The 57671-nt window shown below is 59.7% G+C and carries 43 protein-coding genes and 2 rRNA genes (2 of these 45 running past the window's edge); 8 read left to right on the top strand and 37 right to left on the bottom strand.

The window, feature by feature from the left end; all coding sequences use genetic code 11:
• From PspR84_RS03965 to PspR84_RS03940, 6 genes are all read right to left on the bottom strand, one after another.
• Positions 1 to 752: the 5' portion of a DUF1329 domain-containing protein gene (locus PspR84_RS03965; protein ID WP_160055643.1), read on the bottom strand. It extends 622 nt beyond the left edge of the window; the window shows 752 of its 1374 coding nt (coding positions 1-752); it begins with the start codon at positions 750 to 752; its stop codon lies beyond the left edge, outside the window.
• Between the two features lie 163 nt (positions 753 to 915).
• The gene (locus tag PspR84_RS03960; protein WP_160055641.1) at positions 916 to 2874 is read right to left on the bottom strand and encodes a DUF1302 domain-containing protein; all 1959 of its coding nucleotides are present in this window, start codon (positions 2872 to 2874) and stop codon (positions 916 to 918) included.
• Between the two features lie 47 nt (positions 2875 to 2921).
• On the bottom strand, positions 2922 to 4211 hold the full coding sequence (locus PspR84_RS03955; RefSeq protein WP_160055639.1) for a phospholipase: 1290 nt from the start codon (positions 4209 to 4211) through the stop codon (positions 2922 to 2924).
• A 241-nt stretch (positions 4212 to 4452) separates the two neighbouring features.
• On the bottom strand, positions 4453 to 6021 hold the full coding sequence (locus PspR84_RS03950) for an FGGY-family carbohydrate kinase (protein WP_160055637.1): 1569 nt from the start codon (positions 6019 to 6021) through the stop codon (positions 4453 to 4455).
• Positions 6022 to 6041: 20 nt separating this feature from the next.
• A complete protein-coding gene (locus PspR84_RS03945; RefSeq protein WP_160055635.1) occupies positions 6042 to 7637 on the bottom strand; it encodes a glycerol-3-phosphate dehydrogenase/oxidase in 1596 nt (531 codons plus the stop codon).
• Between the two features lie 5 nt (positions 7638 to 7642).
• Positions 7643 to 9238: an FAD-linked oxidase C-terminal domain-containing protein gene (locus PspR84_RS03940; RefSeq protein ID WP_160055633.1), complete on the bottom strand. Its 1596-nt coding sequence runs from the start codon at positions 9236 to 9238 to the stop codon at positions 7643 to 7645.
• Between the two features lie 211 nt (positions 9239 to 9449).
• Between PspR84_RS03940 and PspR84_RS03935 the strand changes: the two genes are divergently transcribed.
• Together PspR84_RS03935 and PspR84_RS03930 are read left to right on the top strand one after the other, a co-directional pair.
• A complete protein-coding gene (locus PspR84_RS03935; RefSeq protein WP_160055631.1) occupies positions 9450 to 10466 on the top strand; it encodes an AraC family transcriptional regulator in 1017 nt (338 codons plus the stop codon).
• Positions 10467 to 10947: 481 nt separating this feature from the next.
• Positions 10948 to 11313 (top strand): hypothetical protein, encoded by a 366-nt coding sequence (locus PspR84_RS03930; RefSeq protein ID WP_099757938.1) that lies wholly within the window; start codon positions 10948 to 10950, stop codon positions 11311 to 11313.
• A 251-nt stretch (positions 11314 to 11564) separates the two neighbouring features.
• Here PspR84_RS03930 and PspR84_RS03925 read toward each other — a convergent pair whose 3' ends face one another.
• The 9 genes from PspR84_RS03925 to PspR84_RS03890 all read right to left on the bottom strand — a co-directional run bounded on the left by PspR84_RS03925 (position 11565) and on the right by PspR84_RS03890 (position 19751).
• Positions 11565 to 11933 carry a glyoxalase superfamily protein gene (locus PspR84_RS03925; RefSeq protein ID WP_007911550.1) on the bottom strand — a complete coding sequence of 123 codons (369 nt, stop codon included), beginning with the start codon at positions 11931 to 11933 and terminating at the stop codon, positions 11565 to 11567.
• A gap of 118 nt (positions 11934 to 12051) precedes the next feature.
• Positions 12052 to 13509, bottom strand: coding sequence for a D-aminoacylase (locus PspR84_RS03920; protein ID WP_160055629.1), 1458 nt, complete (start codon positions 13507 to 13509; stop codon positions 12052 to 12054).
• 1 nt (position 13510) lies between these two features.
• Entirely contained in the window at positions 13511 to 14371 is an 861-nt protein-coding gene (locus PspR84_RS03915) for a MurR/RpiR family transcriptional regulator (RefSeq protein ID WP_160055627.1), read from the bottom strand.
• A gap of 16 nt (positions 14372 to 14387) precedes the next feature.
• Positions 14388 to 15737 (bottom strand): GntP family permease, encoded by a 1350-nt coding sequence (locus tag PspR84_RS03910; protein WP_160055625.1) that lies wholly within the window; start codon positions 15735 to 15737, stop codon positions 14388 to 14390.
• Positions 15738 to 16369: 632 nt separating this feature from the next.
• Entirely contained in the window at positions 16370 to 16732 is a 363-nt protein-coding gene (locus tag PspR84_RS29565) for a Fic family protein (RefSeq protein WP_238785214.1), read from the bottom strand.
• Positions 16662 to 17003 (bottom strand): hypothetical protein, encoded by a 342-nt coding sequence (locus tag PspR84_RS29560; RefSeq protein WP_238785212.1) that lies wholly within the window; start codon positions 17001 to 17003, stop codon positions 16662 to 16664. Before PspR84_RS29560 ends, PspR84_RS29565 begins: the two co-directional genes overlap by 71 nt.
• Before the next feature lie 140 nt (positions 17004 to 17143).
• Positions 17144 to 18037 carry an NAD-dependent epimerase/dehydratase family protein gene (locus PspR84_RS03900; protein WP_160055623.1) on the bottom strand — a complete coding sequence of 298 codons (894 nt, stop codon included), beginning with the start codon at positions 18035 to 18037 and terminating at the stop codon, positions 17144 to 17146.
• Positions 18038 to 18140: 103 nt separating this feature from the next.
• Positions 18141 to 19052, bottom strand: a complete 912-nt coding sequence (locus PspR84_RS03895) for a LysR family transcriptional regulator (protein ID WP_160055621.1) — start codon at positions 19050 to 19052, stop codon at positions 18141 to 18143.
• 108 nt (positions 19053 to 19160) lie between these two features.
• The gene (locus tag PspR84_RS03890) at positions 19161 to 19751 is read right to left on the bottom strand and encodes an NAD(P)H-dependent oxidoreductase (protein WP_160055619.1); all 591 of its coding nucleotides are present in this window, start codon (positions 19749 to 19751) and stop codon (positions 19161 to 19163) included.
• Positions 19752 to 19935: 184 nt separating this feature from the next.
• Here PspR84_RS03890 and PspR84_RS03885 point away from each other — a divergent pair, with 184 nt between their 5' ends.
• Positions 19936 to 20250, top strand: a complete 315-nt coding sequence (locus PspR84_RS03885) for a putative quinol monooxygenase (RefSeq protein ID WP_160055617.1) — start codon at positions 19936 to 19938, stop codon at positions 20248 to 20250.
• Here PspR84_RS03885 and PspR84_RS03880 read toward each other — a convergent pair.
• A complete protein-coding gene (locus PspR84_RS03880; protein WP_160055615.1) occupies positions 20240 to 21004 on the bottom strand; it encodes a sulfite exporter TauE/SafE family protein in 765 nt (254 codons plus the stop codon). The genes PspR84_RS03885 and PspR84_RS03880 overlap by 11 nt on opposite strands.
• A 213-nt stretch (positions 21005 to 21217) precedes the next feature.
• Here PspR84_RS03880 and PspR84_RS03875 point away from each other — a divergent pair, with 213 nt between their 5' ends.
• From PspR84_RS03875 to PspR84_RS03865, 3 genes are all read left to right on the top strand, one after another.
• Positions 21218 to 22099: a LysR substrate-binding domain-containing protein gene (locus tag PspR84_RS03875; RefSeq protein ID WP_160055613.1), complete on the top strand. Its 882-nt coding sequence runs from the start codon at positions 21218 to 21220 to the stop codon at positions 22097 to 22099.
• A gap of 55 nt (positions 22100 to 22154) precedes the next feature.
• Positions 22155 to 22730, top strand: a complete 576-nt coding sequence (locus PspR84_RS03870) for an NAD(P)H-dependent oxidoreductase (protein ID WP_034154374.1) — start codon at positions 22155 to 22157, stop codon at positions 22728 to 22730.
• 199 nt (positions 22731 to 22929) lie between these two features.
• Positions 22930 to 23340, top strand: coding sequence for a MerR family transcriptional regulator (locus tag PspR84_RS03865; protein ID WP_100846316.1), 411 nt, complete (start codon positions 22930 to 22932; stop codon positions 23338 to 23340).
• Positions 23341 to 23409: 69 nt separating this feature from the next.
• Here PspR84_RS03865 and PspR84_RS03860 read toward each other — a convergent pair whose 3' ends face one another.
• The 11 genes from PspR84_RS03860 to PspR84_RS03810 are packed head-to-tail and all read right to left on the bottom strand — an operon-like array spanning position 23410 to position 38098.
• Positions 23410 to 26025, bottom strand: coding sequence for an MMPL family transporter (locus PspR84_RS03860; RefSeq protein WP_160055611.1), 2616 nt, complete (start codon positions 26023 to 26025; stop codon positions 23410 to 23412).
• A gap of 33 nt (positions 26026 to 26058) precedes the next feature.
• The gene (locus PspR84_RS03855) at positions 26059 to 26895 is read right to left on the bottom strand and encodes an outer membrane lipoprotein-sorting protein (RefSeq protein WP_160055609.1); all 837 of its coding nucleotides are present in this window, start codon (positions 26893 to 26895) and stop codon (positions 26059 to 26061) included.
• Between the two features lie 59 nt (positions 26896 to 26954).
• Positions 26955 to 28205: a DUF1302 family protein gene (locus tag PspR84_RS03850; RefSeq protein ID WP_238785210.1), complete on the bottom strand. Its 1251-nt coding sequence runs from the start codon at positions 28203 to 28205 to the stop codon at positions 26955 to 26957.
• A 50-nt stretch (positions 28206 to 28255) separates the two neighbouring features.
• Entirely contained in the window at positions 28256 to 29020 is a 765-nt protein-coding gene (locus PspR84_RS03845; RefSeq protein WP_160055605.1) for an SDR family NAD(P)-dependent oxidoreductase, read from the bottom strand.
• A complete protein-coding gene (locus PspR84_RS03840) occupies positions 29017 to 29754 on the bottom strand; it encodes a 3-oxoacyl-ACP reductase family protein (RefSeq protein WP_150749631.1) in 738 nt (245 codons plus the stop codon). Before PspR84_RS03840 ends, PspR84_RS03845 begins: the two co-directional genes overlap by 4 nt.
• A gap of 9 nt (positions 29755 to 29763) precedes the next feature.
• A complete protein-coding gene (locus tag PspR84_RS03835; protein ID WP_160055603.1) occupies positions 29764 to 32634 on the bottom strand; it encodes an aminotransferase class III-fold pyridoxal phosphate-dependent enzyme in 2871 nt (956 codons plus the stop codon).
• Positions 32635 to 32688: 54 nt separating this feature from the next.
• Positions 32689 to 33897, bottom strand: a complete 1209-nt coding sequence (locus PspR84_RS03830) for a beta-ketoacyl synthase N-terminal-like domain-containing protein (RefSeq protein WP_160055601.1) — start codon at positions 33895 to 33897, stop codon at positions 32689 to 32691.
• Positions 33894 to 35189, bottom strand: a complete 1296-nt coding sequence (locus PspR84_RS03825; RefSeq protein WP_160055599.1) for a beta-ketoacyl-[acyl-carrier-protein] synthase family protein — start codon at positions 35187 to 35189, stop codon at positions 33894 to 33896. The genes PspR84_RS03830 and PspR84_RS03825 overlap by 4 nt, the downstream gene beginning before the upstream one ends.
• Complete coding sequence (locus PspR84_RS03820) at positions 35186 to 36244, bottom strand: beta-ketoacyl synthase (RefSeq protein WP_160055597.1); 1059 nt, start codon at positions 36242 to 36244, stop codon at positions 35186 to 35188. Before PspR84_RS03820 ends, PspR84_RS03825 begins: the two co-directional genes overlap by 4 nt.
• A gap of 1 nt (position 36245) precedes the next feature.
• The gene (locus tag PspR84_RS03815) at positions 36246 to 37520 is read right to left on the bottom strand and encodes a beta-ketoacyl-[acyl-carrier-protein] synthase family protein (protein ID WP_160055595.1); all 1275 of its coding nucleotides are present in this window, start codon (positions 37518 to 37520) and stop codon (positions 36246 to 36248) included.
• An 8-nt stretch (positions 37521 to 37528) separates the two neighbouring features.
• The gene (locus tag PspR84_RS03810) at positions 37529 to 38098 is read right to left on the bottom strand and encodes an acyl carrier protein (RefSeq protein ID WP_160055593.1); all 570 of its coding nucleotides are present in this window, start codon (positions 38096 to 38098) and stop codon (positions 37529 to 37531) included.
• 512 nt (positions 38099 to 38610) lie between these two features.
• On the opposite strand from PspR84_RS03810, the gene PspR84_RS03805 reads away from it, so the two are divergent.
• Positions 38611 to 38955, top strand: a complete 345-nt coding sequence (locus PspR84_RS03805) for a cupin domain-containing protein (protein WP_039592382.1) — start codon at positions 38611 to 38613, stop codon at positions 38953 to 38955.
• A gap of 163 nt (positions 38956 to 39118) precedes the next feature.
• Here the strand turns inward: PspR84_RS03805 and mmsB are convergent, their stop codons facing one another.
• Together mmsB and PspR84_RS03795 are read right to left on the bottom strand one after the other, a co-directional pair.
• The gene (mmsB, locus tag PspR84_RS03800; RefSeq protein WP_160055591.1) at positions 39119 to 40021 is read right to left on the bottom strand and encodes a 3-hydroxyisobutyrate dehydrogenase; all 903 of its coding nucleotides are present in this window, start codon (positions 40019 to 40021) and stop codon (positions 39119 to 39121) included.
• A 10-nt stretch (positions 40022 to 40031) separates the two neighbouring features.
• Positions 40032 to 41558 carry a CoA-acylating methylmalonate-semialdehyde dehydrogenase gene (locus tag PspR84_RS03795; RefSeq protein WP_160055590.1) on the bottom strand — a complete coding sequence of 509 codons (1527 nt, stop codon included), beginning with the start codon at positions 41556 to 41558 and terminating at the stop codon, positions 40032 to 40034.
• Positions 41559 to 41707: 149 nt separating this feature from the next.
• Between PspR84_RS03795 and PspR84_RS03790 the strand changes: the two genes are divergently transcribed.
• Positions 41708 to 42655, top strand: a complete 948-nt coding sequence (locus PspR84_RS03790; protein WP_160055589.1) for a LysR family transcriptional regulator — start codon at positions 41708 to 41710, stop codon at positions 42653 to 42655.
• Here PspR84_RS03790 and PspR84_RS03785 read toward each other — a convergent pair.
• The 8 genes from PspR84_RS03785 to PspR84_RS03750 form a co-directional block, all read right to left on the bottom strand.
• Positions 42652 to 43146, bottom strand: coding sequence for an OmpA family protein (locus tag PspR84_RS03785; RefSeq protein WP_160055588.1), 495 nt, complete (start codon positions 43144 to 43146; stop codon positions 42652 to 42654). The genes PspR84_RS03790 and PspR84_RS03785 overlap by 4 nt on opposite strands.
• A gap of 5 nt (positions 43147 to 43151) precedes the next feature.
• Positions 43152 to 44420, bottom strand: coding sequence for a diguanylate cyclase (locus PspR84_RS03780; RefSeq protein WP_160055587.1), 1269 nt, complete (start codon positions 44418 to 44420; stop codon positions 43152 to 43154).
• Positions 44417 to 44992, bottom strand: coding sequence for a YfiR family protein (locus PspR84_RS03775; protein WP_160055578.1), 576 nt, complete (start codon positions 44990 to 44992; stop codon positions 44417 to 44419). Before PspR84_RS03775 ends, PspR84_RS03780 begins: the two co-directional genes overlap by 4 nt.
• Positions 44993 to 45111: 119 nt before the next feature.
• Positions 45112 to 47220 carry an exodeoxyribonuclease V subunit alpha gene (gene recD / locus PspR84_RS03770; RefSeq protein WP_160055576.1) on the bottom strand — a complete coding sequence of 703 codons (2109 nt, stop codon included), beginning with the start codon at positions 47218 to 47220 and terminating at the stop codon, positions 45112 to 45114.
• Positions 47217 to 50906, bottom strand: a complete 3690-nt coding sequence (recB, locus tag PspR84_RS03765) for an exodeoxyribonuclease V subunit beta (protein WP_160055574.1) — start codon at positions 50904 to 50906, stop codon at positions 47217 to 47219. The genes recD and recB overlap by 4 nt, the downstream gene beginning before the upstream one ends.
• Positions 50903 to 54355, bottom strand: a complete 3453-nt coding sequence (gene recC / locus PspR84_RS03760) for an exodeoxyribonuclease V subunit gamma (RefSeq protein ID WP_160055572.1) — start codon at positions 54353 to 54355, stop codon at positions 50903 to 50905. Before recC ends, recB begins: the two co-directional genes overlap by 4 nt.
• A 154-nt stretch (positions 54356 to 54509) precedes the next feature.
• Positions 54510 to 54625, bottom strand: a 5S ribosomal RNA gene (gene rrf, locus PspR84_RS03755).
• Positions 54626 to 54781: 156 nt separating this feature from the next.
• Positions 54782 to 57671: ribosomal RNA gene (locus PspR84_RS03750) — 23S ribosomal RNA — on the bottom strand (it continues 4 nt past the right edge of the window).

Raw genomic sequence — 57671 nt, 5'->3', positions numbered from 1 at the left:
AGCTGATCGAGGGTTTCGTGCACGAGGGCGGCACCGCCGGCCAGTCGCGCCGGGCTTTTCACGAAGGCGAGGTAGTAGAACAGGATGTTTTTCAGGTCGGCGAACTGGCCGTTCGGGCGGTAGTAGTTGAACAGCGCTTCCTGCTGCGAGGTCACCAGCGCGAAGCTGCCATTGCGTTGCACTGGCGCTTCGGAGGCGCGGCGCACGACGTAGATGCCGCGATAGCGGGTGATGTGGTTCCACAACACTTCAACGCCGTCCTTGGGCACCGGGAATGGCACGCCGCCGTAAGCATCGGAGAAGCCGCTGCCGCCTTCGAGCAATTTGGCCGAGGTGGCGTTTTTCAGGGTGTTGTCGTACAGCCATTGCGGCGCTGAGCCGGAGCGGCGGGATGGGTAGATCGGCATCTGGAAGGTGTCGGGGTAGCTGTTGAACAGGGCGATCTGGCCGGGGCTGAGGTGGGCTTTGTATTGGTCGAGATTGGCTTTGGTGATGGTGAACAGCGGTTTGTCCGCCGCGTATGGATCGGGGTGATGCTGACCGGGTTTGTAGCCGGCGGGCGCCTGGGTGATGCCGCCGGTCCAGGAGGGAATCGTGCCGGCAGCGTTGCCCGCGCGCTCGGCGCCCATGGGGGTCAGGGTGGTTTTCAGTTGTTCGGCTTGTTTTGGGGTGATGGCGGCCAGAGCGGCGCTGGCAGCCAGGCCCAACACAAGCCCTAGCGAAGCTTTGGTCAATCTTGAAGTGTGAAACATAATCGATCTCCGAAACGGGAGTGAGGTCTGCAAATCACCGTAGATCCCCTGTAGGAGTGAGCCTGCTCGCGATAGCGGTGTGTCAGACAACATCTACAGCGACTGAAAATCCGCTATCGCGAGCAGGCTCACTCCTACAGGGGGTGCGCCTGTGTTCTGGATATCAAAGGAAATACTTGAGGTTGAACCCGACGTTATCGCGGTCGCGGATGCCGTTGTTCTGCCCGCCGCCGTAGAACTCGGTGTATTGCAGTTCGGCTTCGAGCTTGTTCTGGTAGTTGGCCTTGATCCCCAGCGTGTAGGCCTTGCGACCTTCGATGGTGTTGCCGGCCTGGTAGCTGTTGCCCTCGAAATCGTCCTTGTAAACGATGTAAGGCGAGACGTTGACCCCGGCGTACACGTCGTTCCAGGTGCCGTTGAGCATCGCCGTGTAGCTGTAGGAATTGCGGTTGACCTGATCGTCGCGATCACCGCCCGACACATAGGAATAGTTACCGGTGCCGGCGTAGAAGCGACGGCTGCCGTCATACGCGGTGTATTGCAGGCTGCTGCCGCGCAGGTGCTCGGAGGCCAGTTCGAAGATGCCGAACAGCGAGTCGAACGAAGCGGTCGGGCCGAAGTTGTAAATGGTCCCCAGCGAGGTGTTGAACGCTTCGACACGTTCGGCGTTATTGATCTCGCTGTTGAGATTGACCATCTGTCCGCCGACGTTGATCGACCGACCCGTCACCGCCACAGCTGCACCGTTGGCCAGATCGCCAATCAAATCGTTAGTGGCCGCAACGCCGATCGGCAGATTCGGCCGGTAAGCAATTTCACCGAACACCGAGGCCTCGCCCAGCGTAGTGTTGAAGCTAAAGCCGTACATGCGGATGTCTTCGGCATAACGCCGATGCGCCTGGATATTGCCCATCACATCAGCCGTGGCCAGACCATTGGCCAGCGCCCCGGCCTGACTGCCCGCAACGCCGGACAACAGGTTGGTCAGCGCGTCCATGTCGATGCCTTTGTAGCCGCCCAGGTCCGCCGCGATGGTTGGCTCCTTGGCGTGGTAGTTGACCATGTACAAACCGAACTCGGTGCTGTTGAGCTGTTCGGCGATATAGCGAAAGGCAAAACCGAACTGGCCATCGTTGCGTGCGTTGTAGTCCTTGCCGATGCTCGCCACTTTCAGCGTGCTGCCATAGGCCGGCGTCACGCCGTTAGCGTACAGACCAGTGGTTTGCAGGGCGGAGTTCAGCAATGGGTTGTTGCCCAGTGCGCTGTACAAACCGATGACGTTGCCAAACCCAGGCACTGGCGTATCAAGCGCGGTGCCGCTGAAGTTGTTGTAACCGGTGTTGCCGCCGTCGGCGAACAGGTCGGTCTGCGAGTAGAAGGTGCCGACCGGGTCGATGCGGGTTTCCTTCCAGTTGGTCTGGTAGAAACTCTCCATGGTCAGCGAATCGGTCAGGCCGACGTTGAAGCTCAGCGCCTCCACTGGCACCAACACTTCCTTCACTTCGGCGCCGGGCAAACGGTACTTGGCAGCGTCCACCGGGTTGGTGGTGTTGATCCCGCCGCGATAGAAAATCCCCTCGCCCCAGTTGAACACCTGACGACCGACGCGCGCCGTCACTGGCATCTGCAAGACGTCCCAACTGCCATGCACATAGGCATCGAGCATCTCGATGCGGCTGCCGGCGATGTCGCGGGTCTGGCTGGTGAAATGGTTATCCTGCGGGTAGCTCTGGCTCGGTTGCGAGGGGCTGTTGTTGTCGTAGTAGTCGTTGCGCTTGTCCATCAGTTGCGTGTCGTAAAACGCGGTGCCGCGCACAAACAAACCGTAATTCTGATAGTTGGCTTCAAGCTCGGAGGTGATCTTGTACACCTCGGAAACCAGCCCGGTGTCGAAGTTGCGATTGCCGTCGTTGGTGTTGACGTCATCGTTAGTCTTGTCGCGGCTCTGCACCCGCCACAAACGACCGTAAGACAAGGTCGTGTCGAGGGAGCCAGTGACCTGTTTGTCCATGAAGCTGAACTCCACCGCGTGCGCCGCATCGACTGCGCACAGTTGCAGCAACCCGGCCAGGCCGACTCCGGGGAGCGCCGCGCCCGTCAGGCGCAATCGAGTGTTGATCATCTGTTCCTCCTTCCCTGTTTTTTATTGTTTTGGTGTGCGTTGCCGCGCTACGGCGCCAATCCGGCGCTGACGTAAATCCGGCTGTGCGCGCCGAAATGCCCGAGCAACTTGAACAGCTGCTGGTTGAGTGCCGGGTGGTCGAAGTCTTCTCGTTGCAGTTGATTGCCGCTGCTGAAATCACTGCTGACGGGCGCCGTTTCCAGCCACTGCCCGATGGCCTCGTCGAAGACTGCGGAGTCGTTGACGGACTCGGCGCTGACCACTTCGCGCAGGTAGTCGACCGAGTACGGCGGGTAGCTTTTGTCCTGAGCCACATCGGCGTAAGCCGCGAGCATCGGATGCGGCTGACCGGCGCGCAGCACGCGGCGCAGCCAAGTGGATTGGTACTTCTCCACTTCCATGTGCCGGGTGGCGACGCGCTCGATGGAGGCTTGTTTATCCTCAGCGAAACCGGCGATGGCCTTGCCTTCCAGCAGCAAAAGACTGGCGAGGTCGACGCCCGGCAACGGCTTGGCGTGATAAGGCTGGGTCAGGTCCTGAATGTGGTGCAGGCCCCAGCCAAGAAAGCGATAACCCCAATACGGATGACCACTGGCAAACGCCAATCGCGCCAGGCCCATGTATTGATACGCGCGCCAGTCCGGCCAACTGCGCTCGAGGAAACCGGCGGCCGCGTAGACCACCGCACTTTCATGGAAAAAACCCATGTGGAACGGCGCCTGCGAGCTGTACTGGAAACGCGCATCGCCGAACGGTTGCGGGCCGAAACCGTAGATCGCGCCGACGTTGCCGGGGTTGTCGCTGAACAGATTGATGTCGTGACCGTAATCCGGCTCGTCGGCGGCGCTGGCGAGCACGGCCAGCGGGGCGACTTTCTCGTGATTGGCAATGACGATGAAACGCTGACGATTCCACGGTGACAGGGTTTGCTCGACCATGACCTGATTGGCCTGCAAATGCTCCCGCTCGGGCAGGTCTTTGCCGGGCAATGGCTGGATGACCATTGCCAAGTGAATCTGGGGGTTGATGCGCAACGCGGTGAAGAAATCGTGGCGCGGATTGTCACTCGGCACCGAAGGCAATTTCAGGTTGTCGGGGCGTGGCGGGTATTGACTGAAGTGTTCGCGGGCGAAGCTTTCCTGTTGCTCGAACAGCGCCAGCACGGCCGGATATTGTTCGGTGAGAAACCGCTCCAGTGGCTCGACTTCGACCGCTGGCGCATCGCGCAACGCCGGCAGATCCTGCAACGCCAGATAGCTGCCTACTGTATGGTTCGACCAGCCCCAGGCGCTTGGGGCTGTTGCACAGAGCAGCAACAGGAGGAAAGTCAGCTTCATTGCTTTTCGTTCTTATTGGAAGTGCCGTGGGGGATGAGCCTAACAACCGACCCCGCCGCTGACACTGTCCGATCTCACCAGAAAAAGTCTCCGATGGCGCCAATTACCCGATATCAAAAACACCACCGCCCCCTGTAGGAGTGAGCCTGCTCGCGATAGCGGTGTGTCAGTCAAATAGATGTTGGCTGACACACCGCTATCGCGAGCAGGCTCACTCCTACAGGGGATTGGTGGTGTTCTTTCAGGCGGGGTAACCGGTGATTTTGCGGATGCTCTGATACAGCGGTTTGAGTTGCCGATACATGCGCAGATAGACCTCTTTGTACAGCTGCTCGTAGATTTTTTGCGCATCGGGCTGTGGGGTGAAAACCGCACCCACCCGCGTCATCGCCGCAATCGCCGTGGGAAAATCCGCATGCAATCCCAACCCCACCGCACAACAAATCGCCGCGCCCAGACCGGACGCCTCATACACATGCGGACGCTCCGCCGGCAGGCCGAAAATATTCGCCGTGAGCTGCATCGCCGCATCACTCTGCGAGCCGCCACCGGCCACGCGCAACCGCTTGATCGAGACCTTCGAACGCCGCTCGATGTTCTCCATGCCCTGACGCAACGCATACGCCAGTCCCTCAAGAATCGCCCGGTAAATATGCGCACGGGTGTGCACATCGCCGAAGCCGATCATCGCGCCTTTCGCCTCGACACCCGGCTCGCGAATCCCCGGCGACCAGTACGGTTGCAACATCAGGCCCATCGACCCCGGCGGCACCGCCTCAACCAGTGCATCGAACAACTGCTCAGGCTCGATACCCTGCTCTTTGGCCTGCTGCATCTCGCGCAAACCGAACTCGTTCTTGAACCAACTGACCATCCAGTAACCGCGATAAATCATCACCTCGCAGTTGTACTGATCGGGCACCGCAGACGGGTACGGCGGGATCAACGGGACAATTTCCAGATAGCGCGAGCGGGTGCTGGTGATCGTCGCTGTGGTGCCGTAGGACAGGCACACCGTGCTCGCATCGACCACGCCAGAACCGACCACTTCGCAAGCCTTGTCGGCGCCGGCAGCGATCAGCGGCAAGCCTTCGGGAATACCGGTGTGGCGAGCGGCTTCAGCGGTGATGTAGCCAAGGGTTTCACCGGGTTTGTGCAGGCTCGGCAATTGCTCGGGGCGCACCGCCAGCGCCTGCCATTTCCAGTCACTCGGCGCGGCCCATTTCAGCCGTTTGAAGTCGAACGGCAGATAGCCGACGCAGCAGCCTACGGAGTCGACAAAACGCCCGCACAGGCGATGGGTGAGAAAACCGGACAGCAGCAAAAACTTGTCTGTTGCCGCCCAGACTTCCTGCTGATGCTGAGCGATCCAGTTCGCCTCAGCCTGAGCACGAAAATAATCCACAGTCGCCTGGGCGCCGACCAGTTTGAACAGCCAGCCCCACGGCCCTTTGATCCCGCCTTCGACTTCGCTCTGGCGTTGATCAAGCCAGAGAATCGCCGGGCGCAACGGTTTACCCTCGGCATCAACATTGATTACCGTGCCGCGCTGCGTGGTCAGGGAAACGCCGGCAATCTGCGAGCGATCAATCCCCGTTTGCTGCCAGACCTGCTGACACGCCTCGCCGAGTTTCGCCCAGTAATACTCAGGATCCTGCTCGGCCCAGCCCGGTTGCGTCGAGTAATACGCCTGCAATTCAACCTTGCCTTTGCCAAGCAGATTGCCCTGCAAATCGAAGAGCAGCGCACGCACGCTCTGGGTGCCGTTGTCGATGGCCAGCAGGTAACGCTTGTTCGGGTGGTTATCCATGGAGCTCTCTTCTGGGGGCATCAAGGCGTGGCATCCGGCAAACCGTGATGGCGTTGCCACAACGCCTGATAACGCTGTTCTTCCTGCTGCCAGTGTTCGTCGCTCCAGGCCAGTCGCGGCTGGCAGAGATGGCGGATGGCAGCAAAATACGCTTCGCCACCGCGCTGCAACAGCAGACCGATACGCGTGCGGCGCAGGAGCAGATCGTCGAGGTGCAGAACCATTTCCGACTCACAGGCGAAAGCCAGTTCGGCCCACAGCGTATCTGTAGCGCCGACCGTGTCATGGCCGATCTCCCTGAGCAGTTGCGCCAGCCTTGGCAAGTCGCGCCCATGTCGCCCGGCGAGACGTCGCCATTGATGGCTGCTCAACTCTGGAATCGCCAGCGCAGGGACAGCGGCAAACACCGGCGCGGCGTCATCGACCAACGGACGTTCGAGCATGGCCGCGCAGGCCTTTAGCACTTCGATGGCTTGTGGACGAAACGTGGTCAGCTTGCCGCCGGCCAGGGTCACGCAACCGGGCTCCTGCCACAGCACATGTTCACGGGTTTCGTTCGAGGGTTTGTCTTGATGATTACCCGCTGCACTGCCGACCACCGGACGCACGCCGGACCATGTCGACAGCACATCCGAAGCACTCACTTGCGCGCCGGGAAATTGTTGCGTGCAGGCGGCCAGCAGGTAGTCGAGCTCTTCGTTAGAGATGCTCGCGCTCTGATCCAGATCCTCACGGTGATCAAGGTCCGTGGTGCCCACCACCGTGGCGCCCTCCCAAGGGAAAACAAACACCGGTCGCCGATCACGCTCATGCAGAAACGTGAACGCCTGCGCCACCGGCAAACGCCAACCCGGCAGCAATAAATGACTGCCGCGTAACGGCCGTAATTGCCGTGGTGCCTCCATCGGCCGCAAGCGCTCGGCCCATGCGCCGGTGGCCACAGCAAGTACGCCGCAGCGCAACTGCAGGGTCGCGCCCGCCTCGCAGTCTTCGATCTGAACGCCGCACACTCGCCCGTTTTCTCGCAGCAAATGCTCGACGCGAACGCCATTGACCACGACCGCGCCATCCGCTCGCGCCTCGCTCAACACGCGCATCACCAGCCTTGCATCGTCGGTCAGCGCATCGACAAAACTGGTGCCACCGAGCAAGTCGTTTTCCTTCACCCCCGGCGCCAGATAACGCAGCTGCTGCGCATCATGAAAACGATGGCTGCGCCGCCCCGCCAAGGCGTCGTAAACGCTCAGCAAGCCACCCAACACCCGAGGCCCGGGAAAGCCGCCGCGATAGTGCGGCATCATGAAACTCATCGGCTCGACCAGCCCCGGCGCTTCGTCGAGCAAGCGCTGACGTTCGCGCACCGAATCACGGGTAAGGCGCCACTGGCCTTTGGCGATGTAACGCAAGCCGCCATGAACCATTTTCGAAGAACGGCTGGAGGTGCCCCAGGCAAAATCGCGCTGCTCCAGCAGCAGGCAACGCCAACCTCGACGCGCGGCTTCCCGCAGGATGCCGGCGCCGCTGATACCGCCGCCGATGACGATCAGATCCCAGCTTTCCTCGGCCAGCGTCGGCAGAATCTGCTGGCGCCACGCGGCGTTCCAATCCTGACTCATGGCCGTCATTCCGGCAGCAGCGTGCCGGGGTTGAGGCGCCCGGCCGGATCGAAATGTTTGCTCAGTGCCTGCAAGGTGTCCATCGCCAACGCACCCTTCTCACGCAACAGGTACGGCACGTGATCCTTGCCGACGCCGTGCTGATGGCTGATGGTGCCGTGGTTATCGACGATGGTCTGGCTGGCTGCGTGTTTGAGTGCTTTCCAGCGCGCCAGCGTCGCCGGGTAATCCGCCGCCGGGCGAAACACATAAGTGGTGTAGATGCTCGAACCTTCGCCGTAGACGTGGGACAAGTGGGTGAATACATGCACGCGCTCGCCTTCGGCGGCCAGGGCATCGCGCAGGCTGTTTTCGATAAGGTTGAGCAGGTTGTCGACGTTACTCCAGTCGGTGGCGGTTTCGAGGGTGTCGACCACGTAACCGGCGTTCCATAGGTTCTCGCGCAGGTAAGGGAAACGGAAGCGGTTCTGCGCCCATTTCTTGCCGAGCAAGGTGCCGGTGAATACGCCGCCGTAGGCCTTGAGGTGTTGTCGCGCCTGTTTCAGCGAAAGCGCGTTTTGCCGACGATTGCCGGTTACGCCGAAAGTCAGCAGGCATTTTCCCGCACCCGCTCCACGCAGATTCAGGTACTTTTCCAGCCAGGCGATTTGCTGTGGATGACCGGCCAGTGCCAGTTGCGTTTCGGTTTCCACGGCGTTGGACAGGCGCAGCATCGACAGCGGCACGCGCGCCTGGGCTAATTGGCGGATGGCGCTGAGTGCCTGCGGCCAATCGGGTAGAAACACACCGTAGAAACGCTCATCGGCCGGCAGCGCGCTGACCCGCACCTTGACCTCGGAAATGATCCCGAAACGGCCCTCGCAACCGAGCACCACTTCGCGCAGATCAGGTCCCGCAGCCGACGCAGGGAAGGTTGGAATGTGCATCGGCCCGGCGAACGTTTCCAAAGTGCCGCCAGCAAATAACTGCTCTATCCGGCCATAGCGCAACGACTGCTGACCGCTGGAACGGCTGGCCACCCAACCGCCCAGCGTCGACAACTCCCAAGACTGCGGGAAATGCCCCAGGGTGTAGCCCCGCGCACGCAACTGACTTTCCACCTGCGGCCCACTCGCACCGGGACCGAACGTCGCCAGCAGGCTCTGTTCGTCGAGATCGATCAGGCGATTCATCCGCGCCATCGATACTGTCACCACTGGCCTCGCAGAATCCGGCGGATTGATGTGCCCGGCCACCGACGTACCGCCGCCATAAGGGATCAGGCACAAGTCCTGTTCATGGGCGAGCGCCAGCAACTGGCGAATATGTTCAGCCGTTTCGGGAAACGCCACCGCATCGGGATAATTGCCCAGTGCACCTTCGCGCAATGCCAGCCAGTCCGGCAGGCTCTGGCCCCGCGCATGCAGCAAGCGGTCATGGGCATCGACGCTGTATAAGGCGTTTGCTTGCAACCGCGACGTTGGCACACGCGCCAATGCCGCTTCAAGCGAAGCATCGGGCAGCGCGCGCCCCTCGCCAAGGCGCTCATGAAGAAACTCCGCGCCCTGGGCCGGCAGTTCGACCACCGTAGTTGCATCTCCCCAGCCGTTCCAGCGTCGCATGCGTGTGTCCTTTTTTGCCGTCAGATCAGTGTTATTTCAGGCCTCCATACTAGCCAGCGGCCGCAAAGTGTCACGGTCGCATCCGGCCAGTTCGTGTAGCCAATTGAGTCAAACGTCGCGCAAGCGTCAGCCATTTACTTTAGCCGGGGTTTCAAATTACCTTTCAGGCTATTCGTCCGCCTCCGCTGCCGTTGATCAAAGGAATGGGTTCATGCAATCGCTCGGCTTCACCTCGGTTCCGCCGCTGCTCAAGTACCTGCGCCATGCTGAACAACTGGGCATGGCGATTGAACCTGCGTTGGCGGCGGCGGGTTTGCAGGCGCAGCAGTTGAGCGACAACACCCTGCGTTTGCCCGGTGAGGCGCATGAACGGCTGTTGGATTATTTCTGCGAGCACTCGGGCGATCCATTGTTCGGGCTCAACGCGGCGAACTTCGTCCTGCCCAATTCGTGGAGCGTGCTCGGTTACATCACCATGAACTGTGCGACGCTCGGTGATGCGATGAGCCGGATCATGCCGTTCGAGAAACTGGTGGGGGACATGGGCGTCAGCCGCGCCGAGGTGCAGGACGGCCACGTGCACCTGATCTGGACTTGCCGTTATCAGCGCCCGCGAATCCGCCGGCATCTGGTGGAAAACGTCCTCGGCTCATGGCTGCACTATGCACGCTGGATCGCCGACACGCAGATGTCGCCGGCCGGGGTCTGGCTCGAACATTCGTGCCCGGCCGAGGTGACGCCAGCGCAGTACGAAGCGTTTTTCGATTGCCCGGTGCTGTTTGATCAGCCGTATTCGGCGCTGGTCGTGCCGCTGGCGTATTTGCAGCTGCCGTTGCGTCAGGCCGATGCGCAGTTGCTGCGCACGCTGGAAGAACATGCGTTGGGATTGATGGCGACGCTGGAGGATGCGTCGCTGGAGCAGCAGGTGAAGAACATCCTGCGGCAGTTGCTCAAGGAAGGTCTGCCGCGCAAGGAGCAGGTCGCCGAACAGCTCGCTGTTTCAGTGCGTACGCTGCAGCGGCAATTGCATCAGGCGGGGACGTCGTATCAGCAGATTCTCGATGATTTGCGCCAGGAGCTGGCTGAGCATTATTTGCTCAACAGCGCGCTGCCGATTCAGGACATTGCGCAGTATCTGGGGTTTACCGAACCGCGCTCGTTTCATCGTACGTTCAAGAGCCGACGCGGGATGCCGCCGGGGGAGTTTCGGCAGATGCATCGCGGGTGATTGCACGGGCCTCATCGCGAGCAGGCTCACTCCTACAATTGATCTCCAGTGAACGCAGATTCCGTGTCCGGCACAATCCCTTGTAGGAGTGAGCCTGCTCGCGATGAGGCCAGCCGCCACAACACAATAAACACTTTTATCTATAGGTGTTTAAAGACACTCAGCGTTACGCGAAACAGCCCACAAATCCTTGCGCCGTAACCTACGCCTAAGCCAGAATCCGCCGGCTTGTGCGCCCTGAGCATGCTGCGTAACTTGATTGCGTCACTGATTCCCAGTGATCGGGTTTAGTAGCCCGGCGGTAACTCTGCTGGTCGTACACTCATCACAGGTGCTCCCGCACCTGAGCTATATGGTGGCTGTACGCAGGGCGCTTCGGCGCGCCGGCTTAGCTGAGTTCCCCGGTCTACTAACCTGCGTACAGCTGCCACCCTTTCGTTTAGTAGCCAAAGGGTTGCCGCTCAACAAAGGGAACACAGCTATGTTCAAGATAACGCCAAACCCGCCGGTCACTGACCCGGCCTCCCCCTACGAATCCGCTGATTCGAAGAAATTCCACGAAGCCGCCGAACGCGCCCTCGATCACTACCTCGGTCCGACGAACGCCGACCTCATGGCAACGCCCTACTCGCCCAACACGCTGTACATGGCCAACCCCGAGGCAGGCACCGAATCCCTGCTGGCCGACGCCAGCGAAACTCTTGGCTCGGCGACCGTCATGCTCAACAACCATGCCGCGCAGGTTGAAGGCACTCACCGCAAAACCCTGCAGGGCATCGCGCAAGTGGTGATGGTGGCGGAAATGGCCGTCAATCGCGTGTTGGACAGGTTAGTGCCGACCGAGTAACGAAAAAGCCCGCTGCCCGACTGTGATGGTCAGGTGGCGGGCTTCTTTTTGCGGTGTGCCATTTTCCCCTCACCCCAGCCCTCTCCCGAGGGAGAGGGGGCCGACCGGGGGATGTTCACTAGATACACCGACCTGAGAGTGCTGCTGTGAATCCATAATCGACTCGGTCTTTCAGGTCGATGTACAGCGCCAGACAACTCGTTCAGTCCCCTCTCCCTCCGGGAGAGGGCTAGGGTGAGGGGCTTTTCAGCTCAGAGACAAATCGCGTTGGTAAACACCAGCCGATTACCAAACGGATCAACAATCGTCATGTCCTGACTCCCCCACGGCATCGCCTGAATACCCGGGTGCGAAAACTTGTAATCCTTGGCCACCAACTGCTGCTGAAACGCCTCCAGCTCATCCGTCTCGATACGCAGCGCCGAACCCGGGCACGCATCGCCATGATGCTCGGACAAATGCAACACACATTCGCCACGCGACACCTGCAGATACAACGGAAAATTCGCCTCGAAGCGATGCTGCCAGTCGATCTTGAAACCGAGGAAGTCGACGTAAAACTCGACAGCTTTGGCTTCATCGAAGATCCGCAGGATCGGGGTGGTTTTGCCGAAGCTCATGGGGTGCTCCCTGACTGATTGGCCCCACAGTGTAGACGGGGTGGATGTCAGCAATTCGGCCTGTTGATGACTTTCTTTAGTCGCAATGTGCCATCACTGTGATCCAGTCCGCGAAACCTCAGTGAAAGTTGTCGCGCAGATCACCCTGTCGAGCGAGAAACCGCCCTTCCCTGCGACCATTCGCCTGTCCATCGCGGTAACTCAACACGCCATTGATCCAAACCACATCAATCCCCTGCGCAGCCCGTTGTGGATCATTGAAATCCGCGACATCACGCACCGTCGCCGGATCGAACAACACCAGATCCGCCCAATAACCTTCACGAATCTCACCGCGCTCTTTCAGCCCGAATCGCGCCGCCGACAAACCGGTCATCTTGTGTACGGCGGTGTGCAGCGGAAACAGCCCGACATCACGACTGAAATGTCCCAACACCCGTGGGAAAGCGCCCCACAGGCGTGGGTGCGGGAACGGGTCTTCCGGCAGTCCGTCAGAACCCACCATCGACAACGGATGGGCGAGGATTCTTCGTACATCCGCCTCGTCCATGCCGTAATACACCGCGCCTGCCGGTTGTAGGCGTTTCGCGGCATCGAGCAGCTTCAGATTCCATTCGGCAGCGATGTCGATCAGATCGCGACCGCTGACTTCCGGGTGCGGCGTCGACCAGGTGATGGTGATGCGATGAGCATCGGTGACTTGCTTCAAATCCAGCGTCGAAGAACTCGCCGCATACGGGTAGCAATCGCAGCCGACCGGGTGAGTTTTCGCTGCCTCTTCCAACGACGCGAGCAACTGCGGACTGCGCCCCCAGTTACCGACGCCGGCACATTTGAGGTGGGAAATAATCACTGGCGATTTCGCATGTCGACCGATCTGAAACGCCTCGTCCATCGCTTCCAGAACCGGGGCAAATTCGCTGCGCAAATGGGTGGTGTACACCGCGCCAAAGGCCGTGAGTTCTTCAGTCAGTTGCATCACCTCATCGGTGGAGGCGTTGTAGGCGCTCGCATACGCCAGACCTGTGGATAAACCCAATGCACCGGCCTCAAGGCTTTCGCGTAACTGCTCGCGCATCGCGGCGATTTCTTCTGGCGTCGCGGTACGGAACAAATCATCCAGATGATTGCTGCGCAGCGCCGTGTGGCCGATCAGTGCCGCCACGTTCAGCGTGGTATTGGCCGCTTCCACCGCCGCGCGGTAATCGCTGAAGCGCGGATAAACGAATGCCGCCGCTGTACCGAGCAGGTTCATCGGGTCGGGCGGATTGCCCTTCAATGTCACGGGCGAAGCGCTGATCCCGCAGTTGCCGACAATCACCGTGGTCACGCCCTGGCTGAGCTTGGGCAGCATCTCTGGCTGACGAATCACCACCGTGTCGTCGTGGGTGTGCACGTCGATGAAACCCGGCGCCAGCACGCGGCCGGCGGCGTCGACTTCTTCGGTTGCCGTGGCGTCGTGCAAGGCACCGATACGCTCGATGCGGCCCTCACGAATCGCCACGTCGGCGCGGTAACCGGGCATGTTGCTGCCATCGATGATCAGGGCGTTGCGAATCAGCGTGTCGTACAGCATGTCAGTCTCCCAGCGGCAGGTGATCGTCGCCGCCACGGTATTCGTCGAGGGCGAGTTTGATCCGCCGCAGACGTTCTTGATTGTCTTCAGGACTGGCCAGCGCCAGCTCGGTCGCCAGCACATCGATGGCGAGCAGCATGCCGTAGCGGGCCGCCGTCGGTTTGTAGATGAACGAGGTTTCTGCGCCTTGCAGCGGCAGGACGATGTCGGCCAGTTCTGCCAGTGGCGAGTCGGCGCGGGTGATCGCCAGAATGCGTGCGCCGTAGTTGCGCGCCAGCTCGACAGTCTCGAGCAATTCCGGGGTGATGCCGGTCAGCGAGCAGACGATGAGCACTTGCTCGGCGTTCAGGCTGGCGGCGGTGACGCGCATCATCACCGCGTCATGGCACACCGCGATCGGATAGCCGAGGCGCACCAGGCGAACCTGCAATTCATCGCTGCACAGGGTCGAGCAACCGCCCAAGCCGAAGGCGTGAATCATTCGTGCCTGGCCGAGCATTTTCACCGCATCGGCAAAGCGCGATTCGTCGAATCCGGCCAGATGCTGGCGCAGCGTGGTTTCGATATCGCCGACGATCTGCCCGTAGAACGCCGACTGTTCAGGCGTGCCCGCCGGGTCGAGAAACCGGCTGCCAACGCCGCTGGCCTGAGCCAGTTGCAGGCGCAGATCGCGCAGGTCGCGGCAACCGACCGTACGGGCAAAACGCGACAGCGTGGCGGTACTGACTTCGGCGCGTTGCGCGAGGTCTTCGAGGCTGGCACTCGCGGCGAAACCGACGTCGTCGAGCATCAGCCGGGCGATACGGCCTTCGCCCGCGCTGAAGGAATCCTGACGGGCGCGGATCTGGTAGAGGATGTCCATGGGCGGCGGGCTCCGGTTACAGCAGATAAGAAAGGCCGACAGTCAGCCCGAACGCGACCAGCGAGATCAACGTCTCGAGCACGGTCCAGGTCTTGAACGTCTGCGCGACCGTCATGTTGAAGTATTCCTTGATCAACCAGAAGCCGCCGTCGTTGACGTGGGAAAAGATAACCGAGCCAGCGCCGGTCGCCAGCACCAACAGTTCAGGGTGTGGATAACCCAGACCAATGGCCACCGGCGCGACCACGCCGGACGCGGTGGTCATGGCCACGGTCGCCGAACCGGTGGCGATACGCATCAGCGCGGCGAACAGCCAGCCCATGATCAGCGGCGACAGGTGAAACTCATGAGCGAGGCCGACGATCTGATCGGTGACGCCCGCGTCGACCAGAATGCGGTTCAAGCCACCGCCAGCACCCACCAGCAGGGTGATACTGGCGGTGGGTGCCAGGCATTCGTTGGTGAATTTCAGAATCGATTCGCGGTTGAAACCCTGGGCGATACCCAGCGTCCAGAAGCTCAACAAGGTCGCCAGCAGCAGCGCAATCACCGAGTTACCGATGAACAACAGAAACTGGTTGAAGCTGCTGCCCGGGGTGGAAATCAGGTTGGCCCAGCCGCCGATCAGCATCAACACCACCGGCAACAGAATGGTCGCCATGGTGATGCCGAAACCCGGTAGTTTGTCGCGCGGTTCGCGGTCGAGAAATTGCTTTTCCAGCGGGTTATCGGCCGGCAAGTGAATGCGCGGCACGATGAATCTGGCGTACAGCGGGCCGGCAATGATTGCCGTTGGAATGCCGATGGCAATCGCGTACAGCAAGGTCTGCCCGACTGAAGCCTGATAAGCCTGCACCGCCAGCATCGCCGCCGGGTGCGGCGGCACCAGCGCATGCACCACCGACAGGCCGGCGACCATCGGCAGACCGACCATCAGAATCGACACGCCGACGCGGCGCGCCACGGTAAAGGCAATCGGCACCAGCAAGACAAAACCGACCTCGAAGAACAGCGGCAGCCCGACCAGGAAGGCGATGCAGACCATCGCCCAGTGCGCGTTCTTCTCGCCAAACTTGTCGATCAGCGTGCGCGCCATCTGCTCGGCGCCGCCGGACTCGGCCATCATCTTGCCGAGCATCGTCCCCAGCGCGACCACCAGCGCAATATGCCCCAGCGTCTTGCCCACCCCGGCCTCATACGCCCCCACCACGCCTGACGGCGGCATGCCCGCGACCAGCGGAAGACCAATGGAAATCAGGGTGATGACAATGAACGGGTTGAGCCGGTAACGGGCGATCAACACGATCAGCGCGATGATGGCGACGGCGGCATAGACCAGCAGCCAATAGCCGAAGGAAGGCGTCATGCGGTACTCCTCGAAAGGGTCACGTTCGAATGGGTTGTGAAACTCATAAATCATTTCGAGATCGAGATTTCAAACCACATGAAAGTAATTTTCGTGGAGAGGCAAGGCGTGTCGCAGATGGATATGTCTTGTCGTGATTAATGAAAATCACGGGGCGGGATTTACATGGCTTTTCGGTGAACGAGAAATCAATGTGGGAGCGAGCCTGCTCGCGAAGGCGGCATCACATTCAACATCTCTGCCGACTGATCCAGCGCTTTCGCGAGCAGGCTCGCTCCCACAGTTTTGATCGCATTCCTCCAGACAGAATGCGCAAAACCTGTGGGAGCTGGTGGACGACTCACACCATTTCGTTACGAATCCATTCAACCACCGACGTGCGCTTCGGTGCCCAGCCATGGACATGTTTTTCAAATCCAGCCAAGCGCTATACTCGCCTGACAACCTCCGCGGAGTCCCTGCCATGAGCCCCACGCCTCGCACCAAAAAAAAACTGACAACCGAAACGTTGATCCGCGCAGTTGCCAGTTCGACAGCCATCGAGACAGGTCAATGCGTCGAGACCATTGAGCGCAAACTCAAACTCAGGTCCAGTAAGTTCCTGCACTTGTCCCTGGCCAAGTAGTCCCGCCTCAAGTCCATAATGCTTGTCGGACCCAATACTCCATGGGTTCGTAGTTGCAGTTCAGCCCTTGGTTGATGGCTGCAAAATAAGCCTCTTTGTTTCGCTCCCAACTGCTGTAGTCCAGCGGCACGTAGCCCGCCTGCACGGCCATGACATCCGCCAGTAATCGCGACAAGCGTCCGTTACCTTCGCGAAAGGGATGAATAAGGATGAACTCGACGTGCGTTACAGCAATGGCGCGAATCAGGTTCTCGTCCAGATCGGGCCGGCATGGCATGTATTTGGCAAGACAGTCCCTTTCAAATACGTCGAGCAACCGAGGAATCTGCGGCGCAGCGGCGCAGCGGCGCAGCGGCGAAGAAAAATCCATCCTTGCCCAAATTTACCGCACGGACATCGCCCGCCCATGGATAGATGTTCCCGAGCCAGTGTCGATGCCAATCCTTCAGATCCTGAACAGTGAGTGACCGATCAGGCAAATGCTCGATGAGTACAGATTGGTAGAGCTTTTCCAACAAAACCAGCTCTGCATCATCCATGTCTTCGGGTTCGATAATTCCCAGTTTATTGCTCAGCACTTGATCCTTAGAGCCAGGCTGAAAGCGGCTCTGTGCACCTTCTGCGTCATAACGGTTAATCATCCTTGTACCTGCTGAACTGGCAATGTTCAGAGCACCATAGGTCTGGCGTGACACAAGCGCAAAGCCCGAAACGAAAACGGCTGCCCAATGGCAGCCGTTCTAAAGGGTGATAACAAAGCCCGGCGGGGCTCAAACAGCAATCACACCATTTCGTTACGAATCCATTCAACCACCGACGTGCGCTTCGGTGCCCAGCCCAGCAGTTCGCGGGCGTGTTTGCCGCGCACTCGGCTGTTGGAGCCGAGGCCGTAGTTGGCCATTTCGTAGCCCCACTCGGCTTCAGCGTCTTTCAACGGCCAGTCTTGCGGTTGGCCCAGGTTCAGCGCTTCAGCCATGGCGGTGGTCATGTCGATGAACGACGCTTCGCCGCTTTCGACGAAGTAGAAAGTACCCGGTACGTTTTTGGTCAGCGCCAGCAGATACAGGGCAACGACGTCTTCGATATGCACGTTGGACCAGATGTTCTGGCCAGTGCCGACGTGGCGCACTACCCCGCTTTTGCGTGCTTGTTTGAGCAGTCGCGGCAATTGCACACTGTCGCGGTTGACGCCCAGGCTGTGGCCATAGATCAGCGTGTTGCAGATCACTGCCGAATTCACGCCGTCCTTCGCCGCCGCGAGGATCAGGTTGTCGATGGCCACGCGGGCGGCCTTGTCGACGGTCGGCTCCGGCAGGTTGTCCTCGTAGTAGATGACGTCGCTGGATTTACCGCCCGAGGCATCACCGACGATGCTCGAACCGCTGGTGTGCAGGAACACTTTGTTGGAACCGCGCAAGGCATCGAGCAACGCTTCAACTGCACCGCGATGATCGCTGCTGGCGGCGTTGATCACCGCGTCGGCAGCGCGGGCCTGTTCGGCGAGCAGTGTTTTGTCGTCGAGAGTGCCGATGACCGGGATGATCCCGATGGCTTTCAGCTCTTCAGCCTGTTCGGCGCTGCGCACCAAACCGGTGACTTTATGACCGGCCTGAGCCAGACCGGTAGCAATCGAGCCGCCGATAAATCCGGCAGCGCCGGTGACAAATACGTTCATGGAGAAACTCCCTGCGTGAGTAAGTGATGAGACGAGTATCGGCCCGTGAGCCGCAGGGAAAAACCCGCCGCCGCCCAATTCACTCTTGCGCAGAGGTCACGAATCAGCCCTTAAAGTCGGCGCTGGCGTAAGCGGCGAGTTTGCTCTGGATAAAGTCGAGGAAGCACTGAATGCGCAGCGCCAGTTGCGAGTTACGGTAGTACACGGCGTTGATCGGCTGGCGATAACCGCTGTTGAATTCGCCGAGCAGGACTTTCAGGCGCCCGGCACGGATGTCATCGATGGTCATGAAGTGCGACAGACAGGCGATGCCCTGCCCTTCCAGCGCCAGGTGGCGCACGGTCTCGCCGCTGGAGGCGCTGATCGCCGGGGTGATTGGCCAGCGGTCGCCGTGCACATAGCGCAGCGGCCATTGGTTGAGGCCTTCGTTCTGGGTGAAGCCGAGCAAGTTGTGTTCGCTCAGATCGGCGACTTGCTGCGGCGCGCCATGTTTTTCCAGGTAGGCAGGGCTGGCGACGATCAGCAGCGGACTGCAACCGAGCGAGCGCGCGTGCAGCGTCGAGTCAGCCAGGGTGCCGATACGGATGGCGATGTCGGTGCTTTGTTCCAGCAGGTCAATGATCAGGTCATTGCTGTTGAGTTCGAGCTGGATGTCCGGATAGAGGCGGCGGAATTCGTCGATGTACGGGACGACCGCGTGGAGCATGAACGGTGACGCGGCATTAATGCGCAAGCGCCCGGACGGGGTTTGCTGACGTGAAGACAGACGCTCTTCGAGTTGCTCCATCTGATCGAGAATCAGCTTGGCCTGCTCGAAGAAATACTTGCCCTCTTCGGTCAGGTCCATGCGCCGCGTGGTGCGATTGATCAGCGTGGTGTCGAGCTTGGCTTCCAGCCGCGACAACGTGCGGCTGACCGCCGACGGCGTTTGCCCGACCTGCTCAGCGGCGGCAGAAATCGAACCGCATTCGATTACGCAGACGAAAATCTGCAACTCATCGGATCTGGCTTTCACGGGTGTCCTCTTTGAGATCGCCAAGATCGCAGATGACTGCAGCTCCCTGTAGGAGCTGCCGCAGGCTGCGATCTTTTGCTGTTACCACCGATAGTAGCCCGAAACCATTCAGGCCTTGAGACCAAACACCTCGGTCAGATGCCGCTCGTAACGCGCCACATCAGCCTCGATATTCGGCCGCTTCATCACGTCCACACAAAGGAACGTCGGCAACCCGGTCATGCCCAGAAACTCGTTGGCCTTGTGAAACGGGAAGTACACCGCGTCGACGCCTTTGGCTTCGAAGAAATCAGTCGGATCATCGAAGGCCTGCTGCGGTGCGTTCCAGGTCAGCGACAGCATGTACTGCTTGCCCTGAATCAGGCCACCGCTGCCGTACTTCTGCGATGCATCGGAACGGGTGCGGCCGTCGCTGGCGTAGAGGCTGCCGTGGCCTTCGGTAAAAACTTCGTCGAGGTACTTTTTCACCGTCCATGGCGCGCCCATCCACCAGCCCGGCATCTGATAAATGATCACGTCGGCCCAGAGGAATTTGGCCACTTCTTCGGCGACGTCGTAGCCCTCGTCGATGAAGGTGGTTTTCACATCGAAGCCGCCGCGATCCAGCACGCTCAACGCGGCTTCATGCAGGGTGGCGTTGTAGCGACCGTCAGAGTGGGCGAATTTTTTACCGCCATTGAGCAACAGCACTTTTTTCATGAGAAAGCCTCGGTGCAACCATTGGGCTGGATGGAGAAGGGAAACTGGAATGGCGGCAGATTAACGATCCGCCTCGCGCGGAATAAGCCGTGGTTGCGCAAAATACATTTGATCAAAAGGCACGAATCTAAAGCAGATTGTTGCAATAACATCCGCGGCGTTCTGAATTTGAGGAGTCGTTGTGATGAGTGAACGCTTGGGGTTTATCCTGCACGCCAAGACCAGCCCGGAACAAGCCGAGGCTTTCGAAGCGCTGTTTCGCGCCTATGTCGAGCCGAGTCGCGCTGAGCCGGGTTGTATCGAGTACCACATGCTGCGCGACAAGGAAGATCCGACGCTGTTTATCTTCTACGAGATCTGGGCATCGCAAGCGCACCTGGATGTGCACTCGAACCTGCCGCACATGAAGGCATTCTTTGAGCGGCGCATGGATTATCTGGAACGTGATTTCGATATCCGCCAGATCGAAATGCTCAGCGAAGCCTCGGCTAACCGCTGATCAACAAGTGGGCGCCGAGCGCGCCCATACCGACAAAGAACACCCGTTTGAACAACACGGCGCTGATCCGTTCGCGCAGCCATTGGCCCAGCAACATACCGAGAATGGCCGGGATCAGCGCCAGCAGCGAAGCACTCAGTTCGCCGCCACCGAGGGCGCCACGCCAGAGCAATCCTGCGGCCAATGCCAGCGTCGAAACGGTGAATGACAGGCCCAGTGCCTGCACCAGTTGATCGCGATTCAAGCCCAGCGCTTGCAGGTACGGCACCGCCGGAATCACGAAGACGCCGGTGGCCGAGGTGATGACACCGGTGATCAAACCGCACGCCGGACCCAGCCAGCCTTCATGGCGGGGATTGACGCTCAGCGTTGGCAGAAACAAACCGCTCAACGCATAAAGCAACAGCGCCGCGCCCAACCCGCGCACCACCCAATGCCCGCCTGCCATGCCGATCGACAACGTGCCGATTCCGGTGCCGAGGAAGATCATCAGCAGCATTGGCCAGAGGCGTTTAACCAGTCCTTTCAAGTGCCCGCCGAATGCCAGTTGCCAGACATTGGTCAGGGTTGCCGGGATGATCAGCAACGCGGCTGCCTGCGACGGCGCCATAGCCAGACCGAGCAAGCCCATGGCGACGGTGGGCAGGCCGAGGCCGATCACGCCTTTGATCATGCCGGCGAGGATGAAGGTCGCGATAACCAACAAAGACAGGGCCAGACCGAGGTGTTGGTAGAAATCTGTGAGTGTGTGCATGGCGCTACTTTGCGCCAGTCGGGGTTGGCTGAAAATCTGCCATATACTGAGGGTGCCTCCGCCCTAACAAGAGGCTGATATATTTTTGAGGCTTCTGGCCTCATCGCGAGCAGGCTCACTCCTACAGGTTTTGCGTTCGCCACAGATCCCATGTAGGAGTGAGCCTGCTCGCGATGAGGCCAGCCCAGACACCAGAACTTTCAGAGGCTGCCCATGCACTTCGACCTCACCGACCTGCGCCTCTATCTGCACATCCTCGACACCGGCAACATCACCGCCGGCGCTGCCCGCAGCCATTTATCCCTGGCCGCCGCCAGCGCCAGAATCCGCGCAATGGAAGCCTCGCTCGGCATCGATTTCCTCGAACGCGGCCGTCGTGGCGTCACCCCGACGCCGGCCGGTAAAGCGTTGGCCCAGCACGCGCGCATCCTCCTGCAACAGGCCGAACGCCTGCAGCAGGATCTGGCCGACTATGCCCAAGGCGTCAAAGGTCAGGTGCGTTTGCTGTGCAACACCACGGCGATCACCGAATACCTGCCGGAAGTGCTCGCGGACTTCCTGCGCGATCATCCCAATCTCGACATCGACTTGCAGGAGTTGCCCAGCGCGCGCATCACCCATGCCTTGCGCCAAGGCGCGGCGGACCTCGGGATCGTCTCCGATGCGGTCGACACCCACGGCCTGCAGACCCGGCCTTTTCGCGACGATCCATTGGTGCTGATCCTGCCCCCTGAGCATGTTTTGGCGAGTCAGGCGTCGCTGACGTTTGGTGAAACCCTGGCGCACGACTATGTAGCGCTAGGCAATCACAGCGCGCTGGCGATTCACTTGGAGGAACAAGCGCTGCACATCGGCCAGCGCATGTCGATCCGGATCCGTGCCGATGGCTTCGAGGGCGTCATGCGCATGGTGGCGCGAGGTGCGGGGCTGGCCATCGTGCCCAAGGTGGCCATCGAGCGCTGGGCGGCGGTGCACTCGATAACGTGCCGGCCGCTGGACGAAGTCTGGGCCCATCGCACTCTGCAACTGTGCGCGCGGGACTTCGACCACCTGCCCGGTTACGCCCGGGCCTTGTTTGATGCGCTGGTGCCTTGACTCTACCGCTAGGGGCAGACTCTATCCTGTGCGCTTCATTTCAGGAGTACACACAATGAGCAAACGAATGCTCGTGATACTGGGTCACCCCTCCACCGACAGCTTTTGCGGGGCATTGAGTGAGACTTACGTTCAGGCCGCCAAGGACGCCGGGCATGAGGTGCGGCTGTTGCGTCTGGATGCGCTGGAGTTCGACCCGGTCCTGCACGAAGGCTACAACAAGGTGCAGCCACTGGAGCCCGATCTGCTGCAAGCCCAGGCCGATATCACCTGGGCCGAGCACCTGACATTCGTCTATCCGATCTGGTGGGGCGGGATTCCGGCGCTGTTGAAAGGCTTCGTCGACCGGATTTTCCTGCCGGGTTTCGCCTTCAAATACCGCGAAGGCAAAGCCTTCCCCGACAAGCTGCTCAAGGGCCGCACCGCGCATTTGCTGGTGACCATGGATACGCCGTACTGGTACTACAAATGGATCTATGGGATGCCGGGGCTGAATCAGATGCGCAAGACCACCCTGGAATTTTGCGGCATCAAGCCACTGAAGACGCTGACCTTCGGGCCAATCCTTGGCTCCAAGCCAAACCAGCGCGATGCGTGGCTGGAAAAGGCGCGCGTGACCGCCGCCGTCTAAGGTTTTCCAGCCGCCTCAACTGACGGCGCACCCGCCGCCGTCAGTGCCTCTTCGGGTTCCCTTCATGAGCCCGTCCGTCGCCTGTGTACGTCATTTACGCGCAGTTGCAATTTTCCGATGGTATTGGACATATAATCGCCGCCGATCCGGCATGACGCCTGATCGCGCTACGCTATGTTTGATCATCGAGACGGACCTTATGTATATCGGCAAAGCCGCCCAGCTGTCGGGCACCACAGTCAAAAGCATTCGCCATTACGAAGAAATCGGCCTGTTGCCCGAGCCCAAGCGTGAAGGCAAATACCGCATCTACAGCCAGCAAAGTGTCGAAGTGTTGACGTTCATCAAGTGCGCCCAGCAATTGGGCTTCAAGCTCAAAGAGCTGCAGGTGATCCTCAACAACTACCGCGGCGACGAATTCCCGTGGGACATGGCGCAACGAGCCATCGCCGAAAAAAAAGCCGAACTGGTAACCCAGATCGGCGATTTGCAGCAGTTGCACGACGGCCTCGAAGCGTTCGAAAACAACCTCAACGATGCGCGACAGGAATGTCAGTTCGAGCGCATTGCCCGTTATGGCGAAAAAAACCCGGGCACTACCCTGAACTGAAAGCCCTGCTGCGCCGCATGACCGGGCTCGCCTGTCGTCTCAGGGCAGGCGTGCCCGGTCGTTGGCGAATCAGCCCGGTACCGCCTCCCCTTCTGTGCGCAGTGCTTGAACCGGCGCATGCACCGGCACAATCGCCGCAAAGAACCACGGCGATACCAGCGTCACCAGGACAATGGTCATGACCCCGCTGGAAAACAGCGCCATCGCCACCAGTGCGCCGAGATCGACAATCGGCTTGAAGTCGGAAAACAGCAATGCCATGAAGCCTACGGAGAAGATCACCACGTTGATCACCGTCGAGCGGCCGACGCTGTGCATCGCCTGCAAAATAGCCGCGTCGATCTCAATGCCCTGCTGCACCAGCAACTTGATCCGCGACAGCAGGTGCACCGCGTAATCGACCACCCCGACCACGAGGAACGTCACCAGCGTCGTGCCGATGTTCAGCTCAATGCCGAACAGGAACATGAAGCCATAGACCGTCACCGACGTGGTCAGCAAGGTCAGCATGCCGAGCACACCGAGGCGCACCGATTTGAGCCAGTACATCATCATCAGCGTGACGACCAGCAAGGCCAGGGAAAAACTCAGCACCTGGCCTTGAGTGATTTCCTGCAACACCCCGGTCCAGATCAACGGCGTGCCCGCGTGGGTCACCTCCAGGTTGGCCGGTTTGTTGACCAGCAACCAGGCATCGAGGCGGTCGAGCATGCCCTGATAGTCGCTGGCGACCGACGAGGTCATGGTGTACAGGGTCAAGGCCTTGGAGAAATCGGCGTTGAGCACGTTGTTCAGGTCCGAACCGCCACCGTTTTCGAACAGCATCACGTGTTGCTCGATCAGCGAATTGCCCGGCACTTCAAACTGCTCGACCTGCCCGTCGTCATTGACCGACGAGACCTTCTCAACGGCATTCGGCACCCGCAGATACTCCGGGTTCATGTCGTTGAGCACCAGGTTCATGCGCTTGACGTAAGTGGCCAGCGAGTAGCCGTAACTGACGTTCGGTTGCTGTTTGATGAAGTGGTCGAGCTTGTCGATGAACTGCACCACTTCGGTGGTCAGCACGCCGCGTGGTTCTTTGCTGTCGATCGCGATCCAGCCCGGCGCCGTGCCCGCTACTTTGGCGTGGTTGATGAACTGATCGGACACGCGGATGTGGCTTTCCGGCTTGAAGTAAGCGATGCCGGAGTCTTCGATATCGACGCGGAAGGTGAACACGGTGGCCAGCGCCAACAGCGGCAGAATGACCATCAGGATCGGTTTGCGAAAGCGGATCATCCAGGCACAGAACGCCACCAGATACCGCGAGATGATCGAGTCCTGGTGCACCACTGCCTTGGCCTGCTGCGGCTGATCCTTGCCCCAGATGGAAATCCACGCCGGAATCAGCAACAGCGAAATGATCAGCGCCGCGGTCAGGCCGATCGACATGAACACACCGAAATTACGGATGCTGACAATGTTGTTGGTGGTGGAAATCATGAACGTGGCGATGGTCGTCACGGTCGTCAACACCACCGGCACCACCATCAAGCGCTGGGTTTCGCGGTTGGCCTCGCGATTGCTCTTGCCAGCGTTTTTCTGCTCGTAATATTCAGCCATCACGTGGATCGCATCCGAGCAGCAGATGGTGAACAGGAACACCGGCAGCACACTGGTCAACAGGTCAAACGGCACCCGCAACAGCGCCATCAGGCCCAAGGTCCAGATGGTGCAGAACAGAATATTGAACAGCGGCAGCAGCACGCCCAGCGGTTTGCGGAAGAAGAAGATCAGCAGCAAGGTAATCAACAGAAACACGATCGGAAACAGCACGGCCAGGTCGTGATCGATGATCTCCTGTTGCGCGGCGATGAAGATCGGCATGCCGGCAATGAAGATTTCGTCCTTGTACTCCGGGTGCTCGGCCTGATATTGCGCGACGATGCCGCGCACGATCTGATAAGCCCGCAGTTGCGCCTGAGCGTCGTCCTGCTTGGTGCCGAGCTCAGCCACCAGCATCGCGACCTTTTTGTCCTTGGACACCACCCCGTCGACCATCAACTCGTTGCCCATGATCTGCGACTCGACCAGCGCCGGGTCCATGTCATAGGCATTCAGGGTTTTGTGGATCAACAGCTCGCCGTCGTCGGTCAGGACGATGTTTTCCAGGTCGCCCATCGAGGCCATTTCGCGGATCGGGTTGATCCGCTCGGCGAGAAAGGTCAGGAACAGCTGATCATGGGAATCCCAGTTTTGACTCTGGGCATGATCACGCAAGGCCTTGGCGTTGGCGTAATCGTTCTGCGAAAAACCACCCTCGAGAATGTCCCGGGTCAACAACTGCGCACGGCTGTCGTCCGGGTGCCGGGCGACGATTTGCGCCAACTGATCCTTGTCGGCATCGTTGGCCAGAATCATCTTGCGCACCGACTGCGACATCGAAAACAGCGCGTTGAGCGTGTTTTTGTTGAACACCGTTTGCGGGTTGTTCAGCGCCACCATGACCGAGTCGAACGTGCCGGTGAATTCACCCTGCAAATCGATGATGGTCTTGCGCGCCGGGTGGCTTTCCTTGAGCAGATAAGGGTTGGTGTCGGACACCAGCGCGCCCAGCGTATAAGTGAAATACGCGGTAATCGCCACCAGCAGGAAAACAATCGCCCGCGCATAGCGCTCAACGAAATTCAGATATCTTTCCATGATCATGCGTTTCCAGGTCGTCGGGGTCGGCGCTTAGCGGGCAGACACGGCAAATTCCGGCAGGTCACCGGTTTTCAGCCCGCGCTTGATGGCGGTCTGGGTGAACAGGCGATCTTCCAGCGAGACGTTGTACTGCAACTGGTTGAAGCGCATTTCCGAACGCGTGCCGTCGATGAAGTGCTCGGTTTCGCTGAGCACAATGCTGTCGATCGAGTCGATGGTCGCGACTTTCTGCGTGCGCATCTGCTTGATCAGCACACCTTTGACGTCGAAGAAATCCTGACGCATGACCAGGAAATTCTGCTTGTCGATCCACACCTTCAGCTTGTTGTAACCGGTCTTCGCCAGCACTTCGGGGGACGCCGGTTCGCGCTCGATCACGTAGCAGTCGCGGCCCTTGATCTGTTCTTCGCCGACGAGTTTCTGCGAGTAGTCCTTGACGCGGATCTTGTCCAGATCGGCGTACGAGTACTCACTGCCCATGAACGAGCCACGCTTGTCGGTGGTGGAGATGCGGCGGGTCTGACGGCTGACTGGCAGGTACATCCACTGGCTGTCTTCCAGGCCGAGGGGTTCGTGCGGGTTTTCGATGTGGAAGGCCACGTCACGCACGTCAGTCGGCGCGGAAAAGTACATGCTGAATTTGTCGCTGTCCGGGTAATCCTTTTGCAGGTAGGTGAACTCGCGAACGCGGGTATTGCCTTTCTTGTCATGCAGGATCAGCGAAACCTGGGACATGAAGCTGTTCCCGTCATTGCGATCGCGCACCTGACGGATGATCTCATCGGCATTGCCGGCCTCGGCGGCACTGGCGCAGGCGCTGCCGAGGATCAGTGCGGCGGCTGTCAGACTTTTCAAAAACGGCAACATAACAACTTCCTTTTCGTTGGATGAATGCACCTGCGCGCGAGAGCGGCAGGCGTGATGGGTCAGAACAGATAACCGGCCGACAGCCGCACTTGATCGCGCTTGCTGTACTCGCCGAAAGTCTTCTCGGGCTTGCCGAAGAACACATCCACTTCCAGCCCGAGCTTGATGTAGTCGACCGGTTTGTAGGTGAAGATGCCTTGCAGCAAGGCGTCGTCCTGAAACGGCGGTGAGCCAGCGACCACCAGACGACTCTTGAGGCGGTCTTGCCAATGAGTGCCTTCGGCCGACAGGGTGAACAGCGGTTCGTGTTTGTCCTGCAACATGCCGTCCTGCCAGTCGAGCAGCACTTGTTCCTGCCATTGCGCGGAGATCAGCCAGTCGCGCAACAGGTAGTCGACACCCAGCAGCGACTTGACCATCGGCGTACTGTCGGCACCGTAGGCGCGGGTCGGATTGGTCACGCGCCAGTTGTCGAAATACGCCACCTCGCTGCGCACCACGATGCTGTGCCCGGCGTCGATCGCCAGCCCGGCACCGCCCATGGTGTAACGGGGAAATTGCCGCTCCAGCCGCGTGCGACCGTCATCGGCGAGGCCTTCGACGGCGTACACCGGGTCTTGCTGACGGGCGCTCAAGGCAACAAAACTGGTGTCCACCGCGCCGATCCGGCCGTTGGCGCTCAGGCCATAGGAATAGCCTTTGTCGCCGTCATAGCCGGGCTTGGAGTCGAGCAGGAAATACTGCGGGTCCGGCGTAGCAAACAGTGGCGCGGCAAATTCACTGCCCTCAACCGGCGCCCGGTTTTTCACGAAGTCAGTGATCCACAACGCCTCCAGTTCCCACTCGCCCACCGGTTGCGCAAAACGCACCATGGGCACGGCGATGCGGCTGTCTTCGAGCAGCGGCGTCAGACCATCGCGATAGTCCAGCGGGTTGATCTGATCGAGCACGCGCAATTCATCCGCGCGACCCCAGACCACCTGCTGCCAGCCCACCGTCACTTCGCCGTCACCCAACGAATGGCCGACGTAGAGGTGCCGCCAATCGGCGTCGAAACGGTACTTGTCCCGCGCCCGCTCGCTGTACGGATTGTTGCCGTCATAGCGCGCGTCATAACGCACGCGGCCCTTGGCCTTGTAGTAACCGCCCTCCCAGTTGTCTTCCAGGTTGGCCTTGAAATACACGGCTTTTTGCGTGACCTGATCGTCGCCATGCAGACGCATGGCCGTGGCCACGCCGACTTCACCGTCGGCGTAATCAGGCTTCAGATCATCGACAGTAAATTCGGCCATCGCGGTGGGCGCAGCCATGCACGCCCACACCGCACCCACGATGTGACTGTTGTGAAATCGAGGCATCGCTACATTCCCAACCCGACACCGCCATCGATCACCAGACTCTGCGCGGTCACCCCGCCAGCCTCGGGGCTGGCCAGGTAACGCACCATCGCCGCGACTTCTTCGCTCTGGATGAAACGGCGCATTGGCAGTTTCTTCTTCGCGTTGCGCACGATCTGTTCCTGGGTCAGCCCGGCAATTGCCGCTTGCGTCGCCAGTTCCCCCTGCAACATCGGCGTATCGATCCACGCTGGCAGAATCGCGTTGACGGTGATCTGCCGCGAAGCGAGATCCAGCGCCAGTGCCTTGGTCATGCCGACGATGCCGTGCTTGGACGCGCAGTACGCGGTGTTGCGCACCTTGCCGGCACGGCCGAGGATCGACGACATGTTGATGATTCGCCCTCGGTCGGGCATCAGTGCCAGACACAACGAGGTCACATAGAACGTACCGTTGAGATTGACCGAAATCACCTTGTGCCAGTTATGCAGATCCTCCGGCTCGTTCTCGTTGCAGATACCTGCACTGTTGACCAGCACATCGACGTATTCGACTTGCGAACCAAGGGTTTTGAAGAACGCCTCCATGGCCGGCAGGTCGGCAATGTTTGCTGCATGGGTTTCGACCCGCGCCTTGATCTGCTCCTGCTGCTCGTCGACCCAGCGCTGCAGTTCGGCCAGATCGAGATCCAGCAGAATCAGCCGATTGCCAGCCTCGGCGGCAAAATTCTCGGCGACTGCACGGCCGATGCCTTTCGCCGCACCGGTGATCAGAATGGTCCGGCTCATGGCATTTTCAACCCGCCGTTAACCGACAGGACCTCCCCGGTCAGGTACAAACCGCGATCGGCGAGGTACAGCACCGCTTCGGCAATTTCTTCAGGTTCCGCGTAGCGTTTGATCAGCAGGCGCGACTGGATTTCTTCTTCCTGACTGCCGATCAGCGCCGTACTCATCTCGGTCTTGACGATGCCCGGTGCGACCGCGTTGACGCGAATGTTGCGCGGCGCCAGCTCTACCGCCAAGGCACGGGTCAACGATTCGACCCCGCCCTTGGCGGCCGCATAGTTGCTCTGCCCTTTACCGGGCTTCTGCGCCGCCACCGAACTGATGTTGACGATGCAACCGCTGCGCTGGCGCAACATGCCCGGCACCACCTGCTGGCAGCACAGCATCGTGCCGATCAGGTTGGTCTGGATCACCTCGACCAGGTCGCGCGCCGACATCGTCGCGAGCAAACCATCGCGGGTGATGCCGGCGTTGTTGACCAACAGATCGATACGCTGAAAATGCTGATCGACCCGCTCGAAAAACGCCTTGATGCTGTCGCCGCTGCTGACATCGCACTGCAACGCCAGGCAATCGATCCCCGACGCCTGAACCTCATCGCGCAAGGTCATTGCCGCGACTTCATCGCGCACGTAACTGAACGCAATCTGATAACCCGCCCCGGCCAGAGCCAGGACAATCGCCCGACCGATGCCGCGACTGCCACCGGTCACCACTGCTACTTTATTCGGCATGACCGTTCCTTAGAGCGAGTTGTCGGTTTTGAACTGCGCGAGGGTGAAACCGTGAGTCGCCGCCAGTGCACGAATCTGCTGCACTTGCTCGCGGCTGATGTCGCCGTAGGAGTAGTGCTGTTTCATCCCGGACAGGCCCATCAGCACCGACTCGGCCATGCACGCGTACAACTGACCCTGCTTGAGATAGGCACGAACGTTTTTCACCAGGCCATCGCCCAGCGGCGTCTGCACGATGCCGCCGTGCATGTAGAGCACGTCGCTGCGTTGGCTGGCGAGGTTCTGGTCAACGTTCAACGGTACGGCGATGTCGCAGATCACGCTGTTTTCGGCGAAGTGCTCGGCAAAGAGAAACGGCTGCGGTGCGTTCGCCGCACAGAGCACGATGCGCGCCTGTTTCAGCACCTCAAGATCGTTGCTGACGGTGATGAAGGCATTCGCGCCCAAGCGCTCCTCGACCAGTTTCGCCACACGCAGGCCTAGATCGGCACTACTGCCATGGGCCTGCAACAGCGCATCGATGCCGTCGATTTTCTGCAGACGTCGGGCGAGGCGATCGTGTTCGGCGACACCCTTGAGAATCGCGCGGGCGGCTTCGGCGTAAATCAGTTGCGCGGTTTTTTCCAGACGACGCAGGGAACCGTCGCGGCCGCTGCCGATGAGAATCAAATGCTCGACACTGGTCGACAACAACGAGGCATAGGTCGAGGCGATGTTGCCCGCCGCACCCACCACCGCAGCGGTCTGCTCGCTCAGTTCCAGGCCTTGCTGCTTGCAGCCCTGTTCGATGGCTTCCAGGCCCATGCCGATGGTCAGGGCGTTGCCGGAAGTCAGCGCCATGTCGGGAATCTGCAGCGCCTGGCAGTTGTTGGTGACGATCGAGGTGTACATGCCCAGCCCGGCGACGCTGTAGCCATCGGCGCGGGCGTCCTTGATGCGATTGCCGACTTCTTCGCGGATGGTTTGCAGATCGCCGCTGGCGATGTACGCCGCCATGGCATCGGAATCCATGCACAGCGGGTACAGGGTGAATTCCACGGCGGTGCCGAGTTTCGAGCGAATCTGTACCGGGCCGATTGGCGCGGCACGGCGCTCGGGGGCCATGCGTTTGATGAACTCGCGTTTCTGTTCAGCGCTCAGGGTCGACAGTGAAGGATCGACGTCGCTGAGCATGTCCGAATCAATCAGATGGTTGATGAACGCGACGCGCGCCACCACGCGCACGTTCTCGTCAGACTTTGGGCGGGTTTCAGTCTCCTTGAAGCTGACCTCGCGCGCTGGCACGTCAGCGATGCTGTCGGCGCACACACCGGCCGCCAGCGGGAAGGCATCACGTCGGCGCAGCATGTCGCAGACTTTCTGCAGGGAGCCGATCAACCCGTCGATTTCTTCGAAGGTGATGCACACCGGCGGTTCCAGACGGATCACATTGGCGTTGCTGCCCGACGGCGCCACGCGCAGGGATTCGAATTGCAGCAGGTAGCCGGCAATGATGTAGCCCAACGCATCGTTGTACTGCGCCGAAGCCTGAACCAGTGAGCTGGTGCCGGTCAGATCGTGCAGTTCGAAGCCCAGCAGCAAGCCGCGCCCACGCACGTCGGCGATCACGTCCGGGTAGGCCGCTTTGAGTTCCAGCAGCGAAGCCTTGAGGTATTCGCCCTTCTTGTTCACGTCCTTGAGCATCGCGCTGTCGTTCTCGAACAGACGGCGCAAGGCCGACAGGGCGATATGGCAGGACGCATCATCTTCGGCAAAGGTCGAACTGTGGATGTAGCTGAAATCGTTTTCGTAGTGGCTGGCGCGGATCACCGTCGCGGCGATTTTCATCAGGCCACCGCCCAAGGCTTTCGACAGGCAGTAGTAATCACCCTGCAAGTTGAAATGGCTGGCGCCGAGCAAGGTGCCGGTGCGGCCGAAACCCGATTGCACTTCATCGATGATCAGCGGGCATTGCTGCTCGTTGCACAGACGCCGCAGGCCCAGATAAAACTCATTGGCGAACTCGTTGATGCCGCCCTCGCCCTGAATCGGCTCGAGCAATACCGCCGTGATCGCGCTGAACGCCTCACGGCGCACGTGCAGGGTTTCGCCGCTCCATTCCAGGCTCAGCCAGTGACGAATATGACGGGCCGGCAGCTCCTGCAATTGCTGTGGCTGTTGCGGGTCGATGAACTCGACGTTGAGGCCGAAACGGGCGAACGGTTTGCGGTATTGCTTGCCATAGGTCAACTGAACGGTGTTCACCAGTTTGCCGTGGAAGCTGCCGCGCACAGCGAGGAACACCGGCTCGACATGCAGTTGCGCCAGGTTGTGCTGACGCACCGCTTCGGCCACTTGGCGCACGGTGACGCAGGACAGATTCTGCGGCAGCAGACCGGCGGGCAAATCGAGATCGTCGATGTCCAGTTCGACGTAAGCCTTGTCGCTGGCAACCAGACTGGCGAGGGCGAAATCACGCTCGTCGAATTGCTTCTGCAGGTTTTTCTGACGACGGTATTCGGCGTGCTTGACGGCGATTTCCACCGACTCGGCGCCACTGTTGGAGAAGGTCGAGATGTAGCGTTCGCTGTTGTTCAGTTCACGATTGAACGCTTCACTGAGTTCACGCCCCAACTGCCCCGCCGCACCGCGCACCGACATCTGCGCGTTGAACGGCACATCGGCGCGCAACAGGTCGACGAGTTGATCGACAAATTGCGGATCGTTGTGGCCATACAGCGCGGCGCCGTAACCGCCGAGGAAGTCAGTGACAGTCACCTCTTCGCCCTGGCGGTCGCGGTAAAACAGTTTGCTGCCCAGCGCTCTGTGGAATTGGCATTCGAGGCCCAGGGCCTGCATCAATTCTACGAATTTCGGCCGTACGTAATCGCGGTAATCCATGACAGTTCTATCCCTTGAGTAAAAAATCAGCTGCGTTTCGTTGCGTGTCGACGATCAGTCGGCCGCGTGAAATTCGAGTTGGTAACCGGCACTGAAACCGTTGTCGTCGCGGTTGATGACCAGGCAATCGTGCAGCACGGCATCGCGTGGCCCGCCGAGCACAAACGGCAGATGCGCATCCAGCGGTTGCTCCAGGCCACTGACCGGCGGGATGCTTTGCGCCTGCAAGGCCTGCCGGGCAAAGATCAGGTCAACCAGACTCGGTGCACCACTTAGAATGCCGGTCAGCGGTGTGCTGCTGGTGATGTGCGCGGCGCCGGTTCGCGCCAGCGTGCGGGCCAGATCGGCATCCTGGTGCGGATCGCCCGTGGCGCTGCTGATCAGCAGATCCACCTGTTTGTCCGGCAGGTTCAGCGAATCCAGACGCGGATGGGCGAACAGCGCGGTCAGGCAGGTTTGCGGCCCGGCCGGCAGATCATCGGCGCGGCGCAACACCAGTGCCGCCGCACCTTCGCCGGCAATACCACCACTGCCCTGGCGATCGAAGGCGCGCAGGCTTTGCGAAGCATCGGTGCTGATTACGCCAGCCTCGGCCAGTGCGGCCAGCGCCAGCGGATCCAGTTCACTGCCGGCGCCAACCACAATCGCCGCATCGATCCGACCGCTCTGCAACGCCGCGCAGGCTTCGCGCAGCGCCGCCAGATTGCCGGCCACGCCTTGCATGTAGGCGTTACATTCGCACTCAAGCTTCAAGGCCAGACTGACCACCCCGAGCAAACCGTTGCTCAGGCTCTTGAGCACTAGAAACGGATCGAGCGCGCGCTCCTGCAACACGCGTTTGGCCAGACGCTGCATGTCGGCACCGGTCTCGGTCTGACACTCGTGCAACAGTTCGCCGTAAGACGCGAGCGATGGATGGGTGTAACCGCCCTGGCAGCAATAGAGACCAAAACGCACGCTGTCGCGGCCCGGTTCAAGCCCGGCCTCGGCCAGCGCCTGGCGCACCGCACTGACGCCCCAGATCACCGCCGGCGGGCAGTAACGCTGGAGGTTTTGCGCAATGTCCTGACGGCTACGTTGATGGTCTCGATCAGCGATGTGCCCGAACGCGATGACACGCTCGCTGTGGAACAACGACGAGTTCAGGGGCGAGATCGCGCTACGCCCTTCGCGGGCCGCCGAGCAGAAACCCTCAACGCCCCAGCCGGTGGGCAACACACAACCGCTGCCGGTGATGGCGATACGTGCAGAGGCATTGCTCATTGTCCGTGCTCCCGATATTTGCCAAGGGCCAGCGAGGTGTTGAGGCCGCCAAAACCGAAGGAATTGCTCAGTGCGTAATCCACTCGACGACTGACGGCCTGACCGGCGCAGTAATCCAGATCACACTGTTCGTCGGCGTCGTGCAGGTTCACCGTGGGTGTGACCAGATCGTTCAGGCAGGCCAATGCGGTGACGATGCATTCGGGTGCGCCGGCCGCTGCGATCAGGTGACCGAACTGTGATTTGTTGGCGCTGACAGCCAAGGCTTGATAATGCTTGTGTTCGGCGAACACACTTTTGATCGCGAGGGTTTCAGCAACGTCGTTGAGCGGTGTCGAGGTGCCGTGGGCGTTGATCAGATCGATCTGCTGCGGGCGTAGCCCGGCGTCGTCGAGCGCGGCCTGCATCGCCAGTGCCGCGCCACGTCCCTCGGGTTGCGGTGCAGTGACTTTATAAGCGTCCAGGCTGCTGCCGAAACCGAGCACTTCGGCATAGGGTGTCGCGCCACGAGCCAAGGCATGTTCGAGGCTTTCCAGCACGACGAAACCACCGCCCTCGCCGGCAATCAGACCGCTGCGATCACGATCGAACGGGCGACACAGATCCGCGCCCCAGCGCTGCTCGCCGGACGCAGCACCGAGTAGATACAACGCAGCCATGGTGTCGAGATTGAGCACCGAGTCGGCGCCCCCCGCCAGCGCTACGCTGACTTCGCCGCGACGAATCATCTGAAAGGCATTGCCAATGGCTTGCGAAGCGCCGGCACAGGCACTGCTGATGTTGATCACCGGCCCTTCACAGCCCAGGTCGTCGGCGATTACCCGCGCCAGACGATCGTTGCTCTGACGCAGCGAGCCGTCGGCATTCACTTGCCCGGCCCGCGGCATCAGGTATGACCAGCTCGGGGTGCCGCCATTCGGGGCTTCGCTCAGCAGCATGTCGGCGAGCATATGCTGCGGTGCTCCCGAGGCACACAGCACCGCCGCGCCACGCAACTGTTCTGGCTGCAAGCCGCTGTCACCGACGGCCTGCGTGGCAGCCACCCAGCCAAACCGGCTGCGCTTTTCCAGCGGCATCGTCCAGGCCGGATGGCTTTGCAGTTTTTCCGGCAACAGGCGCATGTCGACAGGCGCGGCATAACGCACCGCGAACGACGCCTCTTGCAAGTCGTCCGGCTGCCATGGCCGCACGCAATGTTCGGCGCCGAGCATTTTTTCCCAGAGGGTCTGCCATTCGAAACCGAAACCGGTGACGGCGCCCATGCCGGTGATCACAATCCGTGTCGCACTCATGCGTGCTTCTCCATGGTTTCACTGGCCAACAGCAATGCGCCCCAGTGACCGGCGCGAGTGTGGCTGACAAGCAACGTGTAGCCCGGCGTCGCCGCGACTTCACGACTGAGGTGCAAGGTCAGTGCGATCTCTGTCAGCAAACCGCTGGCGCCCAGTTCACCGGTCATGGCGCGAGTGCTGCGAATCTCGCGCGGGAAAGCTTCGAGCAACTTCATCACTTGCCCGTCAGCGCAATTGCCGACGATATGCTCGACGTCGCCAACCCGCAGTTTCTCGACGCTCAGGACCTGGTCGATGACGCGCCGCCCCACCGCCACAGACCGCTGTGGATCGGTGCTGTAACCACGGGCAAACCCGGCAATGCGCACGACGTGTGCCGCACCCGGCGGTGGTGTCGACGCCAGCAACAGCGCGGCGGCGCCCTCACCGAAAATCGCTTCGCTCGTCTGATCGGGCTCGCGCAGGTACAGGGCCGGGGTCAGGTTCGGGCTGCTGCTGACCACCAACGCGGCGTCGGCATGTCGCTCGCCAATCTGCTGGCAAGCTTCGATCAGCGCATCCAGCCCGGCGTTGTCCTGGGAACAAAATCCGCCCATCGGCCCGTGACAATTGAGCGCTTCAGCCACATACGCCATCACGCTGCTGTTGAGCAGGGTCAGCGCATGCAGGGGCGGTGTGTTGGCCAACAATTGGCTGAGTTGTTTGTGCGGCTGTTCGATGATCGCCTGCACCGCATCCCAGCAAGGACTCGGCGCATCGACTTCGGGAATGGCCGCTGTCAGGGCAATGCGTGGCGCGGGCAATTGCAGCGCCGCCAGTGCTGGCGCCAACCGTGCGGCGCAATGCAACAGGCGCAAGCCCTGCGGTTCGACGCTGCGCTGGATCTTGCGATCAAACAGGTCACTGGCCAGTCGCGGTGTCGGCAATGCAAATGCCTGACGCTGAGCATCAAATGCCAGCGGTTGCGCCGCGCAGGGCGTGCCGAGCAAGTCAGCGCATTCACTGCCCGCCACATTCAGCACCGCAGCAGCATTGAGATAGATAGCTCGGTTCATGTCATGCCCTCCCCAGAACCAGCGAGCTGTTGATGCCGCCGAAGCCGAACGAGTTGGACATCACCACGCTGATCGGCTGTCGCACCGGCTCACTCAAGAACTTCAGCGAAGGGTATTCGGCAAGCTCGGGGTCGTAATTCAGGGTGGGCAACAGCACACCGTCACGCAGGCTCATCAGCGACAGCACCGCTTCGATCGCGCCACTGCCTGCCAGTGAATGACCGATGGCGGACTTGTTGGCGGTGAAGGTCATGAAGTCCTGGCAGCCGCCAAACAACCGCTGCAAGGCCAGCGCTTCACAACTGTCATTGGCCTGGGTGGAGGTGCCGTGGGTGTTGACGTGTTGCACGGCACTGCGCAGCAGCCCGGCGTCTTCGATTGCGGCTTCCATGCATTCCTCGTATTTGCTGCCATCGCGGCTGCTGGAGGTCATTTTCTGCGCCTCGCAGACATTCGCATAACCGAGCACCTGGCCCAGTGGCGCAGCCTTGCGTCGTTTGGCGTGTTCCGCGGATTCGAGAACGACCATCGCCGAGCCCTCGCTGAGGACAAAACCGCTACGGTCGGGCATGAACGGGCGGCTTTGTTCGCTCGCCGGCAAGTCGGCCTGACAGAGCGCGCCGAGGCTGTTGAACATGTAGTAGGGCAATTCGTTGGCCATCAACTCGACGGCACCACAAATGGCCAAATCGATCTCACCGCGCTCGATGGCCCGGTAAGCACTGCCGATGGCCATGGTGCCGGCGGCACAGGCATCGGAATGGGTCGAGATGTGATCGCGGATGCCGAGCCGATCAGCCAGATGCTGCGTCTGTTGATCGACCCGCCGGATGAAGGTCGCACTGGACGCTGCCGGACTGTCCAGCAGACGGTCGAGGTCGACCCGTCCGGCCTCATCCATGCAACGGCTGAGCCGCTGCAGATCGTGGCTGTCGGCACAGTACTTGTTGGCGCCCAGAAACAGACCGCTGCGACTGTGGGCAAAGTCTGCCGGCGTCAGGCCGGCGTGCTCCAGCGCCTGCCGGGCGACGTACTCGACCAGCACACTTTGCCGTGGGTGCAGCGCCGCGTTGCCGCCGAAACCGGCCGCGATGCGCTGCCACTGCGTATCGTCGATAAATCCGGCGGCGCTGTTGTTGAATCCCAGCGCCTTGAACCGAGGATGTTCGCGGACACAGGATTGCTTCCGGCAAATCCGCTCGAACAACGTGGCAGCGTCCAGCGCCATCGGCGCCACCAGACCGAACCCGCTCACATAGACTTCTCGTGCCCGCATGAGAACTCCTACACCGCTTCTTTGGCGTGAGTGGTAACAAACTGCTCAACCAATTGACGGGACACTTCATCGCCATCCGCCGGCACCAGACGCGCACTGCACGCGCCGCAGACCACTTGTTGGCGCTCGTTCAGAACCGCCTGGTGAGCGTTGCAATCCGGGCAGGTCGCCGGCAGGTAGTTGAAAAGATTGCGGCACTGGTTGGCCCAGTTGCGCACGGTGGTCGCGGCGAACACTTGAGCCGGTTGCATGCCCGCCTTCAGTTGATCCGGGGTGTAGGCGCTCAGGCTTTGCTCAAGCAGGGCTTTGCCGCTTTCGGTAATGCGACCGCTGGCGAGAAACTCGCTGGCATCACCGCAAACCGCCACCGCATGATCCAGCACGCTGGTTTTCGGCAGTGTGCAGCCATATTGACGGCCCAGCTGGAAGCTCAGGTCGACGATGTCCAGGGAATCGGCACCGAGGTCTTCGACAATGCTGCTGTTTTCTTCGATGTCATTCGCATCCATCACCAACAGCTGTGCGAGGATTTCGCGAGTGCTGGCAACGACATGTTCCAAGTCCAATGGATTATTCATTTCTATCTCCCTATATGTCGTGACTACTTCATGAATTCGACTTATGAAAAGTAACTTTTCCCACAGCAACTTCTCACGCGGCGGAAATCTAAACTCTGCCCTTAAGGGGAGAGTCAACGAACTATTCAAGGTTTTTTTACAACTCGAAAAAAGTCTGCAAAACCCTACTGACACCGCACCTCCTTGGTGCGATGAACGACTTATTTACTTAACAAAGACGGGGTAAGGTGGGGCGCCCGCGGTATCAGGCAGGCCGACTATCGAAAGCAACTAAGGACGCAACGGAACAGACGTACTAAAAGTAAAAACCAGACAAGTAAAATAGTTATAACTTCATAACCTTTGTTTTAGATCAGTACTGCCGTTAATTGATTTTGCTGGAAGGTTTACGTCTCCATCCGTAGACGCTGGCAGCGTTTCTGGATATCTGCATGTCGAGCACAGACATCTGGGCAAAAGCACGGCGCTATAGGGTGCAGCTTCCGTTTGATCGCCTTGTCTGGAGCCGACACATGACTGCCCCTATCACCGTTCTACGCGACACCCATCCGCTGCCGGTACTCGACGCCTGCAAATGGGAAAAACTCGAAGGCGACCCGCACACCGTCAACCTCAACGCCTACACCAGCGAAGACGGCAGCAAGATCATGGGCACATGGATCTGCACACCGGGCAAGTGGCGCGTCGATTATGTGAAGTGGGAGTACTGCCATTTCCAGGAAGGCTACTGCGTGATCACCCCGGACGGCATGGAGCCGATTCACCTGCGTGCCGGCGACATCTTCGTGGTTGAGCCGGGCATGAAAGGCACGTGGGAAGTGGTTGAGACCGTGCGCAAATATTTCGTGTTTGCCTGATGCAAAAAAGCCGGGAGATCACCCGACGTGATGTCCCGGCAAACAATGTCTGTTACACAAAAGTCCCCTGTGGCAGCTAGCCTGTTCGCGAAAGCGGACGGTCAGTCACCTCCGCGTTGAAGCGACCGCCGTCATCGCGAGCAGGCTCGCTCCCACAGTTTGTTCAGCGCTGTCCGTCTATTGCAGGCTTGCGATAGCTGTTGATGATCGCCGAGAAGTCTTTCCCGCCATCCCCACGCTGACTCATCGCTTGATACAACTGCTGCGCCACTGCGCCCAGAACCACCGGCTGATGCGCCTGACGCGCCGCTTCGGTCGCCAGCCCCAAATCCTTGAGCATCAGTTCCGCACCGAATCCACCGGTATATCCACGCGAGGCCGGCGCGGTTTCAACAATTCCCGGCCACGGGTTGTACATCTCCGAACTCCAGCAACGCCCGGTCGAACTGTTGATGATCCCGGCCAGCACCGAGGTGTCGATGCCCAGCGCATCGCCCAGCGCCATCGCCTCGCTGACGCCGACCATCGAAATCGCCAGCAGCAGGTTGTTGCAGATCTTGGCGATCTGCCCGGTGCCAACTTCACCGCAATGCACGATGTTGCGGCCCATCTGTGCCAGCACCGGTTGCAGCGTGGCGAACAGTTCTGGCGTGGCGCCAACCATGAAGGTCAACGTGCCGGCGGTCGCACCGCCGGTGCCACCGGACACTGGCGCGTCGGCCATGGCCACACCCTGTTTTGCCGCAGCGGCCGCTACGTCACGGGCAGTCTGCGGATCGATGGTGCTGCAATCCACCGCTGGCACACCTTGGCGAATGCCAGCCAGCACACCGTCATCACCGAGCCAGACACTGCGCACATGCACCGCCGCCGGTAGCATGGTGATGACCAGTTCAGCGTCCTCAGCGGCTTCGCGGGCCGAGGCACGAATGCTGCCGCCCAGTTGCTCCAGTTCCGCCAGCACGGTTTTGTTCAGGTCGACCAGACTCAGCGAGTGGCCGGCCTTGATCAGGTTACGCGCCATCGGTGCGCCCATGTTGCCAAGACCGATAAATGCGATTTTCATGGTCGATTCCTCAGCGCAGGTTGATGGTGGTGTTCACGCCGTCGTTGACGCTGTCGTCATCGAACCAGCGCGCGGTGACCGTTTTGGTCTGCGTGTAGAACTGCACCACTTGCTTGCCGTACGGGCCGAGGTCGCCGAGTTTCGAACCGCGCGAACCGGTGAAACTGAAGAACGGTACCGGCACTGGAATCGGGATGTTGATGCCGACCTGGCCGACGTCGATTTCAGTCTGGAATTTACGCGCCGCCGCACCGCTCTGGGTGAACAGGCCCGTGCCGTTGCCGAACGGGTTGGCGTTGACCAGCGCAATCGCCTGATCAAGGGTGTCGACTTCCAGCACCACCAGCACCGGGCCGAAGATTTCCTGGGTGTAGATCTGCATGTCGGTGGTCACGCCCGAGAACAGGGTCGGGCCGACAAAGTTGCCTTGCTCGTAACCCGGCACCTTGATGTCGCGACCGTCCAGTTCCAGCTTGGCGCCTTCCTTGATACCGCTTTCGATCAGATCGAGAATTCGTGCTTTGGCTTTCTTCGAGATCACCGGGCCGACATCGGTGCCCGGCTCATTGCCGGCGTTGACGGTGAGTTTCTGCGCCAGCGCTTTCAGATCCGGCAGCCATTGCTTCGCCGCGCCGACCAGCACTACCACGGAGGTGGCCATGCAACGTTGCCCGGCCGCACCGAAACCGGCGCCGACCAAGGCATTCAGCGCTTGCTCGCGGTTGGCATCGGCCAGCACCACGGCGTGGTTCTTCGCGCCCATCATCGATTGCACGCGCTTGCCGTGCTTGCCCGCCAGGTCGTAAACGTGAGTGCCGACAGCGGTCGAACCGACGAAGGACACGGCTTTGATGTCTTTGTGCGTGCACAGGCCATCGACCACGTCTTTACCGCCGTGGACCACGTTCAACACACCGGACGGAACGCCGGCCTCGATTGCCAACTCGACCAGCAACATGGTCGACAGCGGATCCTGTTCCGAAGGCTTCAAGACGAAGGTGTTGCCGCAGGCGATGGCCATCGGGAACATCCACAGCGGAATCATCGCCGGGAAGTTGAACGGCGTGATGCCAGCGCACACGCCGATCGGCTGACGCAGCGTGTAAGTATCAACACCGCCGGCGACGTTCTCGGCGAACTCGCCCATTTGCAGGCTGCCGATGGAGCAGGCGTGCTCGACCACTTCCAGGCCACGGAAAATATCGCCCTCGGCGTCGGCAATGGTTTTGCCTTGCTCGGCGCTCAGGACGACAGCGATGCGTTTGGAGTGTTCGCGAATCAGCGCTTGCAGCTTGAGCATGATGCGCATGCGCGCGCCGATCGGGGTCAGTTTCCAGGTCTGGAAGGCGCGCTGAGCGGCGCTTACGGCGGCATCGACTTCAGCTGCGGTGGCAAACGGCACTTTGGCCAGCACTTGCTGGGTCGCCGGGTTGACGATGTCGTGCCATTCGGTGGTCTGCGACTCGACCCATTCGCCATTGATCAGCAGTTTGACCTTCTGGACGGTGGTTTCGTTGGGCGTAAGCGATGCGTTCATGCTGGTCTCCGAAACTTGTTTTTATCGTAGGAGCCAAGGCGAAAGGTTCGCCTTGAGATGAGGCGTGTGTCACGAATTGGTTGTCGGACTGTTTTTGGAGTATAGATGTGCAAACTTCTAATAAGAACGCACATATAAGCCCGTCCATCATGCAAAAAAACATCACCTCTCTAGGCTCGCTGAACTGGGACGACCTCAAGTTTTTCCTCGAAGTCGCCCGCACCCGCAAGGCCAGCACTGCTGCCAAACGGCTGGCTGTCGACTACACCACGGTGTCGCGGCGGATCAGTTCGTTGGAGGCGGCATTGGGGACTTTGCTGTTCGAGAAGTCGCGGACCAGCGGCTTCGTCCTGACCACCGAAGGTCAGCGTTTGCTCGGTTATGCCGAGTCGATTGAGAGCACATTGCACATGGCTTGCGAGCAGGTGTCAGGCTCCGGCGTGGCGTTGTCCGGGCATGTGCGCATGGGTTGCACGGAAGGCTTCGGCAGTTTTTTCATCACGCCGCAGCTGAGCCATTTCGTCGACGCCTACCCGGCCATCTCGGTGGACATCCTGCCGCTGCCACACTTCATCAGCCTGTCCAAGCGCGAGGCCGACATCGTCATTGCGCTGGAACGCCCGGAGCATGGGCCGTACGTGTGCTGCAAACTCTGCGACTACCGCTTGCAGCTCTACGCGACCCAGGACTATCTGGACCAACACCCACCGATCCGCCGCCCGGCAGACTTGAGCAAGCATCAATTCATCAGTTATGTGGATGATCTGGCGTTCAGCTCGGAGCTGCTGTACCTGGCGAACGTGTTGCCCGGCGCCAGCGCCAACTTGCGCAGCACCAGCGTGATCGCGCAGTTCGTTGCAGCGCAGCAAGGGCGCTCGCTGGCGATTCTGCCGTGCTTCCTCGCCGCACAGGACCCGCGCCTGCTGCCGGTGTTACCGGAGGAAATCGATATTACCCGGCAGTTCTGGATGTACTGCCGGGAGGATCTGCGCAAATTGAAGCGGATCACCTTGTTGTGGGATTACATCCGTGAGGTGACTGAGCGTAATCAGGATCTGTTGATGGGCAAGACCCGCGACATGCAATTCGCCGACTAATCGGCGCTGACCACAATCGCGACACGGCGGTTTTCCGTGCGACCGGCCGTCGTATCGTTGGACGCCACCGGCTCTTTGCTGCCCAGGCCCTGCAGCTGGATGTTCTCTTGCTTCATGCCGACTGTGCCCAGCACGTTGGCGACACTTTTCGCACGACGCAGCGATAGTTGCTGATTGTAGGTTTCCTTGCCCGATGCGTCGGTATGACCATCGACCCGCACGCGCTCGATGCCAACAGCCAGCAGGGCCTTGCCGATGCGTTCGACGATCTCGGTGCTTTGCGGGTTCAGGCTTTCCACGTCGCTACCGAACAGTACTTTGCCAGACAGGCCAAACTCCCAACCCTCGTCGGTCAGTTCAAAACCCTGTTGTTTGAGTACCGCGACTTGCGCCGGGGTCAGGCCTTTTTGCGGTGCGGTCTGGCAACCGGTCAGAGCCAGTACGGCCATCAACAGCGCCGCGTAAAAAGATCGAATGGACAGTGTGAACACGACAGTCAGCTCCTGGTTTGAACGGAATCGACCGGGTGTTCCGCCCCGGCCGTGAATTGGGCGCCGCGCGACAGACGCTTGGCTTGATACATCGCCGCATCGGCGGCGTCGAGCAAGGCCCCGGGCGCGGCACCATGATCAGGGAAAACCGCAATGCCAATACTGAGCGAGGTCACCACACTGGTGTCGCCCGGCAGCGCGATGGGCATGTCCATGCTGGCGAGGATCTTGTCGGCAATGGTCTCGGCATCTTCGACCTTGTGCAGCGGCGTGAGCAGAACGGCGAACTCGTCACCGCCCAGCCGCGCCACCAGATCCTCTTCACGCAACTGCGCACGAACGCGATTGGCCACCGCCACCAGCACCGCATCACCCGCAGCGTGGCCGAAGTTGTCGTTGATGCCTTTGAAGCGGTCGCTGTCGAGAAACAACACGGCAACGCGCTCATCGTGTTTGCCGGCATTACGCAACGCGCGGATCAAGCGTCCTTCGAAAAAAGCACGATTCGGCAGACCGGTAAGGCTGTCGTGGCTGGCCTGGTGAGCGAGGGTTTCGTTTTCGTTCTGTAGATGGGTTTGCCAGGACTCCAGCTCATCGAGCAAGGCGTTGAAGTCATTGCCGAGATTGTCGAGTTCGGCGATCTGTGCCGGCGGCACGCGGCGGTCCAGCGCTCGTTCGCTGCGTGCGGCGTGAGCCACATTGGCCAGACTGCGCAGAGGACCGGTGATCGCGCGTAACTGGCGGCGCGCCAGATGAAGCGCAACCCAGGCGCTGATCGCGGTACAGAGGATGATCCCCGCCAGACCGCTGAGCAGAAAGCGCATCAGGCTGCCACCATGTCCGGTGAGCAGTACACGACCGATTTCACGGTCCTGATGCTCAATCGGCAGGCTGATGGGTTTTTCCAGGATGGCGCGGGTGATCTGCATTTCCAGCTCAGAGAACAAACCGTTTTCCGGACGTTGCCAATGCGCGAGCAGTTGTCCCTGACTGTCCAGCACCTGGGCTTCAGCGACCTCTTCGGTGGAAGCAATCAGCGCCAGCGATTCGTTGGCGGCGGTCTTGTCGTTGAACACCACCGCGGCTTCCACGGTGTAGCTGATCGAACGGGCGATCAAGTGCAGGTTGTGATCGGCGTACACCCGTAAAGCCAGTACGCCGAGCAACGTCAGCGAAACGCTGGCCATCGCCACGCCCACCAGCGCGACCGTCAAATGCCCTCGGCCAATGACCGAGCCCAGCGTTGGGCGGCTATTCGATCTGAACAGGTTCATGGCGCCGCCGGTTTACGACGCGACAATTGCAGCACGCTGGGGTGAATGCGCACGCCACTGCGGGCAACGGAGTCGAGATTGACCTCGAAGGACACCTGATCATCGCCAACGCGCAGACAGAACAGGCTGCCGACGGTGCATTGATCGCCACCTTCGCTGATGCTCAGCACCGGGTGACCGATCAGCGAAGCGAACAAGCGAGTGCGTTCATCCGCGGTGAGTTTGCCGATGTACACCGCATCGCATTCGCTGACGATCGCCGGGTTGTCGGCCAGCAGGCGACGTACGGTGACAGGCCGGCCGGTGGCTTGCGTGGTGCCTTTGACCAGATCGTCGGTGTATTCGGTCGGACCAACGATGCACAGGCGCAATTGCGCCGGTTCCACCGGCCAGCGCGCGTAACTGAGAATGCCAAGAACAACCTGCGTGACAGATTTGGCCCGTTGCTCGGCCATGCCCGTCGGCGCCTGCGGCTGCGCGACAGCCGCGCCCGTCAACATCCAGAGCAGAGCAACAAGCAACGCGTGCTTGCAGACAACTACGCGCCCTGTCGCCCAGACAGACACCTTCATGCAGGGATTCTCTTGGATCGTAGCGAAATGATGCCGCAACGATAGCACAGCGCTGAAACGCCAGCGAGACAGCGACCTCTGACCGGTCGGTCAGTAAACGCCGTCAATCGTCGGGATTTTCACCTCACAGGCACGGTCCCCTCTTCCAGTTCCAGCATCAACCCGCTCAGGCGCTTGACCTTGCGCTGCACCGCTTCTTCAAACACGCCCGCTCGGGATTCGATCAAGGTGAACCAATGCTTGGCCCGGGTGATACCGGTGTAGATCAATTCTTTGGTCAGCACCGGATTCAAGGCATCGGGCAGAATCAGCGCCGTATGGGCAAACTCCGAGCCTTGGGATTTGTGCACCGTCATCGCGTAGACGGTTTCGACGTCATTGAGCCGGCTCGGCAATACGAAGCGCACGCCGCCCTGACCATCGTTACGCGGGAACGCCACGCGCAACACCGGTTTGCCGGCGTCGGGTCCTTCGCGCTCGGGCAGTTTGAGGGCGATGCCGATGTCGCCGTTCATCAAGCCCAGACCATAATCATTGCGAGTCATCAGCACTGGCCGTCCTTCGTACCATTGCTGATCGTTTTCGATCAGACGTGCTTTGAGCAGCGCGGCGGTGATCCGTTGATTCAGACCTTCGACGCCCCACGGCCCTTTGCGCACGGCACACAGCAACTGGAAGGTGTCGAACGCCTGCAAGACTTCGCGGGCCCAAATGACCCAGTCCGGATGTTCGAGTGGCCGACCCAAGGGTGGACGCTGATCACGCAGCACGCTCAGATAATGGCGATAGCCTTGTGGGCCGTCGCCATGTCCCTCAAGCAACAGGCGCTCGAGCTTGTGATCGTGTTCGCCCTTGAGCGGCAGCGAATACACATCGTCATAGTGCCCAGCCGTGAGCAACTGGCGCGCTTCATCCGGCAACTGTTGGTTGACCCGACGCGCGAGCTGACCAATCCCACTGCCCTCACCGAAGCGCCGGGAGTGGCGCAGCATCACCACTTGCTGGGCCAGCGGGTGGGTGCCATCGACATCTTCATGCAAGCCACTGTCCTGCAGCGACTCACCGCTGACCGACTCCAGCCACTGTCGGGTCTGCGGGTTGTACCAGCCACTCTCGGCGTCTCGGCACAAATCCCCCAGCACCGCGCCGGCCTCCACAGAGGCCAATTGATCCTTGTCGCCCAGCAAGACCAGCCGTGCATGGGGAGGCAAGGCATCGAGCAGATTGGCCATCATTTCCAGGTCGATCATCGAGGCTTCGTCGACCACCAGCACATCCAGGGGCAGGCGGTTGCCGGCATGGTGACGGAAGTGCCGGGTGCCAGGACGACTGCCCAGCAGACGGTGCACGGTGGTGACGTCGCAAGGAATCTTCGCCCGCACCTCTTCGCTGACTTCGAGCGACTGCACTTGCTGACTGATGGACTCGGTCAACCGCGCCGCAGCCTTGCCCGTCGGTGCCGCCAGGCGAATCCGCAGCGGTTGGTCTGCGGCGACTGCGGGCGCTTGAAGCAAGGCCAGCAAACGCACCACGGTGGTGGTTTTGCCGGTGCCCGGACCGCCGGTGACGATGCTGAAGGCACCACGAGTAGCAAGGGCGCAGGCGAGTTTCTGCCAGTCGATCACTTCACCCGTTTTCGCTGATCCGAACAGCTCGTTCAAGCGCTGCGGCAGATCGTCCGGCGTCGGCTCCACTTGCTGCAGACGCTGACGCAACGCGGTATCGATGCGCCGTTCGTAAGCCCAGTAGCGTCGCAGATACAGGCGTTTTCCCGAGATTACCAACGGACGTTGTTGTGCTGAATCGCTGCTATCCGCGGCCAGTGCGACCAGAGAGCTGCCCGCTAGAACCTTGCACCAGTGAGCACCATCGAGCGCCTCGAGCAATTGCGAAGGCAGCAACAAGACACCACCTTGCACGTCTCCTTCGGGGGGTAGCGACAGCGCGAAGTCGGGCGCTTTCAGGGTTTCATAAAGATCAAGACAGACATGACCGTGGCCAAGTTGATGACTGGTCAGAGCAGCAGCGAGCAGCACCAGCGGATCCGTATCGCGATCAAGTTCGTGAAGGAACGCGACGAATGCTTTGTCCAGCGCACGCAGCCAGCCGCGCTCGACCCACCGGGTCAACAAGATCAACAGGTCATCGGCACTGGTAAGGGGCGATAACTTCGACAGACTGTCAGCAGCCAGCGGTGTAGGGAGCAGATCGGCAAAGGTGCGGCTCATAGCAGGACTCCCTGTTCCCAGGCGGGTTCGGTCTTGGGTTCGGGTTTGCCTTGGAACATCCGGTCGAGGCGCTCGATAAGCTCACGGGGCGGACGTACAAAATAGACACCGCGACTGTCGGCGCGAGTACCGCGCAGAAACAGATACAACGCCCCGCCGACATGCCGGTCGTAATCGTAATCAGGCAGCCGGGCCTTGAGTTGGCGGTGCAACGCCAGCAGGTACAACACGTATTGCAGGTCATAACGGTTGTCGAGGATCGACAGTTCCATGGCCTGCTCGGTGTAGGCCAGATCATCCACGCCGAGCCAGTTGGATTTGTAGTCGGCCACGTAGTAACGGCCATTGTGTTCAAAGGTCAGGTCGATAAAGCCTTTGAACATGCCGTTGAGTTGCACCGGTTCTGCCGCCACGCGGGCCACGCCGCTGTGAGTGTGCTGACGCACCAGTTCGTCGAGTTTGAGGACATCGACTTTATGGCTGGCGAACCAGAACTCCATCTCGACCCGATATTGCTTCAGTTGTTCTAGAACAACAGGCGGCTGACCACCTGCAACTGGCAGTGGCGACTTGAGCAGATGCTGCAGCCAGTCACTCAGGGTGGTGATCCAGCCTTCCCAGCCACGCAAGTTACAGCGACGGGCAATCGCATCTTCCAGCGCCTCGCGGGTAACCGCAAAGCCGTCATCACCGGCCCACTCCAGCAAACCGTGAAGAAACGTTCCTGGATTTGGGCCACGAGGAAAGCGGTGGATATCGGCGCCGCCGGCAATGATTTCTCGCGGGGCGTCGGGGTCCAGGCGTTCGTCATCAAACAGCTTTTGCGCTTGCGGGCTGTCCGGCGCTTCATCGCTGCCGACACTCAATACGTCGCTGATGCGCAATGCGCTGTAGGAAGCGATCCACCAGTTTTCACTGGCCTTGCGCTTGGGCAACAGCGTGGCACTCAGCACGGCGTCATTGCGTGGCGGCTGGTAATGCTCGTCGGTGGGTTGTGGCATTTCATCGATGTGGATGGACGGGCAGTCTTGTTGCAGGTCTTGCAGCCAGCGTTTCAGTTCGCTGGACTCGCCCAGCGATGTGCCACCGCCGAGCAGATAACCCAGTGCCGAAAGGTGCAGCACCGAACTGTTGTTATTGCCTCGCTTGAGGTCCGTCACGCCCAACCAGCAGGCGTGCTGCGCGCGGGTGAGGGCAACGTAGAGCAAGCGCAGGTCTTCGGCCAGGCGTTCGTCGTCCGCTTGCGCAATCAGCTCAGCGGTTGGTTTCAGACTCACCTGGGCCTTGCCCTCGGCATCGTGGTAATGCAGTGGCAAGCGACTGCCATCTACCGGTTTCGCCGAGCAAATGAACGGCAGGAACACCAAGGGATATTCCAGGCCTTTGGACTTGTGGATGGTCACGACTTTGACCAGTTGCTCGTCACTTTCCAGGCGCAGAATCTGCTCTTCGCCAGCCTGACCGGACACAGCCAGCAGTTCAGCCAGATGACGAATCAGCGCTTGTTCACCGTCCAGCTCCGCAGCCGCTTGCTGCATCAATTCCGACAGGTGCAAAAGGTTGGTCAGTACCCGCTCGCCATCCGTGCGTGTCATCAAGGTTTGCGGCAGATGGAAGTCATGCAGCAGGCGGCGCAACATCGGCAGTACACCTTGTTTGCGCCATAGCTCGCGATAGCCACGGAACTGCATGACCCGGGTTTCCCATACCAGTTCGTCCTGGTTCAGACGTTCCAGCTCTGCCAGTGGCAGGTTCAGGGTGATACAGGCCAGCGCGGCTTTCAGGGAACGTTCGACATCCGGTTCGGCACAGGCCTTGAGCCAGGACAACAGGTCGTGAGCCTCTTGCGCCGCGAACACCGAATCCTTGTCCGACAGATAAACACTGCGCACGCCGCGGGCGGCGAGTTCACTGCGGACGGCCTGGGCTTCTTTGCCGTCGCGCACGAGAATCGCAATGTCGGACGGCCTCAGACCTCTGAAGTCTTTGCCATCCTGCACGAACCCCGCGTTAGCGCTTTGCCCGCCATTGAGCAGCGCGGTGATTTCGCTGGCGCACGCGGCTGCCAATTGCTGGCGATAGACAACGCCGGACAGTGGCTGATCGCTGGACAAGTGCCAGACATTCAGCGCCGCGACTTCCTGACCGGCAACCTGCAGCCGTTCGTTGCGGCCCTGAGATTCCACGGGCAGGAACGGCACCGGGTTCTCGCCGTTTTTCTCGCGGAACAAAAACGCGCCGCGTCCCTGCTCTCGGGACTCGGCACGTGCGAATACATGATTGACCGCGTTGACCATGCCGTGGCTGGAACGGAAGTTGGTGCCCAGCGTATGCAGCCGACCAGTAGTGGCCTGACGTGCGCGCAGGTAGGTGTAGATGTCTGCACCGCGAAAAGCGTAGATCGCCTGCTTCGGATCACCGATCAGAAACAGCCCGGTGTCAGGACTGTTTTCCTCAATGCGATAGATGCTTTCAAAGATTCGGTACTGCACCGGGTCAGTGTCCTGAAACTCGTCGATCAGCGCGACCGGGAACTGTTCGCGAATCAACGTCGCAAGACGCTCGCCCCCGTCGGATTGCAAAGCTGCATCAAGGCGCAACAACATGTCGTCGAAGCCCATCTCGGCGCGACGCCGCTTCTCTTCTTCAAAGCGTGCGCCTACCCATTTGGCGGCATGTTGCAGTACAGCGGCATCGGGGGTCGGCAATGCATCGAGGCTCGATTTGAGTTTCGGCATGGCGTCCAGGCCCGGGTGGCTCGGGGCCTGACCTTTCCACGCTTCGGCCATGCCGTCGGGGGTCAGTCGGGTGAAACCGGTGCCGATATCCAGTTGCTCCAGGGACTCGTCTTCGGCCCATGCCTTGAGCTTTTCAAACCAGGGTTCGAAGTACCGCGCCTGCATTTTGCGCCCGTCGACGGATTTGCTCGCAACACCTTGATGGCAGATGGCGAGCAATTCGTCTGCCCACTGACGCCATGGCATTTTCAGTTCGATCAGCGCTGCACGGCGTTCTTGCAGGCATTCATCGATCAGCTCTGCGGGAGCCTTTCCTTCGTCGCTGTCACGCTCACTGGCGAACAGCCCGCGCACGCGAGGCAACAAGGCCGCCGGCCCGCCCCAGTTGCTGCGAACCCAATTCAACGCATCGTCCTGCATCGGGTAACAGAACAGCCGCCAGTAATCGCGCAACACTTCGCCGAGCAAGTCGCTGTGATCGGTTTCCAGGGATTGAGTGAACAAGCTGCCGCTGTCGAACGCGTGCTCACGCAGCATGCGCTGACACCAACTGTGGATGGTCGAAACGGCGGCCTCATCCATCCATTGCGCAGCGACATCGAGGCGGTTGGCACAACCGGGCCACTGTTGGGCGTCGAACTGATCACGTAATTCGGCGATCAGTCCATCGGGTGCAGGCGTTTCGTCGCGAAAAAATCGAGCGGCTTCAGCCAGGCGCGTGCGTATGCGCTCACGCAGTTCCTTGGTCGCGGCATCGGTGAAGGTCACCACGAGAATCTGCGGCGGCAACAATTCGCGGCCGAACCCGCTCGACTCGTCACCATGCCCCAAAATAAGCCGCAGGTAGAGCGCAGAAATCGTGAAGGTTTTACCGGTACCGGCACTGGCTTCGATCAACTGGCTGCCCTGTAACGGAAAGGCCAGGGCAAGGGGTGTCTTGGTACTCATGTTCGAGCCCCTTCAGTGGACAGTGAACGCCACGGTGCTTCAAGCAGGGGGCGATACAACGCGTCGCACCAGCCGGAGAAGGTTTCGTCCTCAAGCAATGCATCGAAGTCGGAATATTGCCGGGACAACGCAGGGCTCTCGCGGCGCTCACCTTCGCTGGTCTGCCCGTCACCTTCATAGGCTTTACGCGCTGCCGCTTCGGCCTTCAGCGGGTCAGTCTGGGAAAGCCACGAAAAAGCGGTTTTTACTGCGATCGGCAGTGGCTGTCGCATGCCTGCCTGCCAGGCGAGGAGCAAATCGCCAAGGAAACCTATCGCTCGTTCTCGCGCCATGGGTTCAAGCAACAACGTGTCGTCGCTGGCTACCAACGCAGTGCTCAAGGAAAGCCCGCTGGCGCAGGCCACCAGATGATTGACCCACGGTTTGGTCAGGCGATGCCATTTGCGGCTTTTGATCGAGCCAATGCTGTTGGGAATAGTGGTGACCGACAACAGCCCCCCATCGGCACGCTGATGCAAACCCGCAAGCCATCCTTCCAGACGCAAACCCTGCAATTCAAGGTTGACCGGCATCGCGCTGCTCAAAGGGACGGGCCAAAGCGTCAGCAGTTGTTGATAACGCTGTAGCAAATCCGGCAAAGGTTCGATCAGCTCACGTTGCAGGCACTCGCCGAACCCGGCCATTGGTAGCAGACCGCTATTCTGCAGACGTCGGGCTTGGGCAGTCAGCGCCTGATCGACATTGTCCGGCTGCCTGAGTGCGGCTTCGAGCAGACTGTCGCTGAGTGTGTAGCGCTGCAATGCGTCCAGTACGAAGGGTTCCTCATCGGCTAGCGGTGCTTCGGCGGCCTCGAAATACACTTTGAGGCGTTGGGTGAAAAAATGCCGAACCGGGTTGCGCAAAAAGTCCTGCAACAACGCGAGGCTCAACGGTTCCTCTTGCACATAAGGGCTGAGTAACTGTGCTTCGTTTTGAGATTCACGCTGTTGATGCAGAACCTGCCATTCACTGGCATAGCTGAAGAGTTGGTCGCCTTCATGAAAATAGCGCGCACTGAACGGCTGCAGCGGATGTTCTTGCGTCATGGCACCCAGTAGATCGCAATTTTCGTCAAGTAATCGCCAACCGCTGGCGAGGTGATCGCGCAACTGGCCGATCAGTACTGAGGCCGGTCGCTCACTGTTGTCGCGGATGCTGCGGCCGACCCAACTGATGTACAGCTGGTTGCGTGCTGACAAAAGCGCTTCAAGCAAAAGATAGCGGTCGTCTTCACGCCGCGAACGATCGCCCGGACGGTAATCGCTGCCCATGAGATCGAAATCCAGCGGCGGCTGCGCACGGGGATAGTCGCCGTCATTCATCCCCAGCAGGCAGACCAGTTTGAATGGAATGGCGCGCATGGGCATCAGCGTACAAAAGTTCACGGCACCGGCCAGGAAGCGCTGAGACAGACGCCCCTGATCAAGGCCGGCGAGCCAGGCTTCGCGAACGACTGTCAGTGGTAACTCATCCGTCAGACCTACAGCCTCACATGTTTCCAGCCAGGTTTCGCGAAGCTCTTCCAGCTGGGTCAACAAGTAGTCGTCATGCTCGTTGCTGGCTTTGAAGAACAGTTGCATCAGCGCTTGCAATCGATAGCCCCACTCCTTGGGCTGAGCGGGCTGGGTGAGCTGCTGATGGGCAAGTTCCAAGGCATCGAGCAGGGCCACCAACGGCCCGATCAGTGCGGCGTCGAGTCCACCAATTTCATCATAAGGTTCAATCCCTTCACACGCATTGGCGCTGCCTACGGCGTAGCCCAGAAGCATGCGGCGCAGACCGAAATGCCAGCTGTTTTGCTCGAGCTCGTCGGGTAAACCCAGGCCCGCGCGTTGCTCGGCATTCATGCCCCAGCGTACACCTGCGCCTTCTATCCAGCGGTGCAGTGTTGGCAAGTCGCGCTCCTCAACACCAAAGCGCGCGCGAAGTGCAGGCACGTCGAGCAGGTCGAGGATTTCACTGACCGGAAAGCGACTGTCGGGAAGCTTGAGCAGGTGTTCGACTGCGATCAGCAGTGGATCACGACCTCGCTGTCCCTGATCCGCCAATGTGAATGGAATGAACCGGGCATCGTGGCGATCAAGCTGACCAAACACCGCGCGGATATGCGGTGCGTAGCTATCAATGTCAGGCACCATCACGATCACATCGCGAGGACGCAGATCTGGATTGGCGCTGAAGCGCGACAGGAGTTGGTCGTGCAGTATTTCGACTTCACGCTGAGCGCTGTGGGCAATGTGAAAACGGATCGACTCGTCATGTACCAGATCAACAGCGGGCCAGTGTTCGCGGGTTTCATTGAGTGGGCGCAACTCCAGGATGTCGTCCTGTAATTGATTGAGCAGGTTGTGCGGCTGAGTGTCGCTGAACAGGTCTATGCGGCCATCGCGAAAAGCCGCCCGATAGCTGTTGGGGTCGTCATAACTGTCGAGCAGGTTGATGTAATCCCGGCCTTGTTTACCCCATGCGGCCAATAGCGGATGAGCGTGTTGATGCAGTGCATCAGGGTCCAGCACTGTGGGCATTCCAGTCTTGCGCGATTGCCGCTTGTATTGATGCCGCAGCAGATCCTTGTCGGCGACAATATCGGCCCAGTGGTGTCGGCACGGGTTGTGAACACACAGCAGGACCTGACTGAAACGCGCAAGCCCGGCCAGTGCTTCAAGCACCTGGGCTGGCAGCGAAGAAATACCGAAAACGATTACCCGCGAAGGCAATCCCGCGGGAGCTTCGGCAAGATTGTTGATGCGTTCGATGAACCGTTGGTGAACGCCGGCACGACTCTGTGCCATACCCTGTTCCCCCACGTCATCCAGCAGCGCACGCCACAACTCTGCCTGCCAGCAACTGGTCGGAGTCAGCGCTTTTACTTCTCCCCTGACGCTACGCAACTGATGCCGACCTTCGGCCCAGTCCTCCAGCCAGTCGGCCCGATAAACCTGATACTGATCGAACAGATCCGCCAAGCGTTCGGACAATTGATAACGCTTGCGCAGGTCGGTGTCATGGGTGAGGAAGCGTTGCAACGGCTCGAAATGTGGGCGATCAATAACCTGGGGGAGCAGGCGCATGAGGCGCCAGGTCAGCGGGGCTTTATCGAGCAGGGATTTGGGAGGAATTTCATCTCGGCCCAGTACCATGCGGTACAGCTGCCACATGAAACTGCCCGGCAGTTGCACATCAATCGCTGCCGCGATACCGCAACCGCCGAGATCATCTTCCTCAGGGTCTTCAGCCAAGGCCAATTTGAGCCATTGGGCGATACCATTGCTCTGTACCAGCGCTATTTCGTTTTCCAGGGGAGCCAGTGGGTAACGTCGCATTATGCTGATCACAAGGCTGCGCAGTTCGTCCAGGCTATTACTCTGAACCACCATGAATGCAGCGTTGAGGGACTGAGCGTCCGGCATAAAGGTTTCCTTGGAAAAGTACAAAAGCCAGGGCAGAACCTTAGCATTCTCGGCAGATTGTGAAAGCCGGACAGCGCCTGTGAATGCTGTAAGAACTTTCCTGCGGACAAAACAAAACCCCAACTGCTTTCGCAATTGGGGTTTCGGAATTTAATCTTGACGATGACCTACTCTCACATGGGGAAACCCCACACTACCATCGGCGATGCATCGTTTCACTGCTGAGTTCGGGATGGGATCAGGTGGTTCCAACGCTCTATGGTCGTCAAGAAATTCGGGTACTGAGTCGTGACCAGAGGGCCTCGCTTCAGCAAATTGGGTATGTGACAGCTTTCGGTGTTTTGTGAACATCGAACTTTCGGTTCGTTTCGTCTTCACACACCGCAATCTGGTCTCTCTCGAGTTCGCAAATTGCTTGGGTGTTATATGGTCAAGCCTCACGGGCAATTAGTATTGGTTAGCTCAACGCCTCACAGCGCTTACACACCCAACCTATCAACGTCGTAGTCTTCGACGGCCCTTCAGGGAACTCAAGGTTCCAGTGAGATCTCATCTTGAGGCAAGTTTCCCGCTTAGATGCTTTCAGCGGTTATCTTTCCCGAACATAGCTACCCGGCAATGCCACTGGCGTGACAACCGGAACACCAGAGGTTCGTCCACTCCGGTCCTCTCGTACTAGGAGCAGCCCCTCTCAAATCTCAAACGTCCACGGCAGATAGGGACCGAACTGTCTCACGACGTTCTAAACCCAGCTCGCGTACCACTTTAAATGGCGAACAGCCATACCCTTGGGACCGGCTTCAGCCCCAGGATGTGATGAGCCGACATCGAGGTGCCAAACACCGCCGTCGATATGAACTCTTGGGCGGTATCAGCCTGTTATCCCCGGAGTACCTTTTATCCGTTGAGCGATGGCCCTTCCATACAGAACCACCGGATCACTAAGACCTACTTTCGTACCTGCTCGACGTGTCTGTCTCGCAGTCAAGCGCGCTTTTGCCTTTATACTCTACGACCGATTTCCGACCGGTCTGAGCGCACCTTCGTACTCCTCCGTTACTCTTTAGGAGGAGACCGCCCCAGTCAAACTACCCACCATACACTGTCCTCGATCCGGATAACGGACCTGAGTTAGAACCTCAAAGTTGCCAGGGTGGTATTTCAAGGATGGCTCCACGCGAACTGGCGTCCACGCTTCAAAGCCTCCCACCTATCCTACACAAGCAAATTCAAAGTCCAGTGCAAAGCTATAGTAAAGGTTCACGGGGTCTTTCCGTCTAGCCGCGGATACACTGCATCTTCACAGCGATTTCAATTTCACTGAGTCTCGGGTGGAGACAGCGCCGCCATCGTTACGCCATTCGTGCAGGTCGGAACTTACCCGACAAGGAATTTCGCTACCTTAGGACCGTTATAGTTACGGCCGCCGTTTACCGGGGCTTCGATCAAGAGCTTCGCGTTAGCTAACCCCATCAATTAACCTTCCGGCACCGGGCAGGCGTCACACCCTATACGTCCACTTTCGTGTTTGCAGAGTGCTGTGTTTTTAATAAACAGTCGCAGCGGCCTGGTATCTTCGACCGGCATGAGCTTACGGAGCAAGTCCTTCACCCTCACCGGCGCACCTTCTCCCGAAGTTACGGTGCCATTTTGCCTAGTTCCTTCACCCGAGTTCTCTCAAGCGCCTTGGTATTCTCTACCCAACCACCTGTGTCGGTTTGGGGTACGGTTCCTGGTTACCTGAAGCTTAGAAGCTTTTCTTGGAAGCATGGCATCAACCACTTCGTGTTCTAAAAGAACACTCGTCATCAGCTCTCGGCCTTAAGATCCCGGATTTACCTAAGATCTCAGCCTACCACCTTAAACTTGGACAACCAACGCCAAGCTGGCCTAGCCTTCTCCGTCCCTCCATCGCAATAACCAGAAGTACAGGAATATTAACCTGTTTTCCATCGACTACGCTTTTCAGCCTCGCCTTAGGGACCGACTAACCCTGCGTCGATTAACGTTGCGCAGGAAACCTTGGTCTTTCGGCGTGGGTGTTTTTCACACCCATTGTCGTTACTCATGTCAGCATTCGCACTTCTGATACCTCCAGCAAGCTTCTCAACTCACCTTCACAGGCTTACAGAACGCTCCTCTACCGCATCATCCGAAGATGATACCCGTAGCTTCGGTGTATGGTTTGAGCCCCGTTACATCTTCCGCGCAGGCCGACTCGACTAGTGAGCTATTACGCTTTCTTTAAAGGGTGGCTGCTTCTAAGCCAACCTCCTAGCTGTCTAAGCCTTCCCACATCGTTTCCCACTTAACCATAACTTTGGGACCTTAGCTGACGGTCTGGGTTGTTTCCCTTTTCACGACGGACGTTAGCACCCGCCGTGTGTCTCCCATGCTCGGCACTTGTAGGTATTCGGAGTTTGCATCGGTTTGGTAAGTCGGGATGACCCCCTAGCCGAAACAGTGCTCTACCCCCTACAGTGATACATGAGGCGCTACCTAAATAGCTTTCGAGGAGAACCAGCTATCTCCGAGCTTGATTAGCCTTTCACTCCGATCCACAGGTCATCCGCTAACTTTTCAACGGTAGTCGGTTCGGTCCTCCAGTTAGTGTTACCCAACCTTCAACCTGCCCATGGATAGATCGCCCGGTTTCGGGTCTATTCCCAGCGACTAGACGCCCTATTAAGACTCGCTTTCGCTACGCCTCCCCTATTCGGTTAAGCTCGCCACTGAAAATAAGTCGCTGACCCATTATACAAAAGGTACGCAGTCACCCAACAAAGTGGGCTCCCACTGCTTGTACGCATACGGTTTCAGGATCTATTTCACTCCCCTCTCCGGGGTTCTTTTCGCCTTTCCCTCACGGTACTAGTTCACTATCGGTCAGTCAGTAGTATTTAGCCTTGGAGGATGGTCCCCCCATATTCAGACAAAGTTTCTCGTGCTCCGTCCTACTCGATTTCATGACTAAGAGATTTTCGCGTACAGGGCTATCACCCACTATGGCCGCACTTTCCAGAGCGTTCCGCTAATCTCAAAGCCACTTAAGGGCTAGTCCCCGTTCGCTCGCCACTACTAAGGGAATCTCGGTTGATTTCTTTTCCTCAGGGTACTTAGATGTTTCAGTTCCCCTGGTTCGCTTCTTGCACCTATGTATTCAGTACAAGATAACCATCTTATGATGGCTGGGTTCCCCCATTCAGACATCTCCGGATCAAAGTCTGTTTGCCGACTCCCCGAAGCTTTTCGCAGGCTACCACGTCTTTCATCGCCTCTGACTGCCAAGGCATCCACCGTATGCGCTTCTTCACTT

The organism is Pseudomonas sp. R84, assembly GCF_009834515.1.
Classification (GTDB): Bacteria; Pseudomonadota; Gammaproteobacteria; order Pseudomonadales; family Pseudomonadaceae; genus Aquipseudomonas.
This window is presented reverse-complemented; position numbering and strand designations above follow the sequence as displayed.

What these genes read in the sequence shown, in the direction of transcription:
- PspR84_RS03960 (WP_160055641.1), bottom strand. Translation starts at nt 2,874, where the DNA reads ATGATCAACACTCGATTGCGCCTGACGGGCGCGGCGCTCCCCGGAGTC.
- PspR84_RS03955 (WP_160055639.1), bottom strand. Translation starts at nt 4,211, where the DNA reads ATGAAGCTGACTTTCCTCCTGTTGCTGCTCTGTGCAACAGCCCCAAGC.
- PspR84_RS03950 (WP_160055637.1), bottom strand. Translation starts at nt 6,021, where the DNA reads ATGGATAACCACCCGAACAAGCGTTACCTGCTGGCCATCGACAACGGC.
- PspR84_RS03945 (WP_160055635.1), bottom strand. Translation starts at nt 7,637, where the DNA reads ATGAGTCAGGATTGGAACGCCGCGTGGCGCCAGCAGATTCTGCCGACG.
- PspR84_RS03940 (WP_160055633.1), bottom strand. Translation starts at nt 9,238, where the DNA reads ATGCGACGCTGGAACGGCTGGGGAGATGCAACTACGGTGGTCGAACTG.
- PspR84_RS03935 (WP_160055631.1), top strand. Translation starts at nt 9,450, where the DNA reads ATGCAATCGCTCGGCTTCACCTCGGTTCCGCCGCTGCTCAAGTACCTG.
- PspR84_RS03930 (WP_099757938.1), top strand. Translation starts at nt 10,948, where the DNA reads ATGTTCAAGATAACGCCAAACCCGCCGGTCACTGACCCGGCCTCCCCC.
- PspR84_RS03925 (WP_007911550.1), bottom strand. Translation starts at nt 11,933, where the DNA reads ATGAGCTTCGGCAAAACCACCCCGATCCTGCGGATCTTCGATGAAGCC.
- PspR84_RS03920 (WP_160055629.1), bottom strand. Translation starts at nt 13,509, where the DNA reads ATGCTGTACGACACGCTGATTCGCAACGCCCTGATCATCGATGGCAGC.
- PspR84_RS03915 (WP_160055627.1), bottom strand. Translation starts at nt 14,371, where the DNA reads ATGGACATCCTCTACCAGATCCGCGCCCGTCAGGATTCCTTCAGCGCG.
- PspR84_RS03910 (WP_160055625.1), bottom strand. Translation starts at nt 15,737, where the DNA reads ATGACGCCTTCCTTCGGCTATTGGCTGCTGGTCTATGCCGCCGTCGCC.
- PspR84_RS29565 (WP_238785214.1), bottom strand. Translation starts at nt 16,732, where the DNA reads ATGGATTTTTCTTCGCCGCTGCGCCGCTGCGCCGCTGCGCCGCAGATT.
- PspR84_RS29560 (WP_238785212.1), bottom strand. Translation starts at nt 17,003, where the DNA reads ATGATTAACCGTTATGACGCAGAAGGTGCACAGAGCCGCTTTCAGCCT.
- PspR84_RS03900 (WP_160055623.1), bottom strand. Translation starts at nt 18,037, where the DNA reads ATGAACGTATTTGTCACCGGCGCTGCCGGATTTATCGGCGGCTCGATT.
- PspR84_RS03890 (WP_160055619.1), bottom strand. Translation starts at nt 19,751, where the DNA reads ATGAAAAAAGTGCTGTTGCTCAATGGCGGTAAAAAATTCGCCCACTCT.
- PspR84_RS03885 (WP_160055617.1), top strand. Translation starts at nt 19,936, where the DNA reads ATGAGTGAACGCTTGGGGTTTATCCTGCACGCCAAGACCAGCCCGGAA.
- PspR84_RS03880 (WP_160055615.1), bottom strand. Translation starts at nt 21,004, where the DNA reads ATGCACACACTCACAGATTTCTACCAACACCTCGGTCTGGCCCTGTCT.
- PspR84_RS03875 (WP_160055613.1), top strand. Translation starts at nt 21,218, where the DNA reads ATGCACTTCGACCTCACCGACCTGCGCCTCTATCTGCACATCCTCGAC.
- PspR84_RS03870 (WP_034154374.1), top strand. Translation starts at nt 22,155, where the DNA reads ATGAGCAAACGAATGCTCGTGATACTGGGTCACCCCTCCACCGACAGC.
- PspR84_RS03865 (WP_100846316.1), top strand. Translation starts at nt 22,930, where the DNA reads ATGTATATCGGCAAAGCCGCCCAGCTGTCGGGCACCACAGTCAAAAGC.
- PspR84_RS03860 (WP_160055611.1), bottom strand. Translation starts at nt 26,025, where the DNA reads ATGGAAAGATATCTGAATTTCGTTGAGCGCTATGCGCGGGCGATTGTT.
- PspR84_RS03855 (WP_160055609.1), bottom strand. Translation starts at nt 26,895, where the DNA reads ATGTTGCCGTTTTTGAAAAGTCTGACAGCCGCCGCACTGATCCTCGGC.
- PspR84_RS03850 (WP_238785210.1), bottom strand. Translation starts at nt 28,205, where the DNA reads ATGGCTGCGCCCACCGCGATGGCCGAATTTACTGTCGATGATCTGAAG.
- PspR84_RS03845 (WP_160055605.1), bottom strand. Translation starts at nt 29,020, where the DNA reads ATGAGCCGGACCATTCTGATCACCGGTGCGGCGAAAGGCATCGGCCGT.
- PspR84_RS03840 (WP_150749631.1), bottom strand. Translation starts at nt 29,754, where the DNA reads ATGCCGAATAAAGTAGCAGTGGTGACCGGTGGCAGTCGCGGCATCGGT.
- PspR84_RS03835 (WP_160055603.1), bottom strand. Translation starts at nt 32,634, where the DNA reads ATGGATTACCGCGATTACGTACGGCCGAAATTCGTAGAATTGATGCAG.
- PspR84_RS03830 (WP_160055601.1), bottom strand. Translation starts at nt 33,897, where the DNA reads ATGAGCAATGCCTCTGCACGTATCGCCATCACCGGCAGCGGTTGTGTG.
- PspR84_RS03825 (WP_160055599.1), bottom strand. Translation starts at nt 35,189, where the DNA reads ATGAGTGCGACACGGATTGTGATCACCGGCATGGGCGCCGTCACCGGT.
- PspR84_RS03820 (WP_160055597.1), bottom strand. Translation starts at nt 36,244, where the DNA reads ATGAACCGAGCTATCTATCTCAATGCTGCTGCGGTGCTGAATGTGGCG.
- PspR84_RS03815 (WP_160055595.1), bottom strand. Translation starts at nt 37,520, where the DNA reads ATGCGGGCACGAGAAGTCTATGTGAGCGGGTTCGGTCTGGTGGCGCCG.
- PspR84_RS03810 (WP_160055593.1), bottom strand. Translation starts at nt 38,098, where the DNA reads ATGAATAATCCATTGGACTTGGAACATGTCGTTGCCAGCACTCGCGAA.
- PspR84_RS03805 (WP_039592382.1), top strand. Translation starts at nt 38,611, where the DNA reads ATGACTGCCCCTATCACCGTTCTACGCGACACCCATCCGCTGCCGGTA.
- mmsB (WP_160055591.1), bottom strand. Translation starts at nt 40,021, where the DNA reads ATGAAAATCGCATTTATCGGTCTTGGCAACATGGGCGCACCGATGGCG.
- PspR84_RS03795 (WP_160055590.1), bottom strand. Translation starts at nt 41,558, where the DNA reads ATGAACGCATCGCTTACGCCCAACGAAACCACCGTCCAGAAGGTCAAA.
- PspR84_RS03790 (WP_160055589.1), top strand. Translation starts at nt 41,708, where the DNA reads ATGCAAAAAAACATCACCTCTCTAGGCTCGCTGAACTGGGACGACCTC.
- PspR84_RS03780 (WP_160055587.1), bottom strand. Translation starts at nt 44,420, where the DNA reads ATGAACCTGTTCAGATCGAATAGCCGCCCAACGCTGGGCTCGGTCATT.
- PspR84_RS03775 (WP_160055578.1), bottom strand. Translation starts at nt 44,992, where the DNA reads ATGAAGGTGTCTGTCTGGGCGACAGGGCGCGTAGTTGTCTGCAAGCAC.
- recD (WP_160055576.1), bottom strand. Translation starts at nt 47,220, where the DNA reads ATGAGCCGCACCTTTGCCGATCTGCTCCCTACACCGCTGGCTGCTGAC.
- recB (WP_160055574.1), bottom strand. Translation starts at nt 50,906, where the DNA reads ATGAGTACCAAGACACCCCTTGCCCTGGCCTTTCCGTTACAGGGCAGC.
- recC (WP_160055572.1), bottom strand. Translation starts at nt 54,355, where the DNA reads ATGCCGGACGCTCAGTCCCTCAACGCTGCATTCATGGTGGTTCAGAGT.